The organism is Polaribacter sp. Z022, assembly GCF_023555495.1.
Taxonomy (GTDB): domain Bacteria; phylum Bacteroidota; class Bacteroidia; order Flavobacteriales; family Flavobacteriaceae; genus Polaribacter.
Window position 1 is genome coordinate 57,672 of the sequence record NZ_JALCZO010000004.1, and the last position, 57,671, is coordinate 115,342.

Sequence of the window (57,671 nt, forward strand, 5' to 3'; positions counted from 1 at the left end):
AATCTTTTAAACCTACTTTATCTAAATACTCTAAAGCTATTTTTAAACGTTCTTTTCTATTCATTCCTTTATAATACAAAGGAAGAGCCACGTTTTCTAGAGCAGTTTTATAGGATATTAAGTTAAAAGACTGAAACACAAATCCTAAAAATTTATTTCTAAGAATTGCTGCTTTTTTCTCGTTTAAGTTTTTTATTAATTGACCATTTAAAAAATAATCTCCTTCATCATGTTCATCTAAAAGACCTACTATATTTAATAAAGTAGATTTACCTGAACCAGAAGATCCCATAATAGAAACAAATTCTCCTTCTTTAATATGCAAATCTATTCCTTTTAATACGTGTAAAGAATCTTTACCTATAGGATAAGATTTGTGTAGTTTTTCTATTCTAATCATTGTTGGTTAATTTTAAACTAAAGTACCGAAAGCTATTGATTGCGTTTACTAATATTTTGTTAAAAGCAATTATGAATAATTAACTTAATACAAACATAAGACGTACAATTAAAATAAATGTTACAAGAAATATAAAAAAAAGATAAAGTATCTTTGTAATACTAAACTTAAAGCCAATAAATGGTTGATATACCTAATAATAAAAAAATTATTTTATTTGATGGAGTTTGTAATTTATGCAATACTTCTGTTTTAAAAGTTATTAAATACGATAAAAACAACGTGTTTTTATTTGCTGCTTTACAATCTGAAAAAGGAAAAGAAATAATAAACTATTTAGGTATAGATACTTCTAAAATAGATTCAATAATTTTATATGAACCAGGTGTTTCTTACGAAATTAAATCTACAGCTGCCTTAAAAATAATGAAAGAGTTTAAAGGTTTTTGGAGTCTTACAAGTATTTTTATGCTTTTGCCAGAAGGTTTTAGAAATTCTGTTTACAATTATATTGCAAAAAATAGGTACAAATGGTTTGGTAAAAAAGAAAGTTGCATGATACCTACTCCTGAATTAAAAGCTAAATTTTTAGATTAAAATGAAATTACCTAAAGAAATTAAATGTGTCATTTTTGACATGGATGGTGTAATTATAGATTCTGAAGAAATTCATAAAAAAGCCTATTATGAAACCTTTAATGCTATTGGTGTAGATGTTTCTGATGATTTATACAAAACACTTACAGGTTCTTCCACAATAAATGCGTTTCAAAAATTAGTAAATCATTTTAAGTTAGAATTAAATCCAGAAGATTTAGTTAAAAATAAAAGAGCACGTTATGTAAACTTTTTTGAAAACGACCCAACTTTACATTTAGTAAAAGGTGTAGAAGATTTAATAAAACATTGTTATAACAAAGGTTTAACTTTAATTCTTGCCTCCTCTTCTGCTATGGTTAATATAGATAGAGTTTTTAACAGATTTAATTTAAACCAATATTTTACTGCTAAAATTAGTGGTGCAGATTTAACAGAGTCTAAACCACATCCAGAAATTTTTGAAAAAGCTGCCATTTTAGGAAATACTCCCAAAGAAAACTGTATCGTAATTGAAGATTCTGACAATGGTGTAAAAGCAGCAAACGATGCTGGAATTTTTGTTTTTGGTTTTAAAAATCCTATGGCTGATGATCAAACTTTAGAAAATGCAGATTTTATTATCAATAATTTTAAAAGATTGAAAAAATTAATTTAAAAGAAGCATCTATTAACTTAATAAATCTAGCTAGTTTAATTGGTTTAAAAGCAATGTCTATTTTAGATTAAATAAAACACCAACAATTTTTTTAAAAAAACTTACAATAATTTAGCCATTGCTTCTTTTATGATAGCAGTGTTCTTAACTCTATTTGGTGTGTTTTTAGTTTTTTGATCTTGTACCATTCTTCGCATTAAATTGATAACAACTTTATCAAAATTATACTGCTTAAATTGGTTTCCTTTAACAACCATATCATTTACTAAATTTTGAATTGCTTCTGTATTATTACTTTCAGAAATTTGAGTAAAAGCCTTATTATACATAGCTTTTGTTTTTTTATCTGCATTTAAATACATACCAGACAATACACTTTTAGCTATAAATGGCAATTCTTTTTCATCGTTTTCTTCAATAAAAATACGAGTTAATGGAGTTGCTAATATTTTTCTAACTTCATCTGGCAATGTTTTAGATTTTACAACTGCTGTTTGTTTATCTATATAATACATAGCAACTAAAGCTTTTCCTAAAACTGCATACGATTTACTTTCTAAAGCTTTTTCGAAAATACCTTTTAACTCTGGGTCTGTTAATTTTCCTAAAGTTTCTATTGCTACAGCTTGCACTAATGTTTTTGGATCATTATTAGCTATTTTCATTATTTTTTGAATAGCTGTTTTTTTAGAAAATTTATTTATTAAATCTATATTTTCTAAAGCTAAAATTCTAATTCTATAAGAATCATCACTCATAGCATTGGCAATAGCATTAAAGGCAATTTTTTCTTCTTGCTTTTTTGCAACTTCTAATAAAGCTTCTCTTCTATGAGTAAAATTTTCTGCATTTTTTAACTGAAAAATATAATCACTTAAAACTTTATTTTCTATTATTTTACATAATAAAACTCCATCAGCATTTACTTGAATTAAGGTAGGCTGTTTAGTGTAAGAAAATTTAAATGAAGCATCTTTACCATTAACAAAAACTTTGTGTCTATACTTTTTTCCTTTTTCAAAAATATCGATAGCTATAGGAAACTTAAATTCATTATTATTTAATTGTAATAAATTTACGGTTACTGTTTTTTGAATTGTATTATAATCATAAGAAACTTCTATTTCTGGATGACCAGAATTGTAATACCATTGATTAAAAAACCAGTTTAAATCTTTACCAGTAATTTTTTCGAAAACTAAACGCAATTGATGTACTTCTGCTGCTTTGTATTTATTTTCTATTAAGTACGTCTTTAATCCTAAGAAAAAAGCTTCATCACCTAAATAATTACGTAACATATGCAAAATAGATCCACCTTTGTTATAGCTTACTAAATCAAACATATCTTCTTTATCATCGTAATTAAAACGCACCAAATGTTTTTCGCTATTTAAACCATTTTTATAGGCTTCTCTATCTTTAAACAAATGCATATCTGCATCTAATTTTCCGTATTTATATTCTCTCCACAAATACTCACTATAATTAGCAAAAGATTCATTTAAAGTTAAGTTAGACCAACTTTCTGAAGTAACTAAATCTCCAAACCAATGATGAAACAATTCGTGTGCAATTGTGTTTTCTTGTACATTTTCATCTATTAATTGTCCTGGAGTTTGGTATGCATTTTCACCATGAATTACAGCTGTTGTATTCTCCATTGCTCCAGATACATAATCTCTACCAACAATCTGACTGTATTTATTCCAAGGATACTCTACACCTAATTTTTCTGAAAAGAATTTCATCATTTCTGGTGTTAAACCAAAAATATCTCGTGCATAAGGTGCATATTCTTTTTCTACATAATAATTAATAGGAATATTTTTATAAGAATCTTTAACTATTTCATACTCTCCTACTCCCATAAAAAATAAATAAGGAGCGTGTTTTTGATCCATTTTCCAATAATCTGTTCTGTTAATTCCATTTTTGGTTTGACTCACTAATTTTCCATTAGAAAGTGTAACAAACTTATCTGGAACAGTCATATAAATTTCTTGAGTAGTTTTTTGATTTGGACTATCTATTGTTGGAAACCAACAACTACTTGCTTCTGTTTCTCCTTGTGTCCAAATTTGTGTTGGTTTGTTTTTATCAAAACCATCTGCATTTATAAAATACAATCCTTTTGCATCTGTAATAGCTGCACTTCCTTTTTGCTTCACTTTTTCTGGACGAGCAGTGTATTTTATATAAACTGTAAATTCTTCTTCTTTAGTATATTCTTTTGGTAAATCTATAATGATTTTAAAATCATCATAATTAAAATCTAATTTTTGATTGTTTAGAACAACATTATGAATAATCATTGATTTGGCATCTAAAGTTAATTTATTAGTTGCATAAAAATGTGGTTTTACTGTAACCCAAGCTTCACCATTTAATTGTTTGTCTTTAAAATTAAAATCTACTTTTAATTTTGTGTGTATTAAATCGTGAATTTTATCTCTTTCTGGTTTGTAAGTAGTATAGGTTTGAGAAAAACTTACCAAACTTATCATTGTTAAAACAACAAAGAGCATTTTTTTAATCATCATAAACATCATTTTCTAAAAGCATCAAAAATAAGAAATAATAAAATTGTAGCTGTTAATGAGCAGTTAAATTCAAAAAGTATACCAAAACATATAAAAAAAGCTGTAATCAATTAAGATTACAGCTTTTTAAAATAACAAAATAAATATTTTATTTTCCTTTAAAAATAGCGCTAAATTGTTCTAAACCAACATTGTCTCCATCAATCTTAACATTATTCATCATTTCTATAATTTTAGCAGGGTTCATGTTTTCGCCTAACAAACGAGCAACACCCACACCAGCTTCTTTACCATAACCAAAAGCAATTACTTCGTCTATAGAATCTGTATCACCAGTATAATATAGGTTTACATGCATTCCTTTTGCTTTCATAGACATTAAAGATTTATACTCTTTGTTATCTGTAAAAATACTTTTTAACTTCCCTTTTTCTACTTCATATGCAGCTTCATTGCCTTTAATTGGTAATGCAACAACATTTACTTTTCGAATACTTTTTAACGTAGCTTTTACATCTTCTGATACATCTTCTGATTTTAGTTGTAAAAAACTTGTAGGAATATCTACTGTTATAAAACCTGTTTTTTCTTGACTTTCTACTAAATATCCTTGTAATGATTTTTCGTTTTTACATGAAGTTACCATTAGTACAAGTAATAATAAAGAAAGTACTTTAGTTATATTTTTCATTATTTGTTGTTTATTGTTGATAAAAAATAATAGTTAGATTTAAATAAATCTAACTATTAATCTTGATTTACTTGTCTTTTCCTTTAGAAAAAGTATCTGCTAATTCAGACATTTTATTAACATCTATATTACCCGTTAATGATACTATAACTGCTTCAGATTGTCCTTTTGTATGCTTATCAATACCTTTAATAAACATTAACACTTCACTTACAAAGTTTTTATTTTTTGTAGATTTTACATAAATTTTTACTCGAGAATTATCATCTTTAATTCTCATTAACTGTGTTAAGTTTTGCTTTTTAATGGCAGTATTAGCCATTTTTTCCATTTTGTTTGCGATATCTGAATTTGATGCCGAAAACATTTTAAATTCTTTTAAATCTTGAATCATTTGAAAGACTTTCATTCCTTCATTATCATCTATTTTTACATTTTTGAATTTAGAGATTAACTCAAAAGCATCTTTGGTTACTACTACCATATCTACTCCATCCATATCTTCTAAAGAGTCAAAAAAAGATTGTGCGCTTGTTACCATTGGTGCAACTACTAACGCTATTAAAATTGTTATTTTTTTCATAATTATCTATTCTTTGTTTACTTGGTTTTACTAATTTACTTTACTTGGTTTATTTTAATATTTTATTAACTGTATTTTCATAAGTATATAAAGTTGCTACTGCTTTTTCTCCTTTTTTAAGGTTAGATGACAAAAGCATTAAGCCTTTACTTATTTGATCAAACTGTTTTTGTGCTTGGTATCTATCATATTCATTTTTACCAATAAAAACACTTAATAATAAGACTACTGACGCAGCTACAGATAACCATTTTAAGTTTCTCTTTTTAGATTTCTTAGGTTCTAACTGAATGGTTTTTGTGTACGTTTCATCTTTGGTTGCAGCAAAATAATTAAACATAAAAGCATATTCTTGCAAATGTGGTGCTACATTCCCTCCTGTAAAATAGTTTCTTAGGGTTGCTTCTTCTTGCAAAGACGTTTCTGCGTTTTCGTATTTTTCTACTAATTTTTCTATGTTAGCTAACTCCATAGTTATGTTTTTTAATTAATGCTTCTCTTATCGTTTTTCTTGCTCTAGACAATGCTACTCTAACTGCAGTTGGTTTCATATCTACCATTTTGCAAATTTCATCAAAATCATATTGTTCAACATCTCTTAGCTGAATAATAATTTTTTGTTGTTCTGGTAAGCTTTCTATCAATTGGTGCACTTGGTTTACACTGTCTTGATGTTCTATTTTCTTATCTAAAGACGTTTCTTTTTCTTTATAATTACTGTGTACAAGAGTTAAATTACTTGCTTGTTTACTTTTTAAACGGTCATAACAATAATTTTTAGTCATTGTCATAGCAAATGCTTCAACATTCTTATAATCAGCAATTTTTTCTTTACTTCTCCATAATTTAAAGAATAGTTCTTGTGTAGCATCTTCAGCTTCTTCTGTAGAAACTAAGAGTCTTTTTGCTAAACGAAAGACTTTGTCTTTAAATGGTAAAACAACTTTTAAAAAGTCTGATTGGTTCATTTGGTTTGGTTAATTTATCTTGTAAAAATCTAATAAATACATTTCTTTTTATCAGGTTTACATAATTACGACGAGGCATCTTTTATTTTGTTACAAGATATTTTAAAAATAATACTATTTCTATTTATATTGCGTTAGTTTTACTATAAACATTTTTATTTTTTTGATGAAAAAATCTTTTAAAACCCTTTATTTTATTGCTTTTTCTTTATTATTCTTTAGCTGTTCTAAAGAATACGAAGTTCCTTCAAATATTATTGCTCATGATTTTGTTTGGAAAGGTTTAAACGCATATTACTTACATCAAGATGAAATTGCAGACTTATCTGACAGACGTTTTAACTCTGATATAGAATTAAACAATTATTTAAATACTTTTCCAGATTACAATACGCTTTTTTCAAGTTTATTACTTTCTGGTGATACAAAATCTGTTTTAGTTGAAGATTACAACACAATAAGAACTCCAGATTTAAGAACCGCATTTACAAATGGTTTAGAATTCGGAATTATTGCAGAACCAAATCATGCAGAAAATGTTTTAGGTTATGTAACCCATATATTACCTAACTCAGAAGCTTCTACCAAAACAATTGTTAGAGGTGAGTTTTTTAATGCAGTTAATGGAGTTCAATTAACAAGAACAAATTACCAAGATATTCTATTAAATGGTGCTGATACATTTACTTTAGAAATGGCAAATTTTGATGGAACAACTATAACTTCAAATGCAAAAACCGTAAATTTATCTAAGCAAAATTATAATTACCCAGCTACTTTTTTAGAAAAAACATTGACTATAAATACAGATAAAGTTGCTTATTTGTCTTACAATAACGATTTTTCAAATAATTACATTAAAGAATTAAATAACACGTTCTTAAGCTTTAAAAATCAAAGTGTTAGTAAAATAATTTTAGACTTAAGAAATAATATTGGTGGTGGTAGTTTTGCAAAAAACATTTCTAAAATTGCTAGTATGATTACTGGTCAATTTACTGATGAAATTATCATCAAAGAAAAATGGAATACCAAAGCTCAATCTTGGTTTCAAGCAAATCAACCAGATTCACTGTTAACCAAATTCCCTACAAAACTAGATGCAACAACCTCTATAAATAGTATTAGTGTTTCTGATGTTTATATTATTTTAAATGGTGAAAACTTTACAGGTTCTTCTGCTATAGAATTATTAATTAATAGTTTAAAAGCGCATATAAATGTACATATTATAGGTAATACAACATCAGGTAATAATACTGGTTCAATTACATTATATAATTCTGAAGACTATGATTTTGGTTTAAGAAATAATACACATACAATAGCATTACAACCAATTGTGTTAACTTTTTTAAATAATAACGACCAAACTTATGAAAATGGATTTAACCCAAACATTACTATCTGTAATAACGAAGATGTTTTAAATTTAGGAGTTTTAGGAGAAACTTCTGATCCTATTTTAAATAATATTATAAATTATATATCAACAGGAACTGCCTCAACAACAGTGTGTAATCCTAACAATTTTGAATATTTATTTAACAGTATTAATAATCAAAGAGAAATTGATAATGGTGTTTTTATAAACCAAGATTTACCAAACACAAATTAAATATGAGTAGAATTATAAAATTAAGTTTATTGTCTGTATTATTTCTTGTAGCTTCTTGTTCTAAAAGTGATAATACCAATATAGAACCAACCATTTCTGATGATATCAACTATTTTATCTGGAAAGGCCTTAATGCTTACTATTTTTGGCAAAAAGATGTTCCTAATTTAGCCGATAATCGTTTTTCTACTTATGATGAATTATATACTCATTTTAGAAGTTTCTCTTCTAACGAAGACTCTTTTTATAGTTTAATCTATCAAGAAGGAGTTTCTGATCGTTTTTCTTGGATAGTTGATGATTATGTTGCTTTAGAAAACTCTTTTCAAGGAATTAACCTTTCTACAGGAATGGAGTTTGGCTTAAAGCGTTACAACAACAGTGATACTAATGTTTTTGGATACGTAAGGTATGTTGTACCAAATACAAGTGCAGCTAACAATTCTGTTACACGTGGTATGATTTTTAATTCTGTAAATGGTACTCAAATAACAGATAGTAATTATAAAAATTTATTGTTTAGTGATAACATCAGTTTAAATATTGGTTTGGCAGATTATAATAATGGTAATCCTACTTCTAATGGAACTAGCATTTCATTAACTAAAGAACAAGTATCAGAAAATCCTGTTTCAATTTCTAAGGTTTTAAATGAAGGGAATAAAAAAATTGGATACTTATTATACAATCAATTTGCTAGCTCATATGATGCACATTTAAATGCAGCTTTTAATACTTTTAAGTCTGAAGGTATAACAGAACTTATTGTAGATTTAAGATATAATGGAGGTGGCTCTGTAAAATCTGCAACTTATTTAGGAAGTTTAATTACTGGTCAATTTAATAATGAAGTTTACTCTAAACAAGTGTGGAATCAAAAAGTTCTTGCTGCAAATGACCCTGATAGGTTTTTAAACTATTTTACAAACGAAATTAAAAATACAGATTCTAATGGAAACATTACTATTCAAGAACCTCTAAATAGTTTAAACCTTTCTAGTGTTTACTTTATTGTTTCTGGTAGTTCTGCTTCTGCGTCAGAATTGGTTATTAACTCTTTAAGATCTTACATAGATGTAAACATTGTAGGTACTACAACTGTTGGTAAACAAGTGGGATCTATAACTATTTATGATTCTGAAGATGGCTCAAAAAATGGAGACAACCTAAATTCTAATCATAAGTATGCAATGCAACCTATTGTTTTAGAAATTTCTAATAAAGACAATCAAAATGAACCTGGAGGTTTCATTCCTGGAGTTACTGTACCTGGAATTCAATTATCTGAAAACTATGGTAATTTAGGTGTTTTAGGAGAACGTTCTGACCCTTTATTAGATAGAACTATATCACTAATAACAACTGGTAAAAAGAACACGTTAAAAAATGATGTTCAAGAATTTACAGAAATTTACAATTCTAAGCTTGCAACACCAACTAGTAACAATATGTATGTAGATTTCATAAAATAGAATCTCAAAAAAATCCAGTTTTAAACTGGATTTTTTTTTAGATAAAAGTTTTTTATTTAGAATCTGATTTTTCTATAAATTTTTCTATTTCTTGATCTGTTAAAACATCTGGTCTAAATTCACTCATTAATTCTTCTCTTTTAGATTTTGCATATTTATAGCCAGATTTCCACCATTTACGCATTAATTTTTCATCAAAAACTAAAGAGTTTGTAGTTAAAACAGTGGGTGTATAATACAAGTTTAATTTTATGTCTTTATTATTGGCTGCTAATTTACCAATTGTAATATTATGTCTTTCTACATGTGTTAACATAAAATCAAAAACATCAAACAATAAAGAAAACGGATTTTTTGCTGGCAATCTATTAAATTGAGTTACTTCTGTTTCTAAAATAATGGCATCAATTTCTGTTGCTCCTCTTAGTATAGCTTCTCTAATAGGTACTAAAGCTCCAAAACCTCCATCTGCATATTGGCAATTATTTTTTTCTAATAAACTCATAAAAGGCACATAGTTACAAGAACCCCAAATCCAATCGCAAAAATCATCATAAGAACAATCATTTATAGACTTATACTCAATATTATTTGCTGTTAAATTAGATACAGTTACTACTACATCTTTATTATTGGCTCTAATTTCATTGTACATTTCTTTAGTAATTTTCCTTTTTATTAAACTTCTTAGGTTTTTACTTTCTCCAAAAGTTTTTCTTCCATTTAAAAAGTTCCATAATGTATTTAAGTGTCTAATACTAATTACTTTTTCGCCTGCAACTCTTTTAATTTTAAAAGGATTATTACTAAAAATAGTTTTCTGATTTACGTTTGTGTAAAGTTGTTTTAAATCATCTAATTTACCCAAAGCCAAATGAGAAACCATTAAACTTCCTGTAGAAGTACCTAAAAACAAATCGTAATCTTTGTTTTCTTTCTTCATTAAATATTGTGCTACACCACCAGCAAATGCTCCTTTACTTCCTCCACCAGAAATTACCAACGCTTTTTTCATTATCTAAAAATGATTTGTTTATTTTAGTGCTATAAAAGTATCAAAAATGAAAAGAATAATCGTACTATTTTTTGCTTTCCTAGTTTTTACTGCCTGTAACAAAGAATATCAACCAAGAATAATAGACTCTGTAGAGGTTCAAGAATTTAAAATGGAAAACATTAGCATTCGTGCAATTCATGTTATTAATAAAGACAAAGTAATTTATGCAGGATCAAATGGAGATGTAGGTTATTTTACAGACAAAGAAACTCCTGTTTTACAACCAATTTCTATAAAATATCAAGATACAATAAGTCCAAATTTTAGAAGTATTGCTTCAAATGGAAAAGCAGTTTTTGCTTTAAGTGTTGCAAATCCTGCTTTATTATATAAAATTTCTGGTGGTAAAGCTGCTTTAATTTATTCTGAAAAACACGAAAAAGTATTTTATGATTCAATGCATTTTTTTGATGACAATAAACATGGAATTGCTGTTGGAGATCCTACTGATAATTGTGCTTCAATTCTATTAACTGACAATGCAGGTGAAACTTGGACAAAAATTCCATGTGAAAATCTTCCAAAATTTGTACAAGATGAAGCCTTTTTTGCTGCAAGTAATACTAATATTAAAACAATTGGTAGCACTGTTTGGATAGCTTCTGGAGGAAAAAAATCTCGAATTTTAAAATCTGAAGATTATGGTAAAACTTGGCAAATTTTTAATACTCCAATAATACAAGGAAATGGACCACAAGGAATGTATTCTATAGATTTTTATGATAAAAACATTGGAATTGCTATTGGTGGAGATTATTCTAAACCATTAGAAAACTCAAGTAATAAAGCAATAACAAAAGATGGTGGTAAATCATGGATTTTAGTTGCAGATGGGCAAAACCCTAATTATAAAAGTTGTGTACAATATGTTCCTAAAACTAATGGAAAAGAAGTTTTTGCAGTTGGTAAAACTGGAATTTCATATTCTAATGATGGTGGTGTTTCTTGGAAAGAAGTTTCTAAAGAAGGTTATTATGCTATTCAATTTGTAGATAGAAATACAGCTTGGTTATCTGGAAATAACAAAATTGGAAAAATGGTTTTAAAATAAATGAAGAACGTTTTATTCACTTTAATAGGAGCTTCTCTCCTATTTTTTGCTTGCTCTAAACAATCAAAAATTATTGAAAACTTTAATTGTAAACCTATTAAGTTTAAAAACCTTGAAAAGGTTAATGATTTTAAAAATTTATTTTCATTAGAAATTCCTAGCACTTGGAAAACAAATTTATATTATGATGATTTGCAATCATCTATTTACACAGCAGATACTACAAAACAATTAACAGAAACTTTACTTTTAGATATAACTAATATCAATCAAAACATTAAATTTGATACGAATTTTAAGCTGAAACAAGAACAAGAAAATTTATCTAAAAACTTAGTTCAAATAACATCTAAAAAAACAACAATACTTAATAAACCATCTTTTTACACCATATCTAAAGGCAAAAAAGGAAAATTTAATTATAAAGTTTGTCATTTTTTTATAAAAATAAACGAACAAAGTTTTATACTTGCTAAGGCAGAAGTTTATGGAGATTCGTTAAAAAACGAAAGACTATGTAAGGCTATAAACCTTATTGAAAAAATTAAAATATTACATTAAAATGATTAATAAACAGTATATTACAAATAGATTTATAAAATATATTACTATAGATACAGAATCTGATCCTAACAATCCTGCTTTTCCTAGTACAGAAAAACAATGGGACTTAGCTAAGGTTTTAGTAGAAGAATTGAAAGAAATTGGTATGCAAGATGTAGATTTAGATGACAATTGTTACATCATGGCAACATTACCTAGTAATTTAAATTATGAAGTACCTACAATAGGTTTTATTGCACATATAGATACAAGTCCAGATTTTACAGGAGCTAATGTAAACCCTCAAATTGTAGAAAATTATAATGGAAAAGACATTGTTTTAAATGCTGATCAAAATATTATTTTATCTCCAGATTATTTTGATGATTTACTGCAATATAAAGGTCAAACAATTATTACAACAGATGGTACAACACTTTTAGGAGCAGATGATAAAGCAGGTATTACAGAAATTGTTTCTGCAATGGAATACCTTATTCAAAATCCAGAAATTAAACACGGTAAAATTAGAATTTGTTTTACTCCAGATGAAGAAGTTGGTAAAGGTGCTCATTTATTTGATGTTGATAAATTTGGAGCAGAATGGGCTTACACAATGGATGGAAGTCAAATTGGAGAATTAGAATACGAAAACTTTAATGCTGCTGGTGCTAAAGTTACTATAACAGGTAAAATTGTACATCCTGGTTATGCAAAAGGAAAAATGATTAATTCTATGCTAATTGCAAACCAATTTATAGCTGCTTTACCTTTATCTGAAGTACCAGAAAAAACAGAAGGTTATGAAGGTTTTTTTCATTTACATGATTTAAATGGAAATGTAGAAGAAACTGTTTTAGAGTATATTATAAGAGATCATGATTTAGATTTGTTTGAAGGAAGAAAAAAACTAATGCTAAAAGTAGCAGAAGATTTAAACAAAAACCATGGTCAAGAACTAGTTAAAGTAGAAATAAAAGACCAATACTTTAATATGAAAGAAAAAATAACTCCTGTTATGCATATTGTAGATATTGCAGAAGAAGTTATGAAAGATTTAAAAATTAAACCTTTAATAAAAGCAATTAGAGGAGGTACAGATGGATCTCAATTATCATACAAAGGTTTACCTTGTCCTAATATATTTGCTGGTGGACATAACTTTCATGGTCGTTTTGAGTATGTTCCAGTAGAATCTATGATAAAAGCAACAGAAGTAATTGTAGGAATAGCAAAAAAAGTAACAGAAAAATAATTACCCATAAAAAAAGTCTCCAGTAAACTGGAGACTTATCTATCATAGCTTATGCTATTAAGTAAACTCATTAAAAATAAAGCCCCTAATCTCTATTAAAAAATCTTGTTCACAGTACAAACTTAATCATTTTTATGACATATCAAACTATAATCTTAAAATAATTCAGGTTTTTTTCCTTTTACACCTATATAAAAAGCTTTAAAAACTTCAAAATCTTTAGTTTTATCGTTTGTAGTATAATAAGGCTCAGATACTTTAACCTTTTTTTCACCAAAATCTAAAGTAGCCATAACAACTGGCACATTAGCCCCTTTTGCTATATAGTAAAAGCCTGTTTTCCACTTTTCTACCTTTTTTCTTGTTCCTTCTGGAGATAAACCTAATTTAAATTCTTCTTTAGAATTAAACACATCTATAACAGAATCTACTAAATTGCTACTCTTAGACCTATCTACTGGTGTACCTCCTAACATTTTAAAGAAAAAACCAAAAGGAGGTTTAAATAAAGAATTTTTACCAATAAAATGAATCATTGTACCAGAAGACATTCTTGCTAAAATTGCAATAGGAAAATCTACCCAACTGGTGTGTGGTGCAGCAATAACAACATATTTCTTAATATCTTGAGGAAAATCGTTTTCTAATTTCCACCCTAAAATGGTAAATAATATAAATTTAGCTAAGCTTTTCATGAAAAGTAAAAGTGGAAGTGTTAATAAAATCCTTATTTAAAGGTTTTGTGTTGTCATTTAAAGCGATAAATTTATGAACTTAAATTGACATGATGAACGAATTGATAATTTACTTACTTATAGCACTGATTTTTAGTGTTATAGGTTTTTACATAGGCAACCTTTTAACGAAATTAAAGTTTGAAAAAGAAAAAGGTGATACAGAAAAAGTAACATCTACCCTAGAATTTGAAATTTCTAAATTAAAAGAAAGCATAAAAAATGCTGAAAACAAAACTGAAGAACTACAAAGCGAATTAAAATTTATACAAAAAGAAAAAGAAAATTTAATTTCTGATAAAACTCGTTTAGAAACCGAGTATAAAAATACTGAAGAAAAACTTCAAGAAAACAAAGAAGAAGTAGAAAAACTTCAAGATAAATTTACCAAGGAATTCGAAAATTTAGCCAACAAAATTTTAGAAGAAAAATCAAATAAATTTACTGAACAAAACAAAGAAAATTTAAAAATAATTTTAAATCCTTTACAAGAAAAAATTAAAGTTTTTGAAGACAAAGTAGATAAAACTCATAAAGAAAGTATTGATTATCATGCTGCTTTACGTCAACAAATTTTAGGCTTAAAAGAACTAAACCAACAAATGAGCAAAGAAACCTTAAACCTTACCAAAGCTTTAAAAGGAGATAATAAAGCACAAGGTAATTGGGGTGAATTAGTACTAGAAAGAGTTTTAGAAAAATCTGGTTTAGAGAAAGATAGAGAGTATTATGTACAGCAAAGTTTTACCAATGATGAAGGAAAAAGAATTTTACCAGATGTTGTAATTCATTTACCAGATAACAAAAAAATGGTAGTAGATTCTAAAGTTTCTTTAACCGCTTATGAGCAATTTGTAAACGAAGAAGATGAAACTTTAAAAGCACAATTTTTAAAAGATCATGTTGCATCTTTAAAAAGACATGTAGAGCAATTATCAGAAAAAAAATACGAAGATATTTACAGAATCGAATCTCCAGATTTTGTATTACTATTTATACCAATAGAACCTGCATTTGCAGTTGCAATTAATGCAGACAACCATTTATATAATAAAGCATTCGAAAAAAATATAGTAATTGTTACACCTACTACTCTATTGGCAACTTTAAGAACTATAGATTCTATGTGGAATAATGAAAAGCAACAAAGAAATGCTATAGAAATTGCAAGACAAGCAGGTGCTTTATATGATAAGTTTGATGGTCTTTTAAAAGATTTAGTTGGTATTGGTAAGAGAATAGATGATAGCAAAAAAGAATACTCTAATGCTATGAATAAGCTTGTAGATGGTAGAGGAAACTTAATTACTAGTGTTGAAAAATTGAAAAAAATGGGTGCAAAAGCTAAAAAATCGCTTCCAGAAAATATTATTGAAAGAGCTAGTGAAGATTAGCTTTTAAATACTTAAACTAAAAAAGCATCAAGTAAATACTTGATGCTTTTTTTATAATGAATCCTTACTATTGTAAGGTCTATATTTACATTACAAATAATCTTCTTGCACTCATCATATGTGCTACTCTTTCACCAATTTCGTGTAATTTCTCTTCATTTTCAGCATTCTGAATAGCTTCATCAATAAAGTTTACAACAGCTTTCATATCTTCTTCTTCTAAACCACGAGTTGTAATTGCAGCAGTTCCAATACGAATTCCAGAAGTTACAAATGGAGATTTATCATCAAAAGGAACCATATTTTTGTTAACTGTAATATCTGCTTTACCTAAAGCAATTTCTGCATCTTTACCAGAAATATCTTTGTTACGTAAATCTATTAACATACAGTGGTTGTCTGTTCCACCAGAAATAATATTATAACCTTTTGCAACAAATTCTTTAGCCATTGCTGCAGCGTTTTCTTTAACTTGTAATTGGTATTCTAAAAACTCATCTGTTAAAGCTTCACCAAAAGCAACAGCTTTAGCAGCAATAACATGCTCTAATGGTCCTCCTTGATTTCCTGGAAAAACAGAAGAATTAATTAAAGTAGACATTTTCTTTAATTTACCAGACTTTAATTTTAATCCGAAAGGATTTTCAAAATCTTTACCAATCATAATCATACCACCTCTTGGTCCACGTAAGGTTTTGTGAGTAGTTGTAGTAACAATATGACAGTGTGGTAATGGATCGTTTAAAATACCTTTAGCAATTAAACCTGCTGGATGAGAAATATCTGCCATTAAAATAGCACCTACTTCATCAGCAATTTCTCTAAATTTTGCAAAATCAATGTCTCTAGAATAAGCAGAAGCACCAGCAATAATTAATTTTGGCTTGTGTTCTTTAGCTTGTTGAGCAACATGAGTATAATCTATTCTACCAGTTTCTTTATCAACTCCGTAAAATACAGGATTGTATAATTTACCAGAAAAGTTTACTGGAGAACCATGAGTTAAATGACCTCCATGAGATAAATCGAAACCTAAAACTGTATCACCTGGCTTTAAACAAGCTGCAAAAACAGCTGTATTAGCCTGAGAACCTGAGTGAGGTTGAACGTTTACATATTCTGCTCCAAATAATTCTTTAGCTCTATCTATAGCAATTTGCTCTATAACATCAACAACTTCACATCCTCCATAATATCTCTTTCCAGGATATCCTTCAGCATATTTGTTGGTTAAAATAGAACCTTGAGCTTTCATTACTTCATCACTTACAAAGTTTTCTGAAGCGATTAACTCTAAACCATTTAATTGTCTTTCTTTTTCTTCCTGAATAAGGTCAAAAATTTGATTGTCTAATTGCATTGTTGTTGTTTTTATAGAAGCATCAAAAATAACAAAAAACATATATGTAAAAAATAAGTTTTAATGATATTTTATCAAGTTTTGATATTATTATCTTTTTGAGAAAAAAGTTGATGTTTTAATATATTTACTTTAAAATTTAAATCATTATTAGAAAATATTTAAAACTTAAGTTTTAAACGCTAAACTTAAAAATTTCGAATAACTAATTCAGTTAATCTGTGTTTTAAAATTTATGTTCAATATTAGTATTAAACAATAACTAAATTTACTTCAAATTCTTTAGGATAAAGTCTACAGTTTTATTGGTATTTTTATTTTCAGAATAAGAATCTGTAATATGCTTTGAGTTGATTGCGTGTTTTTTATCAATCATATAAGCAATATCATCAACATATTCTAAAGACACTTTACCAGTTAGTAACAGACTTAAATCTTTCCCTTTTTGATGGTAATCGTAAATCTTTTTTAATCCTGTTAAATACAAATAATCTTTGGTAAAACCTCCTCCTCTATGTGCTCTTACAGAAATGTAAAAAGCTTCATCTTTTTTTAAATCATAACCATTGTGTAGCATTCTAAAAGTTCTTGAAAACGAATATCCTTTTGCTAAACTATCTACTGCTAAAACTCTGTATGCTAATTCTCTTAGTCTTTTTACTGTTAAATTACCAGACATATATTCGCTAAAAACAGCTAAACCTTCTTGTGTTTCTTCATTGTTTGGAAAACCGTGAGAAAACACTTTTAAAGGATGTAACATACCATTCATTGTTGTTACCATATGAACCCCAATTTCGTGATTTGTTAAAATATTTATTTGGTTTTCTGAAAACACATGATTTTCATTTAAAACCAATGCCTGAATACTATTAGAAACCATGGCAATAGCTCCCATAGTTTTAGAGTTTTTTATAGAATAACTAAAATCATAATTTTTAGAATATTCTCTAAAAAACTGATGAGATTCTGTTGCAGAATATTTAGGCTTAAAAATTTCAGATTTATCATCTTCACTTTCAAAATGAAGAATAAATTTTGCGTTTTCTACATCTTGCTCTGTAGGTGTACCAAAAGAACGTAAACTATTGTAATAAAAACGTTTACCTTTACCAATAGTTTCTATACATTGTATTAATCCTGAATAAAAATAGATGATATCTTCATAGAAATCTCGTAATTTTTCATCTTCAATATCATCAATAGTTAAGGCAAAAAATTCTTTATGTAAGCTAAATTTATCAAAATCTCTTTTTGGATATTTAAATTTAGGTTCTTTTAAATATTTAGATTTATAAAATTTCTTTTTCTCTTTTTCAATATTAATTGGATTCACATAATTGAGCATCTCAATTTTTTTCACCAAAACATCTATTTGATGGTCTATTTCAAATAGCTTTTTGTTTTTTACAGAAACATCATTCTTCATAAAATCTAGATTACTTAAAAGTGGCAGCAAATTTACAACTTATGGTTTTTATAAAAAGTATCTGCGTGATTTTTTAATTCGGTTTGCAAAAACTTTTCTACAGATGCAACCACTTCTGGAAACATTATTTGCGACAATTCATCACAATAAACTTTTGCTATTTCTGTAGCTAAAACCAATGTGTTATTAAAATTTTGGGTAATGTATTTTAAGAAATATCCATTTCCTTTAAAAGTGTCATTTATTTTAGACGTAGATACAATACCATTAGGCATTGGTGTTTTCTCTAAAATTGCTCTCCAAAATTCTATTTCTTTTCCAAATCGTTTATTATCTACATTAGAAGTTCCTAAATTCCAAGTTGGCACTTCTCTTGTCCAACGTTTCCAGTTATAAGAATGCATATCATATACAATACAAACACCAAATTTTTCTTCTAATTTAGATATCAATGCATGCACAACCTTATAAAAATTTGCATGTTTTTGCATGCTTTTATCGTACATTTTTTTTGATAAAGGTTTTTTCCATAGTTGTTTACCCCAAGCATCCTCATAAATTGCATTATCTGGAGCTCTGTTTAAATCGTATTCAAAACGAGAATCACAACCAGCTATAACAATAGGATGTGTTTTAACCATTTCTTTGGTTTCTGGATCTTCTTCAAACCAACGTTCATATGCTGTGTGCAAACAATTATCCCATAGTTCTTTTCTAAATTGATGTCCATCATGTACTGCACCACAAGCATAATGTACATATTTATCAATTTTAATTGTAAAAGAATAATCTAAAGAAACTGCTTCAAAAATTTCTTCATTTTCTATTTTTTGAATAATATTTTCTAAAGATAATTTTTCCATTTTAACGAATAATTTTCTTTAAAATACCAAATACTTTCCTTTCTAAAACATCTACAGATCCATCTGCAAAAAAGACATTTTTTATATCTTTTATTAAAGCCTCTTTTTCTTTTTCATCAAAATTATTATCAAAAATATATTGCTGAATTTTATTTAAGCTATCTTCATCAGAATCTATAACAACTTCTGTATGAATTCTATGATAAGTAGCTTCATTTACTCTAGATAAAATATAATTTTCTTCTTCTTTAGATTCAAAAAAATTACAATGTGCAGCATACAATAATACATATGCTAAAAATTCATTTTTACTCCAATTTATATTTTCCATATTAAATTTCTTATTGGTAAACCTTCTGTACTACCCCATTCTGTCCAAGAACCATCATAAACAGCATAAGATTTTTGATTTGTAATTGCTGCTCCTAAAGCTAAAATTGATGCTGTAATTCCTGTTCCACAAGTAAAAACTAACTCTTTTTCATCAGGATTTAGTTCTTTATATATTTTTAACAGGTCTTCTTTAGGTTTTACTAATCCATCTTTTAAAATATTACCAAATGGAAAACTAACAGAATTAGGAATATGTCCTCCTTTTACTTCTTTTCTTGGTTCTGGTTCAGTTGTATAAAAACGTCCTTTAGAACGTGCATCTGCAATTAAAATATTTTTATCTTCTAAACTAGATAAAACTTCTTTTGTATATGTTATTTTCTGAGGCTGATAATCAACTTTAAAATTACCTTTAGATAAATTATTTTTTTGTTGATTTTCTATTGGAAATTTTTCTTCTTTCCATTTTGGCAAACCTCCATTTAAAACTGCAATATTTTTAAAGCCCATTAATTGAAAAAGCCACCAAACTCTTGGTGAAGAATAAACACCTAAATCGTCATAACAAACTATAATACTACTCTTATTTATTCCTAATTCTTGTGCTTTTAACTCAAATTCTTGAGGTGATAAAGCAGTATTTGGAAATGGTGCTTTAATATCTGAAAACACGTTTTTTATATCAAAGAAAAGAGCGCCTTTAATTTGTTTTTTTTGTTCTATTAATGTTTTTTTAGCTGTTACTTTAGGTATTGTACAATCTAATACAATAAGGTTTTTATCATTTAAATGAGATAACAACCAAGAAGCAGAAACTAAAGGTTTAGGTAATTTTAAAGACATATTAAGCTTCGTCTACTAATTTTTTAAATGATGATTTTCTTCTAAAAGCAGCGTCTTTTTCTAACACTTTACTTTCCATAAAGTTAACTACCTTTTCTTGAATTCTTGTTTTATATACTTTATTCATATAAGTTATTCCTCCTGGAGACATTACATTTACCTCCACTAACTTTCCTCCAATTACATCAATACCAACAAAATACAAACCATCTTTAACCAATTTAGGTCCAATTCTAGCACATAATTTTTTCTCTTCTGCTGTTAATTTGTGCTTTTCTATAGTACCCCCTGCAGAAACATTAGAACGATGATCTTTATCTCCTGGAACTCTTTTCATTGCTCCAATTGGCACTCCATTTAAAATTAAAATTCTTACATCTCCTTTATCTGCTCCATCTATATATTCTTGAAGAATAACGTATTCTGATCCTCCTTGACTTTTACTAATATAAAAATCTAACAAAGAGTTAATATTTCCCATTGCAGATTTTTCTATTAAAATAACACCAGAACCCCCAAAACCATTTAACGGTTTTAAAATCATTTTATCTGAAGGAGACTCTTCTATCATTTGAATTAAATAATCTTTATTCTTAGAAACATGTGTAACAGGAATAATTTCATTATTTGGATCTTCAAAAACTGCAGTGTACAATTTATTGTTTGCTTCACGCAATCCTTGTACTGAATTTATAATAAAAACATCATCTTTTACAGAGTCTAAAAAGTTTAACATTAACGGATCTAAAGGCGGTTCTGCACGCATAAAAATAACATCGAAACCAGCTAATGGCAACATTTCTACTCTTGTAGTAGTAGATTTATAAAAACTCTTAATATTACTTGATATTTTATCTACTCTATTTAGAATAGTACAAAAAGCATTGGTTACACTATTTCTAATAGTTAAATTAGAAGGTGTACAAATTGCAACTCCATGACCACGTTTTACACATTCGTGTATTAAAGTTAAAGAAGTATCGTTTTCTGGAGATTTTATACTTTCCCAAGGATACATTAAAAAACAAACATTCATAGTAGTATTTTTTTTAAAATTTATTTTACATTTTCATAATTATCATCCCATTCTTTTGGTTGAGGGTCATGTAGTTTTCCTAAAGATTTTGCCACAATCATAGAAACTGTTGCATCTCCAGTAACATTTACAGTAGTTCTCATCATATCTAAAGGTCTGTCTACTGCAAAAATTAATGCCAATCCAATTGGTAATAATTCTGCAGGAAAACCTATAGATTCTAAAACGATTACTAACATAACCATACCTGCACTTGGTACTGCAGCAGAACCAATAGAAGCTAATAAAGCTGTAGCTACAATTATTAACTGATTAGAAAAAGTTAAACCTTCTGGCCAAATAACTTGCATAATAAAAACTGCTGCTATTGCTTGATACAAACTTGTTCCGTCCATATTAATAGTGGCTCCAACAGGTAAAACAAAACCAGAAACCTCTTTATCTACACCAATATGTTCTTCAACTCTTTCCATTGTAACTGGTAAAGTTGCTGCACTAGAACTTGTAGAAAAAGCTAATAATTGTGCTGGACTAATTTGTTTTAAAAACCAAAGTGGAGATTTTTTTGTGTAAACACTTACCATTATTAAATAAAAACCTATCATTAATAATAATCCTGCAACAACACAAATTGCATAAACTAACAGTTTTAAAAGTATCTCAGTATCATCAAAAGCAATAATTACATTGGCTAATAATGCAAATACGGCATAAGGTGCAAAAAGCATAATTAAATCTACCATTTTCATTACAACTTCGTTTAATGAATCAAAGAAATCCATTAAAGGTTTTGCTTTTTTTTCTGGAATTAATAATAAAGAAATTCCTACAAAAAGTGCAAAAAAGATAATTTGTAACATACTAGCATTTCCTAAAGAAGTAAAAATATTACTTGGAAAAATATCTACCAAAGCTTGTAATGGGCCTGCATCATTTTGTGCAGAAGCTTTTGCTAACTTATCTACAACACCAGAAGAAGTTTCGTATTTAGCCTTAATTTTTTCTATAGTATCTGCAGACATTCCTGCTCCAGGTTTAACAACATTTACAATTCCTAACCCTATAATTATGGCAACTAAAGTAGTCATCATATAAATTACCATAGTTCTAAGCCCCATTTTTTTAATTTTAGAAATATCTTTTAAATCAGAAATTCCTTTAATTAAAGAAGCTAAAATTAATGGCACTGCTATTAATTTTAATAAGTTTATAAAAATGGTACCAAATGGTTTTATCCAATCTGTAACAAAACCTTTTCCTCCATCTACAGAGTTCATAATAAATCCAAAGATGATTCCAAGAACCATTCCTATTAATATTTTCCAGTGTAATGCTAGTTTTTTCATTAAATAATTTATAGTTAGTAAGATTTTTGAAAGGTAAAAAAAATAATTATAAGGTGATGTGACTTTATTTGTATATTGTGTCATAAAATTAGAAAACATTCATATTAATTATTAAAAACAAAAAATGGCAGGTATTTTAGACTTATTAAATAGTGATTTAGGAAAACAAATTATATCAGGAGTTTCTGGTTCTACAGGAAATGATTCTAGTAAAACAAGTAGCGTTTTAACAATGGCATTACCTGTTTTAATGAAAGCTATGGAAAGAAATGCTTCTACACCAGAAGGTGCTGAAGGATTAATGGGGGCTTTATCTAGCAAACATGATGGTAGTATTTTAGATAATCTTGGTGGATTATTTGGTGGTGGAGTTGATGAAAGTGTAAAACAAGATGGAGCTGGAATATTAGGTCATATTTTAGGAAGTAAGCAACAAGGAGTTGAACAAGTTATTGGACAAAAATCTGGTTTAGATGCTGGTGCAGTTGGAAACATTTTAAAAGTAGCTGCTCCTATTTTAATGGGGGTTTTAGGAAAACAAAAACAACAGCAAAACATAAGTAACTCTGGTGATTTAACTGGTCTTTTAGGTGGTTTATTAGGGGGAGCAAGTCAATCTGGACCTGTTACACAAGAACAAACTTTTTTAGAAAAAGTATTAGATGCAGATGGTGATGGAAGTGTTGTAGACGATGTTGCAGGAATGCTTTTAGGAGGTGATAAAAAATCTGGAGGAATTGGAAGTTTACTTGGAGGACTTTTTGGAAAATAATGTTTCAAAGAAATCATAAACTAAAAAGCTCAAACTTTATGTTTGAGCTTTTTGTTTTTTATAAAACTTTACTTTTATAACAAGATTTATAAATTTCTTCATAAACTGGTAATATATTTTCTAAAGAAAATCTCTTAGTATGCCTCCTTGCATTTGTTTTAAAAGAATTTAATGTATCATCATCTTTTAAAATTGAAATTGCATTTTTTGCCATGTCATTAATATCTCCCAAATCACTTAAAAAACCAGTTTCTCCATTAATATTAACTTCTGGTAACCCTCCAGTATTTGTAGATATTACTGCCGTTTTTGCTGCCATTGCTTCTAAGGCTGCTAAACCAAAACTTTCTGTTTGAGATGGTAGTAAAAATATATCTGAATAACATAAAATTTTAGTTACTTCAGAACTGTTTCCTAAAAACAAAACATCATCAGCTATATTTAGTTTATTAACCAAGTTCTCTGCTTTTGCTCTATCTGGCCCTTCACCTATCAATAATAATTTTGAAGGAATTTCTTTTTGAACTTCATAGAAAACTTTTATAACATCTTCTACTCTTTTTACAGGTCTAAAATTACTTATGTGAGTTAAAATACGTTCGTTTGGTTGAGCTATTGCAATTCTATTACATTTTTGATTATGTGTAATATCATACTTTTCTACATCAATAAAATTATAAATTACTTTAATATCTTTTTTAATATTAAAAAGTCTGTTTGTAGTATTCTTTAAATCATTAGATACAGAGGTTACTACATCAGAATTATTAATACTAAACTCTACTGCAGTTTTATAAGTTGGATGACTACCTACTAAAGTAATATCTGTACCATGTAAAGTAGTAACAACTTTTACAGAAATACCTTTCTCTTTTAGCATTTGTTTTGCCATATATGCAGCATAGGCATGAGGTATTGCATAATGAACATGTAAAACTTCTAATTCATGTTTCTCTACAATTTCTACCATTTTACTAGATAAAGCTAATTCATAGGGTTGATATTGAAATAAAGGATATTCTTCTAAAAGAACTTGATGAAAATGTAAATGATGAGATATAAAATCTAAACGAACTGGTTGATTGTATGTGATAAAATGAACTTCATGACCTTTATCTGCTAAAGCCATTCCTAATTCTGTGGCTACTACTCCACTTCCACCAAATGTAGGATAACAAACAATACCTATTTTCATATATATATTTAAAAATTAAATGATTTAAAGTTTTAACTTATTAGTTGTAAAGATAGAAGTATTCTTACATATTAATTCTAAATAAAAACATAAAAAAAGAGTTTTTCAAATGAATGAAAAACTCTTTATAATATTAAATTCTAATATTTTTGAATATAATTAGTAATCTCCTAAAGTTGCAGGATTTTGAGCTAAAGCATTTTCTAATTGCTCATCATTAGGTGCTTTACCATGCCAAGCATGAGTGTGCATCATAAAATCTACTCCATTACCCATTTCTGTATGTAATAAAATACAAACTGGTTTTCCTTTACCTGTTAATGCTTTTGCTTCTGCTAAACCAGCTAAAATTGTTTCTATATCATTTCCTTTTTCTACATCTAAAACATCCCAACCAAAAGCTTCAAACTTAGCTCTTAAGCTTCCCATAGCTAAAACCTCATCTGTAGTACCATCAATTTGTTTTTCATTTAAATCGATTGTACAAATAATATTATCTACTTTTTTTGCTGATGCATACATTATTGCTTCCCAGTTTTGACCTTCTTGCAATTCACCATCACCATGTAAAGTATATACTAATTTATCATCTCCATTTAGTTTTTTTGCTTGAGCAGCTCCAATACCTACAGACATTCCTTGTCCTAAAGATCCAGATGCTATTCTAACTCCTGGTAAACCTTCGTGAGTTGTAGGATGTCCTTGTAAACGAGAATCTAATAATCTAAATGTATTTAATTCTTCTACAGGAAAAAATCCACTATGTGCCAAAACACTATAAAATACAGGTGAAATATGACCATTAGAAAGAAAGAATAAATCTTCATTTTTTCCGTCCATATCAAAATCTGTAGAATATTCCATTACTTCTTGGTATAAACAAGTAATAAACTCTGCACATCCTAAAGAACCTCCTGGGTGACCAGAACTTACTTTATGAACCATACGTAAAATATCTCTACGAACTTGTTGCGTAAAATCTTGTAATTGTTGTGTTGTAGGCATTGTGTTGTTTTATTTAATAAGTGGCAAAAGTACTATTTTTAATAATTGAGACAATAAAAATGTAAATAATTATTTAAATTAAATGATAAGTATTAAATAATAGGATATAATTTAAATTTTAATTATCAATAGAATAGATACTCACCCCTTCTGTAGTAGCCACAACTAATTCATCTTCACTTTTACCAATACTATTGATTGATACACCTGGTTTAGAATCTATATGATAAAAGTTTTCATCTAATTTACTAAGATTTGATATATATGGAATAATATAAATTCCTGCTTCACCAGCTGCAACATAAAATACATCTGAAGAAAATGTAAACGAATTAACTACATGATTTGGTTTGGTTGAGTCTAATATTTCATCTTTAAGTTGATGACTTAATTCAGCTTTTGTATTTACTCCATCATTAATTAAATTAAACACACCAATACCTCCACTTCCTAAACTTACAACTAAAACATTTTTTCTTGGTAAAGCAAGACTATGTTTTGCTTCAACATTTAAATCAAAAGTTCCTAAACTAACTTCGTAGTTAAGAGTCATTTTATTGGTATCTTTAGAAATAATGTAAGAAAATGCTTTTAATTCTTTAGTTGTATTATTATAAGCTGTTGCTACAAAATAATAAATATTAGACCTAATTTCTAGAGAAGTATCTAAGATAAATAAACCTTCAGTTTCATTACTATCATGTTTTATAAGGTTATTTGTCTCTTCATCAATTGCAAAAATAATTCCAGAATTACCACCACCTGAACCATAAATAAAACCTTTGTTATTTTTTAAACTTCTTAATTTGTTTCCAAATTTAGAGTGAATAAGGTTGTCTTGACTAATACTTAGAACCTCTGTTTTATTATTATATTTTAAATTATATCTTCCAAGAAAAGAAGGGTAATCACCACCATAAAGTTCGGTAACATCAAACCCACCTCCTAAAAACAAAGTATTCGTTTGAAATATACATACAGCATCCACATCTCTATTAGGTAATTCTAAAGTACCTTGTAAATTTACGGGTTCTCCTTTTGGTGCAAATAAAACATCAACTGCACCAGAATAAGGTTCTCCAACCAAACTATATGAAGCTGCAACCTTTTTACCACTTACAGTTACATGGTTTGCATTTAACAAAACATCTTGACCTTTATGCAATACATGCAATGGTGCTAATTTTGCTCTTAAAGTAAATGATATACTGGTATTTTTTAAAACTTCAGAACTCGAAGTTTTAACCTTTCTTTTAGAGAAAGTTACAACTTCATTATACTGTGTTAAACGATCAGAATCTTTAACAATATTTATATCACAATCTTCACAAACCAAATCTGGATCTAAAGATTCATTTACTGGTTCAATATCTTTTTGACATGAAACAAAAACTAACAAAAAATAAAATAATATATAACAATTTTTCATAATTAAGGATTTATGAATTAACTGTTTTAAAGATAAGCAAATACGCTATAATTTCCTATATAAAACTACGTTTTTTGCTTCTTTTTCTTTGCTGCAGGAAATAGTACATTATTTAATATTAAACGGTATCCTGGTGAAGTTTGATGCAAGTCTAATTCTGTTTTTGGGTCTCCTACTCTATGGCTATAATCTTCAGGGTCATGGCCTCCATAAAAAGTAAACATTCCTTTACCTTTAGTACCATGTATATAACGTGCTTCTCTATTAACTTTATTTTCACCTAAAACTAATACATTCGTTTTAACCGTATTTCTATCAAAAGAAGTTGTTTGTCCCATAAATCCTTTTACTAGAGTTGTATGATTTTGGGTTAACATTGTAGGAACAGGATCCCATTTTGCAGAAAACTCTACTAAAGAAAAATAATCTGAAGTTTTTGGAATTTTACGTTTTCGAGTCATATCTATAGTAGAAAACTCATAAGTAGTAGGGTTTCTAATTAACTGATAATCTTTAAATGCAAAAGTTTTATTATAATTTATTTTAGATTGATAGTTAGGTTCTGATGCATCACCATCAAACATTGCTTCTGCAATATCTACACCTTCTGCAGATAAAGCAATATCAAAACTATCTGTTGCAGAACACATTGCAAACATAAAACCTCCACCAATTACATAGTCTCTAATTTTTTTAGCCACTGCTAATTTTTCTTGAGAAACTTTAGTAAAACCTAATTCTTTAGCTTGTTTTTCTGAACGTAATTTTCCTTTTATATACCAAGGTGCAGTTCTAAACGAACCATAAAAACGTCCATATTGACCTGTAAAATCTTCATGATGTAAATGCAACCACTCATATATAAGTAACTTATCTTCTAAAACTTCTTTATCATATACAACATCAAAAGGAATTTCTGCATAGGTTAAAACCATAGTTACAGCATCATCCCAAGGCATTTTATCTTTTGGTGAGTATACTGCAATTTTTGGTGCTTTTTCTAGAGTTACTGCTTCTTGATTTGAAGACGGAGAAGAAATTTCTTGTAAAATTAATTGCGATTTAGCATCAGAAATTACTTGGTAAGAAACACCGCGTATTTTACATTCGTTTTCTACAATTTTATTGTTTTCTATTAAAAAAGCTCCACCATCATAATTTAATAACCATTTTGATTTTAAACCTGCTTCTAAAGAAAAATAAACTATTCCATAGGCTTTTAAATGGTTTTTCTGATTATCATGACTCATGGGTACATAAATAAATGATGCCAAAATTGAGTTTGAAATAAATAGGAAAAATAAAAGAATAAAGAGTTTTTTCATATTAAAAACTAAAATACACAATTACTATGAAGCAATTGTGTATTTCTATAATTTATTGTTTTTTAATTAATGTCGATTATCGACTAAAAAGGAACATCATCATCACCAAAAGCATCTTTTGGATCAATTCCTCCTTCATTAGAACCTCCAAAAGGATCTTCAGGGAAATCTGCATTCATAGATGATTGAAATTCTGAGCTAAAACCTTCTTCTAAATCTGAGAATTTTGCTAAATGCCCAGTAAATTTTAAACGAATATTGTCTAATCCACCATTTCTGTGCTTTGCAACAATAAACTCTCCTTGTCCTTCACAAGGTGTATGCTCATCATCATCCCATTCTGTCATTCCATAATATTCTGGTCTAAAAATAAACGACACAATATCTGCATCTTGTTCAATTGCACCAGATTCACGTAAATCTGACAATAATGGTCTTTTAGATCCTCCACGTGTTTCTACTGCCCTAGATAATTGAGAAAGCGCAATTACAGGTACAGATAATTCTTTTGCTAAAGCCTTTAAATTTCTAGAAATCATCGATATTTCTTGTTCACGGTTTCCTCCAGCTTTTCCTCCTGCAGTCATTAATTGTAAATAATCAATAACCAAAATTCTAACATTATGCTGAGATACTAACCTTCTTGCTTTTGCTCTTAAATCGAATACAGATAAAGATGGAGTATCATCAATAAATATAGGAGCATCAGACAAACGTTTAACTTTTACATTTAACTGTTCCCACTCATGTGGTTCTAAATTTCCTTTTCTTAATTTTTCTGAAGTTAAACCAGTTTCAGAAGATATCATACGTGTAATTAACTGTACAGAAGACATCTCTAAAGAAAAAACTGCAACACCATGATTAAAATCTATAGCCATATTTTTTGCCATAGAAATTACAAATGCCGTTTTTCCCATACCTGGACGTGCTGCAATAATAACTAAATCTGAGGGTTGCCAACCAGAAGTTAAAGCATCTAACTTGGTAAAACCTGTTGCTAACCCAGACATTCCTTCTTGGTTACCAATTTCTTGAATCTTTTTTAAAGCTTGTTTTACAAGAGAGCCTGCATCTTCAGAACTCTTTTTTAAATTTCCTTGAGTTACTTCAAAAAGTTTTGCCTCTGCATCATCTAATAAATCAAATACATCTGTACCTTCATCATATGCGTTTTCAATAATTTCACTAGAAATTGAAATTAATTTTCGTTGAATATATTTTTGAAGTATAATTCTTGCGTGAAACTCAATATGTGCAGATGAAGCTACTTTTTGAGTTAAACGAATTAAAGCAAAATCGCCACCTACAAATTCTAATTTACCATTCTTTTTTAACAAGTTAGAAACCGTTAAAAGATCTATTGGTTCTGAATTTTGAAATAATTCATAAATAGCAGCATACACTTCTTGATGTTTTTGATCGTAAAAAGCATCTGCACTTAAAACGTCGATAACGTCATCAATACCCTTTTTATCAATCATCATTGCACCAAGAACTGCCTCTTCTAATTCAATAGCCTGAGGAGGTATTTTACCTTTTTCTAACTGTACTAATCTTGATTTATCTATCTTTTTGCCTGTAACAGGAGTCGTTTTTTCCATTATGACAAATGTACTTTTTTAGGTTGAATGTCCTTTCTAAAAATTAACTTTAATTTGTAAACATTTATTGTAAACAAAATTGTTATTATCTTGTTAATAACCAGTCAACTTCTATTTTGATTTGTTATTTTTACCACAATGAAATGGAATAAAAAACATATTTTTTTAGCAATATTACTGCCTGTTCAAATTCTTTTAATGAAATTGGTAGCAGTAAATCCTAAGTTTATAGAACAATATTATTCTAATGGAATTTACCCTTATATTTCATCATTTTTTAGAATTATTTTAGGTTGGATTCCTTTTTCTTTTGGAGACCTTTTATTAGGATTTGGGCTTTTTATTTTTATTAGATTTCTTTATAAATTGATAAAAAATAGATTTAAAAATTTTATTCCAAAAATAATTCATTTTACTGCTGTTTTATCCGTTATTTATTTTTGCTTTTATATTTTTTGGGGATTAAATTATTACAGAGAACCCTTGGCAAAAAACTTAGGATTCTCGCAATCAAAATATACAACAGAACAACTTCAAAAAGTTACAGAACAGATTATACAAAAATTAAATGTTCTTCAATTTAATATTACAAAAAACGACACTTTAAAAGTTGAAAACCCCTATCAACCAAAAGAAATGTATAAAATGGCAATTTCTGGATATGATAATTTGTCTAAAGATTTCCCTCAATTACAATACAAATACACATCTGTTAAAAGCTCTTTAATGAGTTTGTTACAATCTTATAATGGTACTTCTGGCTATCTAAATCCATTAACAGGTGAAGCACAAGTAAACGATAAAATTCCTAAAACTAGTTACCCAACTACAACATGTCATGAAATGGCACATCAAATTGGTTTTGCTGCCGAAAATGAAGCTAATTTTGTAGGTTTTTTAGCTGCCAATTATAATAATGACATCTATTTTAAATATGCAAGTTATAGAATGGCTTTTATTTATTGTATTACTGAAATTAGAAAACGTGATAGAAAATTATCAAAAGAACTTTGGAAAACTGTAAATAAAGGAATTGTTAAAGATTTTAATTACAGCTATGTGCATTGGCAACAATACAAAAATCCTTTTGAACCACTAGTAAAAAAAGGCTACAATGCTTATTTAAAAGCTAACAAACAAGACAAAGGTGTGCAATCTTACAATTATGTTGTAGATCTTTTAATCAGTTATTTTGAAACTTCATTACACACTTAATTTCCTTAAATTTTTGTTAAAATAACTTCTTTTAACATTTTACAAATTCCTTCTAATTATTTTGTGAGTTAATTAAAACTAACTAATATTTTATTATATGAGAAAATTACTCTTATTTTTCTCCCTATTTGTAGCATTTTCTTTGCACTCGCAAGAATATTTTCCAACAAATACAGGAGTAAAAACTACAAACAACAAAATTTTAGCATTTAAAAACGCTACAATTTATGTAACTCCCCAAAAAATTATAAAAAAAGGAACTTTATTAATTAAAGATGGTAAGGTATTAGCTGTTGGAAAATCTGTTTCATTACCAAAAGGAGTTGAAATTATAGATGTTAAAGGAAAGAATATATATCCTTCATTTATTGACATGTACTCTAATTTTGGGATAGCTAAACCTAAAAAAGTTTCTTCTAGTAGCAGAAGACCTCAATATGATGCTGGTAGAAAAGGGTTTTATTGGAATGATCATGTAAGACCAGAAACAGAAGCTTCAAACTCATTTCATTTTGACTCCAAAAAAGCTTTAGATTATTTAAAAGCTGGTTTTGGTACTGTAAATAGTCATGTGCAAGATGGAATTGTACGTGGAAAAGGAATGTTAGTAGCTTTAAACTCAAATTCTAGTGATGCTTATAGAATTTTAGACAACTCTTCTGCTCAATATTTATCATTTAAAAAAAGTGTTTTATCAAGACAATCTTATCCTACTTCAAAAATGGGAGCTATGGCTTTATTACGCCAAATGTATTTAGATGCTAAATGGTATGAAGAAGGAAATACAAAAAATAAAGACAAGTCTTTAGAAGCTTTAAATGCTAATAAAAATTTATTACAAATTTTTGAAGGTGGCAGTTGGTTAGATATTTTAAGAGCAGATAAAATTGGTGACGAAAATAATATTCAATATACAATTTTAGGTGGTGGTGATGAATATGAAAGAATAAACGAAATTAAAAACACCAATGCTAGCTTAATAATTCCTATCAATTTTCAAAATGCTTATGATGTAAGTAACCCTTTAATAGCAAAACAAATTGCTTTAAGTGATATGCGTAAATGGAACCAAGATCCATCTAACTTAAGTGTTTTAGCTAAAAACGGAATTAATTTTGCCTTAACTACTCATAAATTAAAGTCAATTAATTCTTTCCATAAAAATTTACAAAAAGCTATTAAATATGGTTTTAGTAAAGAACAAGCCTTAGCTTCTTTAACAACAATTCCTGCTAATTTATTAGGTAAAACAAATATTGGTAATTTAAATACAGGTAGTTATGCAAACTTTATTATTACCTCTGGAGATGTTTTTAATAGCAAAACAACTATATATGAAAACTGGGTTCAGGGAGATAAAATTGTTATTAACAACATGAACATTAAAGATATTACTGGAGATTATATGGTAAGTTTAAATGATGAAAATTATACTCTTTCAATATCTGGAAAAGGAGCAAAACAAAGTGCTTCTGTAAAAAAAGGAGATAAAAAAGTAAAATCTAAATTTTCATATAAAGATGGATGGATTCATCTTACTTTAATGGACAATGGCTTTACAAGATTAGTTGGTCAAACTATAAACGCTTCTAACCTAATGCAAGGAACTGCTTATGATGAAGCTGGTAACGAATCTCAATGGTCTGCTTCTAAAAAAGTAAAAAAAGACAGTAAAAAGAAAAAAGCAAGTAATAAAAAAAATGATGCTATTACTGTTTTACCTGTAAGTTTTCCTAATGTAGGTTATGGAAACTTTACATTACCAAAACAAGAAACTATTTTAATTAAAAACGCCACAGTTTGGACATCAGAAGAAGATGGAATCTTAGAAAACACAGACGTTTTAATTAAGAATGGTAAAATTGTTGAAATTGGTAAAAACCTAAAATCTAGAAGAGCTAAAGTTATTGACGGAACTGGAAAATATTTAACTGCAGGAATTATAGATGAACACTCGCATATTGCTACATCTGCAGTTAACGAAGCTGGTCATAATTCTACTGCAGAAGTTTCTATTGAAGATGTTGTTAATCCTAATGATATGAATATTTATAGAAATTTAGCAGGAGGAGTAACATCCATACAAATATTACATGGTTCTGCAAATCCAATTGGAGGTCGTTCTGCAATTATCAAATTAAAATGGGGAGAAAATGCAGAGGGATTAATATATAATAACTCGCCTAAATTTATAAAATTTGCTCTAGGAGAAAATGTAAAACAATCTAATTGGGGTGCAAATAATAACATTCGTTTTCCACAAACAAGAATGGGAACAGAACAAGTTTTTATAGATTATTTTCAAAGAGCAAAAGAATATGATGCTTTAAAGAAAAGCGGTAAACCATATAGAAAAGATGTAGAAATGGAAACTTTGGCAGAAATAATTAATAAAGAACGTTTTATTTCTTGTCACTCTTATGTACAATCTGAAATTAATATGCTAATGAAAGTTGCAGAAAAATTCAACTTTAATATTAACACATTCACACACATTTTAGAAGGTTATAAAGTTGCAGACAAAATGAAAGAACATGGTGTTGGAGGATCTACTTTTTCAGATTGGTGGGCATATAAATATGAGGTTTTAGATGCAATTCCTTACAATGCTGCAATAATGCACAATCAAGGAATTACTGTAGCAATAAATTCTGATGACAGAGAAATGTCTAGAAGATTGAATCAAGAAGCTGCAAAAACAATAAAATATGGTGGTTTAAGCGAATTAGAAGCTTGGAAAATGGTTACTATAAATCCAGCAAAACTTTTACATTTAGATAACAGAACTGGTTCTATAAAAGTAGGTAAAGATGCAGATGTAGTTTTATGGAGTCATAACCCATTATCTATTTACGCTAAAGCAGAAAAGACAATTATAGATGGAACAATTTATTTTGATATTGAAAAAGATTTAGAAAAAAGAGCAGCAATTAAAACAGAAAAAAGTAAACTTATTAAAATGATGCTTGCTGAAAAAATGAATGGAGGAAAAACTGTGATGCCTAAGAAAAAACGTAATCAACACTTTCATTGTGATACAGAATAAGAACTTAAAAACAAACAAAATGAAAAAACAATATATATATAGTTTGCTATGTTTCTTATTCTTTTTAGGAAACATAAACGCACAACAAACTCCTGCTAAAAAACAAACAACAGCCTATACTATAGAAGGAGCTACAGCTCATTTAGGTAATGGAGAAGTAATAGAAAACTCTTTAATAATGTTTGACAATGGTAAAATTACTTTTGTAGGTTCTGCAATGATGAGAATTGCAAGAATAGGAACTATTATTAATGCAAAAGGAAAACATATTTATCCTGGTTTTATAGCTGCTAATGCATCTTTAGGTTTGGTAGAAATAGATGCAGTAAGAGCTACAGATGATGAGGATGAAGTTGGTTCTATGCTGCCACACATTAGAAGTTTAATTGCTTATAATGCAGAGAGTAAAGTTGTAGAATCTATGCGTCCTAATGGTGTTTTTATGGGACAAATTACACCAAGAGGTGGAACAATTTCTGGAACTTCATCAATTATGCAATTTGATGCATGGAATTGGGAAGATGCTGCTATTAAGAAAGATGATGCAATTCATATAAATTGGCCAAATAGTTTAACTCGCGGACGTTGGTGGTTAGGTGAAGACCCTGCATTAAAAACTGATAAAAATTACTCTAAAAAAGTTGATAAAATCAAATCCTTTTTCTCAGATGCAAAAAGGTTTTTAGCAAATAGTGCTACTACAGAAAATCTTCCTTTTAAGGCAACAAAAGGTTTGTTTAATGGTTCTCAAAAAATCTTTATTCACGTTAATGGAGAAAAAGAAATTACAGATGCTATTAAATCATTTAAAAGTTTGGGCATTAAAAATATTGTTTTAGTGCATGCTAAAGGTGCTGAAAATGTTGCAGACTTATTAATTAAAAATAATATTTCTGTTATTATTGAAAGATCTCACAGAATTCCTAATGGAGAAGATGATGATTATGATTTATCATATAAAAACGCTAAGGTTTTAATTGATAAAGGTATTACAGTTGGTCTTGGTATGGAAGGGCAAATGGAACGTATGAACACAAGAAATTTACCTTTTTATGCAGGTACTTATGCCGCTTTTGGCATTGGTAAAGAAGAAGCTTTAAAGATGATAACTGGTAATAATGCTAAAATTTTAGGTATTGATAATTTTGTTGGAACATTAGAAGTAGGAAAAGATGCTACTCTATTTATATCTGAAGGAGATGCATTAGATATGAGAGGCAATATTTTAACAGATGGCTTTATACAAGGAAGAAAAATTAGCTTAGAAACTCACCAAACAAAACTTTGGAAACGTTACTCTAACAAATATAAAACCAAATAAAACTCATAAAAAAGGCTCGCAAAATGCGAGCCTTTTAAATTCAATAAACATCTACTAACTAAATTTTCTTTTTCCTTTTCAAAGTATTTTTTTATTCAAATAATCATAACAACATAATTAATACTATAAATTAGCAGATATACAAATATTGTTATTATATACTATTAATCAATACCTACATTTAGGTATATTTGCTTCAAATGAAAGAAATAACTAGCATTCATAATTCTTATGTAAAAAACTTGCTAAAACTGCAAGAAAAAGCTCGAGAACGCAAAAAACAAGGATTATTTATTATTGAAGGAAAACGTGAAATTTCATTAGCAATATCTGCAAAATATGAGTTTGACACAATTCTTTATTTTCCAGAAATAATATCAGAAAATGATATTTTACATTTATTTAATTCTAATGTAAATAGAATAGAAATTTCTAAAGAAGTTTATCAAAAATTAGCTTACAGAGGTTCTACAGAAGGAATAATAGCGGTTACAAAAGCAAAAAACTTCTCTATAGAAAATGTTCATTTTAAAAATAAATCTCCTTTAATATTAATTGCTGAAGGTGTAGAAAAACCAGGAAACATTGGTGCATTGTTAAGAACTGCAGATGCTGCTAATGCAGATGCTGTATTTATAGCAAACCCTAAAAGTGATTTGTACAACTCAAATATTATTAGATCTAGTGTTGGTTGCGTTTTTACAAATCAAATAGCAATTGGTACATCAGAAGAAATAATTGGTTTTTTAAAAGAAAATAGCATTAATATTTATGCTGCTACTTTACAAAACTCTAATGAATATCATAAAGAAAATTATAAAAACGCCTCTGCAATTGTTGTAGGTACAGAAGCTACAGGTTTAACAGAAATTTGGAGAGAAACTGCTACTCAAAACGTAAATATACCTATGCAAGGGCAAATAGATTCCATGAATGTATCTGTTTCTGCTGCAATTATTTTATTTGAAGCTAAAAGACAAAGAAATTTTAAAATTTAATTAATGAAAGTATTAGGAATTGACATTGGTGGTTCTGGAATAAAAGCTGCTATCGTAAACACAAAAAATGGAGAATTACTTTCTGAAAGACACAGAATTGATACTCCAAAACCTGCAGAACCAAAAGCAATTGCTGAAGTAATTAAAGAAATGGTTAATTTTTTTGATTGGAAAGGACCTGTTGGATGCTGTTTTCCAACAATTATTGTAGATAACCAATGCATGCATCATGGAAATTTAAGCGAAAAATGGGTTGGAGTTAAAGTTGACAAACTCTTTAAAAAAGAATGTGATGGCAATAAATTTTATATAAGTAATGATGCTGATTTAGCAGGATATGCTGAAGTAGAATTGGGAGCAGGAAAAGGTGTTAAAGGAAAAGTTTTTGTAATAACTTTAGGAACAGGAATAGGTTCTGGACTTTTTTATAATGGTAAATTAATTCCTAATGTAGAATTAGGTAGAATTTATCATACAAATGGAGAAATAATAGAAAAATTTGCAGCAGATTCTGCAAGAAAAAGAGAAAACCTATCTCTAAAAGAATGGACAAAAAGAGTGGGTATTTTTCTAAATCATGTTAAAATTTTGCACTCGCCAAAATTGTTTATTATTGGTGGAGGAATCAGTAAAAAATTCGATAAATTTAAAGAACATCTAATTGTAGATGTTCCTGTAGAAGTTGCAAAATTTGGTAACAATGCAGGTATAATAGGGGCTGCAATTTATGCAGGTAAAAAAAGCAAGAAATAAATGCAACCAACAACACTATTCTACATCATCATTTCAATTTTAATAATCAGTTTTGTAATTGATAAAATATTAGACACTTTAAACGAAAGATGTTTTGATGATGAAATTCCAGAAAAACTAAAAGATGTTTATGATGAAGAAGCGTATAAAAAGTCTCAATCTTATAAAAAAACAAGTGCAAAGTTTTCAAACATAACTTCTTTTATTACTACTATTTTAACCTTAGTGTTCTTTTTAATTGATGGCTTTAAATATTTAGATGCTTTTGCTAGAAGCTATACAGACAATCCAATTTTAGTAGCTTTAATATTTTTTGGTGTTATCATTTTAGGGTCAGAAATTGTATCTACTCCTCTATCCTATTATAGCACTTTTGTTATTGAAGAAAAATTTGGTTTTAACAAATCCACAAAAAAAATATTTTGGTTAGATAAAATTAAAGGACTTTTTATTAGTGTTTTATTAGGTGGTGGAATTTTATCCCTTGTAATATGGTTTTATCAGGTTACAGGTAAAAACTTCTGGATTTATGCTTGGATTCTTGTTGCTGCATTTTCATTGTTTATTAATATGTTTCATGCTAAATTAATTGTTCCTTTATTTAATAAACAAAGTCCTTTAGAAGATGGAGAATTAAAAACTGAAATTGAAAAATATGCTAAAAAAGTAGGTTTTACAATCAATAATATTTTTGTAATTGATGGTTCTAAAAGATCTACAAAAGCAAATGCTTATTTCTCTGGTTTTGGAGCTCAAAAAAGAATTACATTATATGACACTTTAATTAATGATTTAAGTACAAAAGAAATTGTTGCTGTTTTAGCACACGAAGTTGGTCATTATAAAAGAAAACATATAATTTTTAACCTAATTTCATCAATCTTACTTACAGGGTTTACACTTTTTATTTTATCTCTATTTGTAAGTTCTCCTCTTTTATCAGAAGCTTTAGGTGTTTCTACACCAAGTTTTCATATAGGTTTAATTGCATTTGGAATTCTATATTCTCCAATTTCTGAAGTTACAGGACTGTTTATGAATTATATGTCTAGAAAATTTGAATATCAAGCAGATAACTTTGCTAAAGATACTTTTGAATCTGAAGCCCTTATAACATCTCTTAAAAAATTATCAAAAAATAGTTTGAGTAATTTAACTCCTCATCCAGCTTTTGTATTTGCTCATTTTTCTCATCCAACATTATTACAAAGAATTACTAATTTAGAATCTTAATTTCTTGTTTATTTTAATTCTTATTCCTAAATTCACTATCGAGATAGAACTTAATTTTGAAGACAGATTTGGAATACACAGCTACCATAGAAGAAGAGAATAAAGAAATTGCACATCGTTATAAAGATTTGCTTAAAGGTACTTATGAAGTCTTATCTAAAGAAGATAAAGACCTAATAAGAAAAGCATTTGAAATAGCTGTTGATGCACACTCTAAACAACGTAGAAAATCTGGTGAACCCTACATTTATCACCCAATTGCTGTAGCAAAAATAGTAGCTTATGAAATTGGTTTAGATGCAGTTTCTATAGCATCTGCACTTTTACATGATGTTGTAGAAGATACAGAATACACTACAGAAGATATGGAACATCTTTTTGGTAAAACAATTGCTAAAATTGTAAATGGGCTTACTAAAATTTCTCGTTTAAATAAAGAACAAGACGCATCTATACAAGCAGAAAACTTTAGAAAAATGCTATTAACATTAAATGATGATGTTAGAGTTATTTTGATAAAAATTGCAGACAGACTCCATAATATGCAAACAATGGATTCTATGCCTGCTCATAAACAAGTAAAGATTGCATCTGAAACACTGTATATTTATGCTCCTTTAGCACATAGATTAGGTTTATATAACATAAAAACAGAATTAGAAGATTTAGGATTAAAATATACAGAACCAGAAGCTTACAATGGCATATTAAGTAAAATAAAAGAAAGTAAAGAAGAACAGCAAAATTATTTAGAGAGGTTTGAAAATACATTAAAATCTGGTTTAGATAAAGAGAATTTTGATTATGAAATAAAAGGACGTTTTAAGTCTATTTATTCCATTCGTAAAAAAATGATAAATCAAAATGTAACTTTTGAAGAAGTGTATGATAAATACGCAATTAGAATAATTTACGAACCAAACTCTAATGATGATAAATTTGATGCTTGGAAAATATATACCATTGTTACAGATTACTTTAAACCAAATCCATCACGTTTAAGAGATTGGATTTCTCAACCAAAATCTACAGGTTATGAAGCGTTACATATAACTGTTGTAGGTCCAGATTCTCAGTGGGTAGAAGTTCAAATTCGTTCTAGCAGAATGAATGAAATTGCAGAAAAAGGTTATGCAGCTCATTTTAAATACAAACAAGGTGTAGCAAAAGATAATGGTTTAGAAGGTTGGTTAAATAAATTAAAAGAAACATTAGAAAACCAAAATTTAAACGCGGTAGATTTTGTAGAAAATTTTAAACTTAATTTATACTCTAAAGAAATATATGTTTTTACACCTAAAGGTGATTTAAAATCTTTACCAAAAAATGCAACTGCTTTAGACTTTGCTTTTTCTATACATACAGATGTAGGTTTAAAATGTAGAGGTGCAAAAGTAAATGGTAAATTAATGCCTTTAAGTCATCAACTAAAAAGTGGTGACCAAATAGAAGTTATTACAAGTGCTACAAACAAACCTAATGCAAGATGGTTAGATTTTGTAATAACAGCAAGAGCAAAAGCAAGAATTAGGGCTGCATTAAATGAAGAAGAAAAACTAATAGCAGAAGAAGGTAAAGCTGTTTTAATGCGTAAATTACGTCATTTAAAAATACCTTTTAATGAAAAAACTACAAACGAGCTTGTTAACTTTTTTAAATTAAGAACTAGTTTCGATTTGTTTTTTAGAATTGGAAATGGAGCAATAGACAATACACAATTAAAGGCTTTTGTTTCTCAAAGAAATAGTAAAATTTTAAACTTCTTTAAAACAAAATTAAGAAGAAAAACAGCAGAAAAAGAGGTTCAAGAAACAGAAGAAATAACCGAAAAATTTGATGCATTAGTTTTTGGTGTAGAAGAACAAAAATTAGATTATAAACTTTCTAAATGCTGTAACCCTATTGCTGGTGATAAAGTTTTTGGATTCTTAACTATAAATGATGGTATAAAAGTTCACAAAAAAAACTGTCCTAATGCAATATCATTACAATCTAATTATGCTTATAGAATTATGCCCGCAAAATGGATTGATTCTACAAAACAAGATTTTAAAGCAATATTACAATTGTCTGGAGTAGACAATCAAGGTATGGCAAATGATGTTACACGTATAATTTCTAACAATATGGGAGTTTTTATTAACAGTATAAACATTAAAGGAAATGCAGGTGTTTTTGATGGTAAAGTCTCTATAAGCGTTAAGAATAGTTCGCAATTAGATAAGTTAATGAAGAGTCTAAAAAAAATAGAAGGTATGAAAAAAGTAGAACGTGTTAATACTTTGTAAATATCAATTGATTAAAAGTCTTATTTTATTCAGAAATAACTGTATTTTTGTCTTTTTGTAAAAAATCATTCATAAAATGAGTAATTCTCTTGAAAATCAAGAAATAGTAAAAAAAGTATTCACTGCCTACTTAGGAGAGAAAAAGCATAGAAAAACTCCAGAACGTTATGCTATACTTCAAGAAATATATGCAGCTGATGAACATTTTGATATAGAATCTTTATATATTAAAATGAAAAACAAAAATTATAGAGTTAGTAGAGCTACACTTTATAATACAATAGACTTACTTTTAGATTGTGGTTTGGTAAGAAAACACCAATTTGACGGACAATCTATGGCTCGTTATGAAAAAAGTTACTTCGATAAAAATCATGATCATGTTATTTTTACAGATACTGGAGATGTAAAAGAATTTTGTGATCCAAGAATTCAAATTATCAAAAAAAGCATAGAAGAAATTTTTGATATTGATATTCATAGTCATTCACTTTATTTTTACGGAACAAAAAAGAACAAATCTTAACAAACACAATACAACAAACAACAACAAATTAACACAACCAATGGCTGTAGATTTATTACTAGGATTACAATGGGGAGATGAAGGAAAAGGTAAAATTGTAGATGTACTTACCAAAAATTACGACATTATTGCTCGTTTTCAAGGAGGACCAAATGCAGGACATACCTTAATTTTTGATGGACACAAACATGTTTTACATACAATTCCTTCAGGAATTTTTCATAAAACAGCTTTAAATGTAGTTGGTAATGGAGTTGTAATAGACCCTGTTATTTTTCAAAAAGAATTAGAAAATTTAGATAAACATGAAATTGATTATACATCTAAATTATTAATTTCTAGAAAAGCACATTTAATTTTACCAACACACAGGCTTTTAGATGCTGCTTCAGAAACATCTAAAGGAAAAGCTAAAATTGGTTCTACATTAAAAGGTATTGGTCCAACTTATATGGACAAAACTGGTAGAAACGGAATGAGAGTTGGTGATTTAGAATTAGACAACTGGAAAGAAAAATATGATGCTTTAACAGAAAAGCATATTAAAATGTTAGAATTCTTTGATGTTCAAATAGAATATGATTTAAAAGAATTAGAAGCAGAATTTTGTAAAGGAATTGAAAAATTAAGAACTTTAGCTTTTATAGATAGTGAAGAGTTTTTAAACAATGCTATTAAAGAAAAGAAAACAATATTAGCAGAAGGAGCTCAAGGTTCTTTATTAGATATTGATTTTGGAACGTATCCTTTTGTTACTTCATCTAACACAACAGCTGCTGGTGCTTGTACTGGTTTAGGAGTTGCTCCTAACAGAATTGGTGAAGTTTTTGGAATCTTTAAAGCTTATACAACACGTGTTGGTTCTGGACCTTTCCCTACTGAATTATTTGATGAGGATGGAGCTACTATGGCTAAAGTTGGTCATGAGTTTGGAGCTACAACTGGTAGACCAAGAAGATGTGGTTGGTTAGATTTAGTTGCTTTAAAATATGCTGTAGATGTTAATGGTGTTACACAATTAATGATGATGAAAGGTGATGTTTTATCTGGATTTGATACATTAAAAGTTTGTACTTCTTACACTTATAAAGGAGAAGAAATTAATCATTTACCATATAATATAGAACCAGAAAACGTTTCTGTAAATTATTCTGAATTTAAAGGATGGGAAGATGATTTAACAAAAATGACTTCAGAAGATCAATTACCACAAAATTTACTAGACTATGTTGCTTTTATTGAAAAAGAAACAGGTGTTCCAGTATCTATTGTATCTGTTGGTCCAGATAGAAAACAAACAATTACTAGATCATAATTCTAGATAAATATTAAAAAAAAACCTCTTTCAAATATTTGAAAGAGGTTTTTTTTATGTTTTATAATACTTGTTATTTAAGACCTTCTATTTCTACACCAATTAATAACAATTTATTATGTTCTAATTTAAGAGCATTTAAAAGTTCATTTTTTTGAGTAATAAAAGCTTCCTTTTTCTCTAAAAACAAATCATTATAATAATTAATTCCTGCCTCTAAATTCTTTTTAAATTTAGTTAAAGATCTTAATTGCTTTTTATCAAAATTCGTCTTTAATTCATCTACTTTATCTTGTAAATGAGTTATGTAAAGAGATAATTCTTTTATAAAAACATTAGGTCTATCAGTTCTGGTAATCATATTGTCTCTTCCATAAATATGATCTGTTATACCTCGTAAACTAACAATTTTATCATAATAAGCCATATTTGGGCCTGGACAAACAGAAACTCCATCTCCTGTTTTTTTAGTACTTACATTGTTTAAAAGTAAAGTTGATGTTCCTAAACCTACACAAATACAAGATTTCTCTGTTACTTTATTTACTTGCTTTTCTTTTTCTTCTGCTGTAAGTTCTAAAACATCTATTTCTTTTAATTTTAAATGCTGATATTCTCTAGAAGCTGTACATAAACCAGATTCTTTAAACTCTGTATTTAATGCTATAAATTTATTTGGGCATGAAGTACCTGGTCTACCCTTATCTATTAACATTTGTCTTTGTACATCTTTTGTATTTCCTTTTAACGTGTTAAAAAGTACCCCTAATGGAGAACTATTACTTAAATACAAATCTTTTTCTTTAGCTTTTACTAATTGATCTAAAGTTTTTTCGTCTACACTTGTTGCTTCTGGTACTAATAAAAATGGGCTACCCCAACCTACAGAATCTAATTCATATTCTTTCATTAAAAAAGTATGTTCTTCATCTGTACCTACACCTCCTTGAGTTGTAATTTTAAGTGTTAAATCGTTTTCTGGTATAACTTTATTAGCTTCTTTTAAAGCATCAATCAATAAAGTTTGTGTTTGATTTTTTAAAACTTCTTTGTTTTCTTTAAATTCTTTTAAAACAGGTCCCATTAAAAAACCTTCAGTAGCAAAAGCATGTCCACCACAATTTAATCCAGATTCTATTCTATATTCTGAAACCCATAAACCTTTTTTAGCTAAAAATTTTCCTTGGATAAATGCAGATCTATAATCGCTTACTTTTAAAATAATTTTCTTTTTTATGTATCCTTTAGCGTCAGGAAAAAAATCATTAAAATTACTCATGTAAGAATACAATCTTGGATTCATACCTGCAGAAAGTACAAGAGATGATGCTAATTTACTTTCAGAAAAACCTCTTAATGCTGCATGAGCATCATTAAACTCTATAGGCAACAACTCTTTATTAAGGTAATTTCCTTTATCAATCTTGGTCATAATATTAACATCAATACTACCCATTGATAAATTTTTATTTGCCCAATCTTTTATTTTACTAAAATCTACACCTTCTTCTGTAAGCTTATTAAACTCTTTTTTTATTGAAGAATATTCTGGTAACATATGAATGTAATCTTTAAAAGCTTTACTTTTTTCTGAAGTAATATTCTTTAATTGATTAAATTTTTCTTCTGTTTGTTCGTGTAATAAATTTAAGTAAGAAGTAATTCTTTTAGCTCTAAAGTCTTCAACTTTATCTGTAATTTCTTTATAAGGAAGTTCAAATTTTTCACTATAAACTTTTCTCATTTTTTCAACTAGAATATCATCTACTAAAGAAATAACAGAATCTATACCATATTGAGCTACTTTTAGAGGAGAATCTATTGTAAATCCAATTCCCATAACTGGAATATGAAATGAATGTGCGTTTTTCATCTTTTAATTTAAATATTTAATTCATTTTAAATAAGCTTGCAATGTATTCTTAATATACCCTGAAAAACATGATTATTATCATTAATGAAAAGTATAATAGCTATTTATTATTATTAAAAATTGGATGCTAATAAAACATTAACATCCAATTCTTCACTAACTTTGGGGCTTTCTAAATGTCTTATTGTCTATTTTGTTTCTCTAGTAAAACTGCTTTAGGAAATAATATATTATTTTCTAAATGAATATGTTGGTGTAAATCTTGTTCAAATTCTTCTAATTTAGAATACAAAGCTTTAAACGTGTTACAAGCACCTTCTGGTGGCGTAAAATTATTAGATAATTTTTTAATTTCTTTAAAAATATCTCCTGCATTTTCATGTTCATCTTCCATCATTGCTATAGGATTATTCACTGTACCAAAATGAGGTAAATTTACTTTTTCACCTTTTTCTTCAGCTTTTATCAACTGTTTTATAAAAGGAAACAAAATTAATTCTTCTTTTTTCATATGCGTTGTTAATTCATTAGCAACCTCTATAAAAAGATCGTTTATACGAACAACTTCTACATAATGATGTCCATGTACTTTAGCTACTTTTGCTGCATATTGTAATACTATTGATGTATTTTCTTCTACATATTTATGATGAATATTTTCTATATGATCTACTAAAAAATCTAATTTCCAACTATCATAATTATTAGCAATTGATACTTTATTATTTACATTTAATAACTCTTTTTCTAAATCAGAAAACACAACATTATTTTTTTCACAAGCTTTTTTAATTGATACTCCTCCTCCACAGCAAAAATCTATTCCATGTTTTTTAAAAATATCTGCAGTTTTTATATTATTTGTTACAACTTCTGCAACAGTATTGTTTTCTGTAATAATCATTTTTATATAATTTAATTTTAAAATAAAAGACCTATTTATCTTTTATTCAAAATTAATATACACTTAGGTTTTAAATTATGATTTTTATCATAATAAAAACTATAATTATTTTTATTTTTGTAAATAAAAATGTTATCAAAATCTAGTAAATACGCTATAAGGGCTGTTTTATATCTTACCATTAAAGCCTCAAAAGAAAATAAAATTGGTTCTAAACTTGTTGCTGATAAGTTAGAAATACCTGCTCCTTTTTTAGCTAAAACTTTACAAGAATTAACAAAAAATAATATTTTAACATCAGTTAAAGGCCCTAATGGTGGATTTTATTTGACTGAAGAAAATTGTAAAAAAAATATTTTTGACATTATAAACTGTATTGATACTACCAGTAAATTAGAGCAATGCTTTTTAGGTCAATTAGAATGTGATGAAGATAATCCATGTGTTGTACATGAATTATATGCTCCTTTTAAAAAACAATTGATTCATAAACTTAAAAATCATACAATTTTAGAAATGGCAAATGAATATATTAAAAATAATGATTTTATAAATTCTTTATGATAAAAGCCAAAACACAAAGTATAGTTGCGCTTACTTATTTTATTGTTGCTTCTTTACTTGGTATAATTCTTAGGCTATTTTCTACAACCAGCATTAATGCTAATTATAAATACATAGTACATACCCATTCTCACATAGCACTTTTAGGTTGGGTATATATTGGTTTAACTACATTAATATTTCACTTATTTATTAAAGAGGAAGCTAAAAAGAAATATTCAAAACTTTTTATAGCAACCCAAGTAACAATTATAGGAATGTTAATTAGTTTTCCTATTACTGGTTATGCGCTTTATTCGATAATTTTTTCAACACTTTTTTTAATTTGTTCTTATTGGTTTTTTATTTTTTTTAGAAAAAATAATAGCAGTAACAAAGAAAGTATTTCTTTTAAATTTATAAATACTTCATTAATATTTATGGTTGTTTCTAGTGTAGGTCCTTGGGCATTAGGTGGTATTATGAATACTTTAGGCAACTCATCTCATTGGTATAAAAATGCAATATATTTTTATTTACACTTTCAATATAATGGGTGGTTTTTATTCTGCCTTTTTGGTTTGTTTTTTTATTTTTTAGAAAAAAAAGGAATACAAATTCATAAAGACTATACTTTTCCATTTTATAAGTATATTCTTATTAGTTGCATTTTAACTGTCTTTTTATCTTTTTTATGGATAAAACCTCCAAAATTAATTTATCTATTATCTACATTAGGTGTTGTTTATCAAGTAATTGCTTTAATTAAATTGCAACTTATAATTAACAATTACAAAAAAATAATTTTAAACGTATTTACCCCCTTTATAGTTAAATTACTAAAATTTGTGTACTTACTCTTTATTGCTAAAGTAGTATTACAATTTTTAACTTCAATACCTTACTTTTCTGAATTAACTCTACAAATTAAAGATTTTGTAATTGGTTATTTACACCTTATTTTTCTTGGTATTACTAGTACAAGCTTGCTTGCTTTTTTTTATCAATATAGATTGATACAATTATCTAAAAAATGGACAAGTATTTACCTTTTAGGTTTTATTTTATCAGAAATATTAATTTTTTACAAAGGTTTTTGTAGTTGGCAACAATTATCTATGATAGATGATTATTTTGTTATACTAATTTCTGTTTCAACTCTAATGCCAATTGGTATCTTAGGTATTTATTATTATAATATTAAACCTACTTTTTCCACTCTAAAAGAATCTCCTTAGCAAAGTCATCACACTCTTTTAAAGTATCTTGTATATGCTTTAAAGTAGTTCTAGGATTAATTAAACACATTCTTATTACAACTTGATTTTGTAAAATTGTAGTAACTAAAAAAGCTTCTTTAGAGTCTACAACTCTTGTAGAAATTTCTTGATTTAATGTATCTAATTCTTTTTCTGATAAATTTTTATCTAAAGGATTATATCTAAAATTAATAATAGCTAAAGTTGCTGGAGAAACTATTTCCCAATCTGTACTTTTTCTTAGTATTTCTTCTGTTTTATCTGCTAAATCAATATTATAAGTAATGGCTTTTTTAAATGCTTCTAAACCAAAAGTTTTTATAGACATATAAAATTTTAGCGCTCTAAACCTTCTAGTTAATTGAATACCATAATCATAAAAGTTAATTTCAGATTCATTACCTTCTATATCTCTTAAATACTCAGGTTTTTCACTAAAAGTACCACTTAACCAAGATGAATCTTTTACTAATAAACATCCAATTTCATATGGTTGAAAAAACCATTTATGAGGATCTACAGTTAAAGAATCTGCACGCTCTATTCCTCTTAAAGTTCTACTACCTTTTTTAGATAAAATTGCTGCAGCACCATAAGCACCATCAATATGAAACCATAAATTTTCTTTCTCACAAATATCTGCAAGAGTATCTAATGGATCTACAGTTCCTGTATTTGTTGTACCTGCAGAAGCTATGATACAAAAAGGTTTTTTTCCTTCTAGCTTGTCTTTAGCTATTTCATTTTTAAGTTTATTTATACTAAACTTAAACTCTAAATCTGTAGGCAAAATTTTAACCTGATCTTTTTTAAAGCCAAGAACAGTGATTGCTTTTATATTTGATGAATGTGCTTGATCTGACAAATAAATTACTGCATTAGAAAAATCTTCACCACATTTTACTCTTCTTGCAGTAACTAAAGCTGTTAAATTTGCCATAGAACCACCACTTGTAAAAATTCCACCTCCTTCTGCAACAGGAAAATTAAACATTTTTAGCAACCAGTTTAAAGTAACAATTTCTAATTCTGCTGCTGCAGGAGAAACTATCCATCCTCCAGAAAAGATATTAAAACCTGTTGCCAAAGAATCTGCCATAGCACTAATAAAATTACTTGGTCCTGGAACAAAAGAAAACGATTTTGGGTGAGAAGATATATTACTATTTGGTAATACATTATTTGTTACAAAATCTAAAACTTCATCTGCAGAAGTACCTTTTTCTGGTGCTTCACTTAAAAAAATAGAATCCATTTCTTCTCTAGAAGCCTTAGTTACAGGCTTTTTATTTTCTTCATTTGTAAAATGGTTTACAATAATATCTACAATTTTATATCCATAAGATTGCATTTCTTCTTTAGAAAGTTCAAAAGGTGAATTCATTGAAATATATTTTTTTGCAAAATACGAGAACTAAAAATTATAGCGTACAAAAATTACATATTTTATAAAATTAATACATTTTTTGTTAAAAATTTTAATTTTTATAATATTAATCAAACTATTTCACATTTTCATTTCGATATTCTTAAAGTAACATCACTTTTGTTTTAAATAATTCAAAATAGTGACAAAAGTCATTCTTTTTACAATAAATCTGTTCCAAATTTGTAATAAACGCTAAATCTTATTGTTATGAAAGATTTATTAAAAAAAAGTATTGCTACAATTGTATCTGAAAATATTAATACAGCTACCATTTTTAGAAAACATAATATAGATTTTACTTTTCATGGTAATATGCTTTTATCTAAAGCATGTGAAGAAAAGAATATTAAGTTAAAAAACATTGTTACCGAATTGAATTCAGTTAACCAAAACCTCTATTATTTAAAAGATTACAATTCTTGGAAATTAGACTTTTTAATTGATTTTTTAATTAATATTCATCATGAATATAAAGAAGATAATATTCTATTTTTAAAAGATTATGGAAATAAAGTTGCTAATATATATGCTTCTGAATATAAAGAATTGAAAGAAGTAAATAAGTTAATACAAGAAGTTACAGACAGTATTTTAGAACATATGAAAAACGAAGAAAGTACTCTTTTTCCTTATGTTAAAAAGCTTATAGATGCAAAAAATAAAAATTTACAAATAGACATTAAAAATTCTCCTCTTAATGATCCAATAGACTCTTTAGAAGATGAACATGAAGAAGTGGGTAAAACATTTAATAAAATATCTCAACTAACAAACAACTATTATATTCCTAAAGATGCATGTATTTCTTTTAAAGTATTGTACTTAAAATTACAACAATTTGAAGAAGAACTTTACAAACATATTCATATAGAAAATAATATACTATTTCCTAAAGCTAAAAAGTTAGAAAGATATTTACTTAAACAACAAGATCCTTATTTAAATTAATTTTCACTTTTCTTTAATAGGTAGCCATAATCTTTTCATTATTTTTGCAGAAAACACATCATCTTGAAAAGAATAGTAATTCTCTTTTTTATACTAACTTCTACTTTTGTTTTATCTCAAACAAGAAAAATTACCATAGAAAATTCTGAAATTCAATTTGCAGATGAAGAAAAATATCCTGGAGCAACTATTTTATTAGGAGATGTAAGAATTAAACATGATGGTATAAAACTTAATTGCCAAAAAGCATTTTTTTTCAAAGAAAAAAACTTCTTTAAAGCTATTGGTAAAGTTGTTATAAAACAAGGTGATACAATAACACAAACCAGTAATTATGCCGATTATAATGCAAATACTAAACAAGCTTTATCTTGGGGAGATGTTGTTTTAACAGACCCAACAATGACTTTAACTACAGATACACTGCATTTTGATAGATTAAATCAAAAACTGTATTATAAAAGTTATGCTACAATAAAAGACCAAACCAACACATTAAAAAGTAAAAATGGAAATTTTTATTTAGAGAATAAAAAGTTTACAGCAACTACAAGAGTTACAGTTGTTAACCCAGAACATCATTTAGAATCTAATCATTTAGATTATTACACAAACTCTGGTTTAACTTATTTATATGGACCATCTACCATAACAAATACTAAAAACGATAATAAAATTTATTGCGAAAGAGGTTTTTATAATACAAAAACTGATGTGTCTCATTTTGTTAAAAATGCAAAACTATACTTAAAAGAAAGAACTGTAGAAGGTGATAGTTTGTATTATGATAAAAGAAAAGGGTTTGCTTCTGCAACAAATAACATTAGAGTTATAGACACTGTTCAAAATTTTATTACCAAAGGAAATTATGCTGAAATTTTTGAGTTAAAAGACTCATTATATATCATTAAAAAAGCAGTTGCTATTTCTATAATTGATAAAGATTCTATGTTTATTCATGGAGATACAATATTAGTAACAGGTAAACCAGAAAAAAGAATTGTAAGAACATTTCATAATGTTAAAATTTTTAAATCGGATTTACAAGGAAAATGCGATTCTATACACACAAATCAAGAAACAGGTTTAACTAAAATGTTTAAAAACCCAGTTATTTGGTCTGACCAAAATCAAATTACTGGAGATACAATTCACTTATTATCTAATGTAAAAACAGAAAAATTAGATTCTTTAAAAGTACTAAACAACGCTTTTATTGTTACAAAAGATACAGTTTCTAACAAAGATTTTAACCAAATTAAAGGAAGAAACATGTTTGGAAAATTTAAAGAAAACAAATTACGCTTACTTTTAGTAAAAGGAAATGCAGAATCTGTTTATTTTAATAGAAATGAAGAAACACAAGTTTTAGAAACAATTACAAAAGAAATATCAAGTAATATAGAATTTACTTTAAATCAAGGTCAGATAGAAACTATAATGTATCTAAAAAAATCTGATGGAAACACTTACCCTCCATCAAAATTACCAGATGATGTTAGACAATTAAAAGGATTTATTTGGAGAGAAAATGAACAACCTAAAAAAATGGAAGACATTTTTATAAAAGACGATAAAAACAATTCTCCGCCAAAAAAAGATAAACGAATTAAAAAATCTGCTGTAATACTAGATAAAAAAAAGAAAACTATAGAAAATAAGAAATTACCAAAACCAAGTTTCTCTTCTAAAAAGCAATAATCTTGAAAAAAGATTTCTTTAAATATCAAGCACAAACTTCTCCTCACCCACTTGCTATAGAAATTTCAAGTGCTAAAGGCAGTTATATTTACGATACTTCTGGTAAAGAATATTTAGATTTTGTTGCTGGTGTTTCTGCCAATAGTCTTGGTCATAATCATAATAAAGTTACAGAAGCTATAAAAAATCAATTAGATTCTTATGCTCATGTAATGGTTTATGGTGAGTTTATTCAGCAACCACAAGTAGAATTATGTAAATTATTAGCCGAATATTCACCTACTAAATTAAACTCAGTTTACATTACAAATTCTGGTACAGAAGCTACAGAAGGTGCTTTAAAACTTGCTAAAAGAGTTACAAATAGATTTGAAATAATCGCTGCAAAAAGTTCTTATCATGGAAACACAATGGGATCTATGAGTGTTTCTGGTGTTGAAAAACAAAATTCTGCTTTTAGACCTTTAATTCCTGGTTCTAAATTTATTGAGTATAATAATGAAAATGATATTAATAAAATTACTCATAAAACTGCTGCTGTAATTTTAGAAACAATACAAGGTGGAGCTGGTTTTATTGAACCTAAAAATGATTATTTATTAAAAGTAAAAAAACGCTGTAAAGAAGTTGGAGCTTTATTAATTTTAGATGAAATTCAAACAGGAATAGGTAGAACTGGTACTTTTTGGGGTTTTGAAAACTATAATGTAATTCCAGATATTATTATTACAGGTAAAGGTTTAGGTGGTGGTATGCCAATTGGAGCTTTTATTGCATCTTCAGAAAATATGTCTTTATTAAAAGACAATCCTAAACTTGGTCATATATCTACTTTTGCAGGACATCCTGTAATTGCTGCTGCTGCTGTAGCTACAGTTAAAGAAATTATGAAGTCTAATTATATTAAAGAATCTTTACGAAAAGAAGCATTAATTAGAAAACATTTAAAACATCCTGCAATTAAAGAAATTAGAGGAAAAGGTTTAATGTTAGCAGCAATATTAGAATCTTCAGAATTAACAGCTAAGGTTGTATTAGATTGCTTAGATAAAGGATTAATTTTATTTTTTCTACTATTTGAAGACAAAGCTGTTAGGATAACTCCTCCACTAACAATTTCTGATGAAGAAATAAAAAAAGGCTGCCAAATATTATTATCTGCAATTAAAAGAGCTACTAAATAACTCTTAATTCTTCTTAAAAATTCATAATTTCAGTTAAATAACGTTAAGGTTATATTAAAGTGATTCTATTACTGTAACTCATTTTAAAAACTATCGTCTTTACTATATACATTTAACCTAAAACACTTATTATGAAAATCTTAAAAACCATTATTACAGTAATTGCAATTAGTTTAACAACAGTATTTTCTACTGCTGCAACAGAAAAAAACCCAGAATCTACAAAAAATTCTCTTAGAACAGAACTTGTTTCTTTATTAGGAAATAAAATTCCTTTAAATGTAGATAAATCTTATTCTGCAGAAATTTCATTTATTATTAACAACTCTAATGAAGTAGTTGTTATCTCTGTAAATTCTAAATTATCTGACTTTAATAAATACGCTAAAAACAAATTAAACTATAAAAAAATTAATGTTAAAAACATTAAAAAAGGAGAAGTTTATAGAATGCCTATAATAATTAATAAAAAATAAACAATACAACTTGTTGGTTAGTTGGTGCCCGATTTTAGTTTTTACTAAATTGGGCATTTTTATTTACAGAAAAGAGCAATTATTTTCATAATTGCCCTTCAATATATCAACCATTAACATAACAGTAGATTATATTTTTTCTGTTATCTAGTTACACTTCCTGTTAAAACTTTATTTGGTCCTGCTTCCATATTTAAAACTGTATGATTCATTGCATTGGCAGGTACAACATGTGCTAAAGGTTTTAGAGTAAATGGAGCTGCACTATTATCTGGACTTGGCTCTACAGAAATTACAACAGTAGCACCTTTTAAATCTGTTGGAAAATTAACTCCAGCAGCTGTACCCATAACATAATCTTCTCCAGGATAACCAGGTCCATTACCAGTTGTTCCTTTATAAGGTGAAGTAGCAGCATTATCATCTGCAGCATTTACAGCAGTAAAAGTACCTGTACTTACTGGTGTACCATTTATAACTACCCAACCTTCATATTTCCATCCATCTGTTAAAGTTGGTAAACTTAAACCTGCAGCTAAAGTTGGTGCATTAGAATTGTCTAAAAACCATACTCCACTTGCTTCATTAGTATCATCTGTATCTGTAGGTGTTGCTAAAATATATTTACCCCAAGAATTGCTAAAATCTCCAACAATACCAGTTGAGGATACATTTGCTGAACTTCCAGAAAAATCTCCAGCTAAAATTTTTGTTGCAGCTGGCGCTAAAGCTGCAGCACCTGTTTCTCCTGCAGGTTCAATAGATAAAACAAACTTTGTGGCTGTTTGTAAATCATTAATATCTACAGTGTAAGTTTGTGGAAAAGATACACTTGTAAAAGTTCCTGTACTTACAGGGTTTCCATCTACAATTAACCATCCTTCATAAACATAGTCAGAACCTAATTCTTCTAAACCTGTTAAATCAATTGTTAAATCACCAGTTGTTGCTGCTGTGTTGTTGTCATCATTACAAGCAACAAATAAAATTGCTATTATAAATGCGGTTGCTAAATTTAAAACTTTTTTCATCTTATTATTTTTTATGTTAATGTTGATGACAAAGTTATTTGCTTAATATGTTATAAAATGTTAGCTAGCGAACACTTATGCAATTTTTTGAAGTAATCTTAATTCTTTTCTGTTAAAACTGATGATTTTTTCTTCTTTTAATTCATTCATTAAAACATTTAAATTAGATCTAGATGTACCAATTAAAGATGCTATATCTTTTTGAGTATAAGGATGTTCTATTACTTTATCTCCAGTTTTATCACAGTCATGTCCATATTCTTCACACAACTCCTTCATAAATTCTAAGAATCTTGTTTTTGTATCTTTAAATAAAATTAATTGTAATCTTCGTTCTAACTTTTTAAAGCGAAGTCCTAAAAATTTATAAATTTTTAAACTAAATGTTTTATTATCTCTCATTAAGTCATGCATGGTATCTACTCCAATAGGACAAATAGAAGTTTTAGAATCTACAGATTGAGCAAATTCATTTCTTTTTTCTTCACCTAAAATAGCTTTTTCTCCAAATAATTCTCCTTTTATTAAAATAGCTTTTACTACTTCTGTACCATCTTCATTGTAATACCCTAATTTTACTTTCCCTTTTTCAATTAAATAAATTTTGTTGGCTGCATCTTCTTCAAAATATACATAATCACTTTTTTTATAGGTATCAAAAGTGTGACATTGCTTGTATTCTTTAAATTTATGTGGACAAAGAAGATTGAATAAATTTACATTATCAAAAAACCAGAATGACTTCATTTTTATAGAATTTTAAAACACTATATAAGTCTTTAAAACTCTTTTATACTTACAATTAAATAGAATTTAATTTTAGTAATAAGTTTGGGTCAGGGCAATTATTTTTATAGAAATTAATGTTTTCTTGAGATGAAACTCCTGGGTAATCTCCAAAATTACCTTCTAAATCTTTAATAATCTGAAAATGTAAATGTGGAGCATAATCACCATTTACAGTTGCATCTCCCAGAAAACCAATAGTTTCTCCTTTATTTACTTTATTACCTACATTAATATTCTCTAAAGATGATTTTGATAAATGACCATATAAAGTATAAAAAGTTAAATTATTAATTTGATGTTTTAAAATAATAGTGGGTCCATAATCTCCATAATTATTATTGTTTTTGAAGCTATGAATTTCACCATCTAAAACAGCTAATACTTTTGTATTTTTATAACACCACAAATCTATTCCTAAATGAATGTTTCTTTGGTTTTGTTTGGCTTCATTTTTAAAATAATCACTTCTATCATAAATGTTTCTTTTTTCTAAATACCCTCCAAAAGCAACATTAACTTTATTTTTTGCAAAAAAAGATTCAAGATAATTTTCCCAATCTTTAGAAGAAGAATTATCAAATTTTAATAAATCTTTATTATTTAAAGATAAGCTTATAGAACAATATTTTTCTATAGAAATATTTGCATCTATAACCTTTAAAGATGCATTTGAAATTTGATTTAGAGCTTTGTTAAAATCTATAGTATTCATATTTAATAAAAAAATCCCGAGTTAAAAACTCGGGATTTTGAATTATTTTTAAAAATCCATTAATTAACTTACTAACTTTTTAGTTGAAGGCTTAAATTTAGTTAAAACAATTCCTTCAACAGCTGCTTGATATTCTTCTATAGTTGGAGTTCTTCCTAATATAGTAGATAATACTACAACTGGTGTAGAAGATAATAAAGATTCACCTTTTTTCTCGTCTGTATCTCTAACTACCCTTCCTTGGAATAAACGTGTAGAAGTAGCCATTACTGTATCTCCTGCTTCTGCTTTTTCTTGATTTCCCATACATAAGTTACATCCAGGACGCTCTAAGTATAACATGTTTTCATACTTAGTACGTGCTAAACCTTTTGGTGCATTATCATCAAATTCAAATCCAGAATATTTTACTAAAACATCCCAATCTCCTTCTGCTTTTAACTCATCTACAATGTTATATGTTGGAGGTGCAACTACTAAAGGTGCATTAAATACAACTTCACCTTGTTGCTTCTCAATATTCTTTAACATTTGAGCTAAAATTTGCATATCTCCTTTATGAATCATACAAGATCCAATAAATCCTAAATCTACTTTTTTAGTTCCTCCGTAAAAAGATAATGGATTTATACAATCATGTGTATATCGTTTAGATACATCTTCATTATATACATCAGGATCAGCAATCATTGGCTCAATAATCTTGTCTAAATCAATAACAACATCAGCATAATATTTAGCATCAGAATCAGGTTTTAAAGCAGATTTAGTACCTGTTTTAATTTCTATAATTCTATCATTTGCTTTATTAACTAAACCTTTAAGATCTTGTTTTGGGTTATCCATTCCTTTATCGATCATAATTTGAATACGATCTCTAGAAATTTCTAATGATTCAATTAAAGTTTCATCTTCAGAAATACAAATAGATGCTTTTGCTTTCATTTCTGCAGTCCAATCTGTAAAAGTAAATGCTTGATCAGAAGTTAAAGTTCCAATATGAACTTCAATAATCTTTCCTTGGAATACATTTTCTCCATCAAACTGATTTAACATTTGTTCTTGAGTTGCATGAACTACATCACGAAAATCCATATAAGGTTTCATTTCACCTTTAAAAGTAACCTTTACAGATTCTGGTATAGGCATTGTTGCCTCCCCTGTAGCCAATGCTAATGCTACTGTTCCTGAATCTGCTCCAAAAGCAACTCCTTTTGCCATACGTGTGTGAGAATCTCCACCTATAATTACATCCCAATCATCAACAGCTAAATCATTTAATACCTTATGAATTACATCTGTCATTGCATGATATTCTCCTTTAGGATCACGTGCAGTAACTAATCCAAAGTCGTTCATAAACTTCATTAACCTAGGAATGTTAGCTTTAGACTTATCATCCCAAACAGAAGCTGTATGACATCCTGATTGATATCCACAATCTACTATTGGAGAAATAACTGTTGCTGCCATCATTTCTAATTCTTGAGAAGTCATTAAACCTGTAGTATCTTGAGATCCTACAATATTTACTTCTACTCTTACATTAGAGCCAGCATGTAATGTTTTACCTGGTGTAGTTCCAACAGCATTTCTGTTAAAAATTTTCTCAACAGCTGTTAAACCTTGTCCTTCAATTGACACTTCTTTAGAAGCAGCATAAACTTGAGGAACATCTATTCCTAAAACTTTACAAGCAAATGTTTGTAATTTTTTACCGAAAACAACAGCATAAGAACCTCCTGCTTTAATAAACTCCATTTTAGGTGGTGTTAAAGCTGTAGAGATATCTTTTAACTCTTTGTCTCCATTATATAATTTTTTCTCTTTTGTATTAATAGTTAAAACTGTACCTGTTGCAACAGAATATTCTTCTTTTAAGATTGGTTCTCCTTCTTCATCAACAATTGTATTTCCATCTGCATCTTTTTGCTTAACCCAGTTTTTTAAATCAATTCCAATACCACCAGTAACTCCAACAGTTGTTAAGAAAATTGGAGCAATACCATTAGTACCAGCAATA

51 protein-coding genes (2 of these 51 cut by a window edge) are annotated in these 57,671 nt (G+C 27.8%); 24 read left to right on the forward strand and 27 right to left on the reverse strand.

The window, feature by feature from the left end; all coding sequences use genetic code 11:
- Positions 1-400 carry the 5' portion of an ABC transporter ATP-binding protein gene (locus MPF13_RS10010; protein WP_249982380.1) on the reverse strand. The gene continues 293 nt to the left of window position 1, outside the view, so only the first 400 of its 693 coding nucleotides appear in the window; its start codon is at positions 398-400; its stop codon lies beyond the left edge, outside the window.
- A gap of 180 nt (positions 401-580) precedes the next feature.
- Here MPF13_RS10010 and MPF13_RS10015 point away from each other — a divergent pair, with 180 nt between their 5' ends.
- Both MPF13_RS10015 and MPF13_RS10020 read left to right on the forward strand, forming a co-directional pair.
- Positions 581-997, forward strand: coding sequence for a thiol-disulfide oxidoreductase DCC family protein (locus MPF13_RS10015; protein WP_249982381.1), 417 nt, complete (start codon positions 581-583; stop codon positions 995-997).
- A 1-nt stretch (position 998) separates the two neighbouring features.
- On the forward strand, positions 999-1,655 hold the full coding sequence (locus MPF13_RS10020; protein WP_249982382.1) for an HAD family hydrolase: 657 nt from the start codon (positions 999-1,001) through the stop codon (positions 1,653-1,655).
- 101 nt (positions 1,656-1,756) lie between these two features.
- On the opposite strand, the gene MPF13_RS10025 is transcribed toward MPF13_RS10020, so the two are convergent.
- From MPF13_RS10025 to MPF13_RS10045, 5 genes are all read right to left on the reverse strand, one after another.
- Positions 1,757-4,198 carry a M1 family metallopeptidase gene (locus MPF13_RS10025; RefSeq protein ID WP_249982383.1) on the reverse strand — a complete coding sequence of 814 codons (2,442 nt, stop codon included), beginning with the start codon at positions 4,196-4,198 and terminating at the stop codon, positions 1,757-1,759.
- Between the two features lie 148 nt (positions 4,199-4,346).
- Positions 4,347-4,889, reverse strand: a complete 543-nt coding sequence (locus MPF13_RS10030; RefSeq protein WP_249982384.1) for a GFO_1091 family lipoprotein — start codon at positions 4,887-4,889, stop codon at positions 4,347-4,349.
- A 67-nt stretch (positions 4,890-4,956) separates the two neighbouring features.
- Complete coding sequence (locus MPF13_RS10035; RefSeq protein WP_249982385.1) at positions 4,957-5,472, reverse strand: GFO_1090 family protein; 516 nt, start codon at positions 5,470-5,472, stop codon at positions 4,957-4,959.
- A 49-nt stretch (positions 5,473-5,521) separates the two neighbouring features.
- Positions 5,522-5,944, reverse strand: coding sequence for a PG0215 family putative anti-sigma factor (locus MPF13_RS10040; RefSeq protein WP_249982386.1), 423 nt, complete (start codon positions 5,942-5,944; stop codon positions 5,522-5,524).
- Positions 5,931-6,440, reverse strand: coding sequence for a GFO_1088 family ECF-type sigma factor (locus MPF13_RS10045; RefSeq protein WP_249982387.1), 510 nt, complete (start codon positions 6,438-6,440; stop codon positions 5,931-5,933). The genes MPF13_RS10040 and MPF13_RS10045 overlap by 14 nt, the downstream gene beginning before the upstream one ends.
- Positions 6,441-6,606: 166 nt before the next feature.
- Between MPF13_RS10045 and MPF13_RS10050 the strand changes: the two genes are divergently transcribed.
- Both MPF13_RS10050 and MPF13_RS10055 read left to right on the forward strand, forming a co-directional pair.
- Complete coding sequence (locus MPF13_RS10050) at positions 6,607-8,058, forward strand: S41 family peptidase (protein WP_249982388.1); 1,452 nt, start codon at positions 6,607-6,609, stop codon at positions 8,056-8,058.
- A 2-nt stretch (positions 8,059-8,060) separates the two neighbouring features.
- Positions 8,061-9,530, forward strand: a complete 1,470-nt coding sequence (locus MPF13_RS10055; protein ID WP_249982389.1) for a GFO_1087 family putative carboxy terminal peptidase — start codon at positions 8,061-8,063, stop codon at positions 9,528-9,530.
- Between the two features lie 52 nt (positions 9,531-9,582).
- Here MPF13_RS10055 and MPF13_RS10060 read toward each other — a convergent pair whose 3' ends face one another.
- Positions 9,583-10,545 carry a patatin-like phospholipase family protein gene (locus MPF13_RS10060; protein ID WP_249982390.1) on the reverse strand — a complete coding sequence of 321 codons (963 nt, stop codon included), beginning with the start codon at positions 10,543-10,545 and terminating at the stop codon, positions 9,583-9,585.
- A gap of 46 nt (positions 10,546-10,591) precedes the next feature.
- Here MPF13_RS10060 and MPF13_RS10065 point away from each other — a divergent pair, with 46 nt between their 5' ends.
- From MPF13_RS10065 to pepT, 3 genes are read left to right on the forward strand one after another with little or no spacing between them, the layout of a single operon-like run.
- Entirely contained in the window at positions 10,592-11,638 is a 1,047-nt protein-coding gene (locus MPF13_RS10065) for a WD40/YVTN/BNR-like repeat-containing protein (protein WP_249982391.1), read from the forward strand.
- On the forward strand, positions 11,639-12,199 hold the full coding sequence (locus tag MPF13_RS10070; RefSeq protein WP_249982392.1) for a hypothetical protein: 561 nt from the start codon (positions 11,639-11,641) through the stop codon (positions 12,197-12,199).
- A 1-nt stretch (position 12,200) separates the two neighbouring features.
- Positions 12,201-13,436 carry a peptidase T gene (gene pepT / locus MPF13_RS10075; protein ID WP_249982393.1) on the forward strand — a complete coding sequence of 412 codons (1,236 nt, stop codon included), beginning with the start codon at positions 12,201-12,203 and terminating at the stop codon, positions 13,434-13,436.
- Positions 13,437-13,591: 155 nt separating this feature from the next.
- On the opposite strand, the gene MPF13_RS10080 is transcribed toward pepT, so the two are convergent.
- Positions 13,592-14,131 carry a 1-acyl-sn-glycerol-3-phosphate acyltransferase gene (locus MPF13_RS10080; RefSeq protein ID WP_249982394.1) on the reverse strand — a complete coding sequence of 180 codons (540 nt, stop codon included), beginning with the start codon at positions 14,129-14,131 and terminating at the stop codon, positions 13,592-13,594.
- Positions 14,132-14,223: 92 nt separating this feature from the next.
- Between MPF13_RS10080 and rmuC the strand changes: the two genes are divergently transcribed.
- Complete coding sequence (gene rmuC / locus MPF13_RS10085) at positions 14,224-15,564, forward strand: DNA recombination protein RmuC (protein ID WP_249982395.1); 1,341 nt, start codon at positions 14,224-14,226, stop codon at positions 15,562-15,564.
- 85 nt (positions 15,565-15,649) lie between these two features.
- Here rmuC and glyA read toward each other — a convergent pair whose 3' ends face one another.
- From glyA to MPF13_RS10120, 7 genes are all read right to left on the reverse strand, one after another.
- A complete protein-coding gene (gene glyA, locus MPF13_RS10090) occupies positions 15,650-16,924 on the reverse strand; it encodes a serine hydroxymethyltransferase (protein ID WP_249982741.1) in 1,275 nt (424 codons plus the stop codon).
- A gap of 268 nt (positions 16,925-17,192) precedes the next feature.
- Positions 17,193-18,353: a peptidase MATCAP family protein gene (locus tag MPF13_RS10095; protein ID WP_249982396.1), complete on the reverse strand. Its 1,161-nt coding sequence runs from the start codon at positions 18,351-18,353 to the stop codon at positions 17,193-17,195.
- Between the two features lie 32 nt (positions 18,354-18,385).
- Positions 18,386-19,216 (reverse strand): N-formylglutamate amidohydrolase, encoded by an 831-nt coding sequence (locus MPF13_RS10100; protein ID WP_249982397.1) that lies wholly within the window; start codon positions 19,214-19,216, stop codon positions 18,386-18,388.
- A gap of 1 nt (position 19,217) precedes the next feature.
- Positions 19,218-19,547: a hypothetical protein gene (locus MPF13_RS10105; protein ID WP_249982398.1), complete on the reverse strand. Its 330-nt coding sequence runs from the start codon at positions 19,545-19,547 to the stop codon at positions 19,218-19,220.
- Positions 19,535-20,392, reverse strand: a complete 858-nt coding sequence (locus MPF13_RS10110) for a sulfurtransferase (RefSeq protein ID WP_249982399.1) — start codon at positions 20,390-20,392, stop codon at positions 19,535-19,537. Before MPF13_RS10110 ends, MPF13_RS10105 begins: the two co-directional genes overlap by 13 nt.
- A 1-nt stretch (position 20,393) precedes the next feature.
- Positions 20,394-21,428, reverse strand: a complete 1,035-nt coding sequence (gshB, locus tag MPF13_RS10115) for a glutathione synthase (protein WP_249982400.1) — start codon at positions 21,426-21,428, stop codon at positions 20,394-20,396.
- A 20-nt stretch (positions 21,429-21,448) separates the two neighbouring features.
- Positions 21,449-22,774 (reverse strand): dicarboxylate/amino acid:cation symporter, encoded by a 1,326-nt coding sequence (locus tag MPF13_RS10120; RefSeq protein WP_249982401.1) that lies wholly within the window; start codon positions 22,772-22,774, stop codon positions 21,449-21,451.
- A gap of 124 nt (positions 22,775-22,898) precedes the next feature.
- Here MPF13_RS10120 and MPF13_RS10125 point away from each other — a divergent pair, with 124 nt between their 5' ends.
- A complete protein-coding gene (locus MPF13_RS10125; RefSeq protein ID WP_249982402.1) occupies positions 22,899-23,546 on the forward strand; it encodes a DUF937 domain-containing protein in 648 nt (215 codons plus the stop codon).
- A 58-nt stretch (positions 23,547-23,604) separates the two neighbouring features.
- Here the strand turns inward: MPF13_RS10125 and bshA are convergent, their stop codons facing one another.
- The 5 genes from bshA to dnaB form a co-directional block, all read right to left on the reverse strand.
- Positions 23,605-24,741 carry an N-acetyl-alpha-D-glucosaminyl L-malate synthase BshA gene (gene bshA / locus MPF13_RS10130; RefSeq protein ID WP_249982403.1) on the reverse strand — a complete coding sequence of 379 codons (1,137 nt, stop codon included), beginning with the start codon at positions 24,739-24,741 and terminating at the stop codon, positions 23,605-23,607.
- A gap of 159 nt (positions 24,742-24,900) precedes the next feature.
- On the reverse strand, positions 24,901-25,746 hold the full coding sequence (locus tag MPF13_RS10135; RefSeq protein WP_249982404.1) for a transketolase: 846 nt from the start codon (positions 25,744-25,746) through the stop codon (positions 24,901-24,903).
- Positions 25,747-25,864: 118 nt separating this feature from the next.
- Positions 25,865-27,175 carry a hypothetical protein gene (locus tag MPF13_RS10140; RefSeq protein WP_249982405.1) on the reverse strand — a complete coding sequence of 437 codons (1,311 nt, stop codon included), beginning with the start codon at positions 27,173-27,175 and terminating at the stop codon, positions 25,865-25,867.
- Positions 27,176-27,240: 65 nt separating this feature from the next.
- Positions 27,241-28,425, reverse strand: coding sequence for an asparagine synthetase B (locus MPF13_RS10145; RefSeq protein ID WP_249982742.1), 1,185 nt, complete (start codon positions 28,423-28,425; stop codon positions 27,241-27,243).
- A 158-nt stretch (positions 28,426-28,583) separates the two neighbouring features.
- Positions 28,584-30,104, reverse strand: coding sequence for a replicative DNA helicase (dnaB, locus tag MPF13_RS10150; protein ID WP_249982406.1), 1,521 nt, complete (start codon positions 30,102-30,104; stop codon positions 28,584-28,586).
- Positions 30,105-30,242: 138 nt separating this feature from the next.
- On the opposite strand from dnaB, the gene MPF13_RS10155 reads away from it, so the two are divergent.
- The 9 genes from MPF13_RS10155 to MPF13_RS10195 all read left to right on the forward strand — a co-directional run bounded on the left by MPF13_RS10155 (position 30,243) and on the right by MPF13_RS10195 (position 42,799).
- On the forward strand, positions 30,243-31,319 hold the full coding sequence (locus tag MPF13_RS10155; protein WP_249982407.1) for a DUF3810 domain-containing protein: 1,077 nt from the start codon (positions 30,243-30,245) through the stop codon (positions 31,317-31,319).
- Positions 31,320-31,416: 97 nt separating this feature from the next.
- The gene (locus tag MPF13_RS10160; protein WP_249982408.1) at positions 31,417-34,365 is read left to right on the forward strand and encodes an amidohydrolase family protein; all 2,949 of its coding nucleotides are present in this window, start codon (positions 31,417-31,419) and stop codon (positions 34,363-34,365) included.
- 19 nt (positions 34,366-34,384) lie between these two features.
- Positions 34,385-35,686 carry an amidohydrolase family protein gene (locus tag MPF13_RS10165; protein ID WP_249982409.1) on the forward strand — a complete coding sequence of 434 codons (1,302 nt, stop codon included), beginning with the start codon at positions 34,385-34,387 and terminating at the stop codon, positions 35,684-35,686.
- 200 nt (positions 35,687-35,886) lie between these two features.
- Entirely contained in the window at positions 35,887-36,684 is a 798-nt protein-coding gene (locus tag MPF13_RS10170) for a TrmH family RNA methyltransferase (RefSeq protein WP_249982410.1), read from the forward strand.
- A gap of 3 nt (positions 36,685-36,687) precedes the next feature.
- Positions 36,688-37,437: a polyphosphate--glucose phosphotransferase gene (gene ppgK, locus MPF13_RS10175; protein ID WP_249982411.1), complete on the forward strand. Its 750-nt coding sequence runs from the start codon at positions 36,688-36,690 to the stop codon at positions 37,435-37,437.
- Positions 37,438-38,670 carry a M48 family metallopeptidase gene (locus MPF13_RS10180; protein ID WP_249982412.1) on the forward strand — a complete coding sequence of 411 codons (1,233 nt, stop codon included), beginning with the start codon at positions 37,438-37,440 and terminating at the stop codon, positions 38,668-38,670.
- A gap of 68 nt (positions 38,671-38,738) precedes the next feature.
- A complete protein-coding gene (locus MPF13_RS10185) occupies positions 38,739-40,958 on the forward strand; it encodes a RelA/SpoT family protein (protein ID WP_249982744.1) in 2,220 nt (739 codons plus the stop codon).
- A 76-nt stretch (positions 40,959-41,034) separates the two neighbouring features.
- Positions 41,035-41,484, forward strand: a complete 450-nt coding sequence (locus MPF13_RS10190; RefSeq protein WP_249982413.1) for a Fur family transcriptional regulator — start codon at positions 41,035-41,037, stop codon at positions 41,482-41,484.
- Positions 41,485-41,524: 40 nt separating this feature from the next.
- Positions 41,525-42,799 carry an adenylosuccinate synthase gene (locus tag MPF13_RS10195; protein ID WP_249982414.1) on the forward strand — a complete coding sequence of 425 codons (1,275 nt, stop codon included), beginning with the start codon at positions 41,525-41,527 and terminating at the stop codon, positions 42,797-42,799.
- A gap of 73 nt (positions 42,800-42,872) precedes the next feature.
- Here MPF13_RS10195 and MPF13_RS10200 read toward each other — a convergent pair whose 3' ends face one another.
- Positions 42,873-44,672 carry a hypothetical protein gene (locus tag MPF13_RS10200; RefSeq protein ID WP_249982415.1) on the reverse strand — a complete coding sequence of 600 codons (1,800 nt, stop codon included), beginning with the start codon at positions 44,670-44,672 and terminating at the stop codon, positions 42,873-42,875.
- 181 nt (positions 44,673-44,853) lie between these two features.
- Positions 44,854-45,576, reverse strand: a complete 723-nt coding sequence (ric, locus tag MPF13_RS10205) for an iron-sulfur cluster repair di-iron protein (protein WP_249982416.1) — start codon at positions 45,574-45,576, stop codon at positions 44,854-44,856.
- Positions 45,577-45,705: 129 nt separating this feature from the next.
- On the opposite strand from ric, the gene MPF13_RS10210 reads away from it, so the two are divergent.
- Together MPF13_RS10210 and MPF13_RS10215 are read left to right on the forward strand one after the other, a co-directional pair.
- On the forward strand, positions 45,706-46,140 hold the full coding sequence (locus tag MPF13_RS10210; protein WP_249982417.1) for an RrF2 family transcriptional regulator: 435 nt from the start codon (positions 45,706-45,708) through the stop codon (positions 46,138-46,140).
- On the forward strand, positions 46,137-47,357 hold the full coding sequence (locus MPF13_RS10215) for a hypothetical protein (protein ID WP_249982418.1): 1,221 nt from the start codon (positions 46,137-46,139) through the stop codon (positions 47,355-47,357). The genes MPF13_RS10210 and MPF13_RS10215 overlap by 4 nt, the downstream gene beginning before the upstream one ends.
- Here the strand turns inward: MPF13_RS10215 and MPF13_RS10220 are convergent.
- Positions 47,326-48,762 carry a pyridoxal phosphate-dependent decarboxylase family protein gene (locus MPF13_RS10220; protein ID WP_249982419.1) on the reverse strand — a complete coding sequence of 479 codons (1,437 nt, stop codon included), beginning with the start codon at positions 48,760-48,762 and terminating at the stop codon, positions 47,326-47,328. The two genes, MPF13_RS10215 and MPF13_RS10220, sit on opposite strands and share 32 nt — an antisense overlap.
- A gap of 252 nt (positions 48,763-49,014) precedes the next feature.
- Here MPF13_RS10220 and MPF13_RS10225 point away from each other — a divergent pair, with 252 nt between their 5' ends.
- From MPF13_RS10225 to MPF13_RS10240, 4 genes are all read left to right on the forward strand, one after another.
- Positions 49,015-49,755 carry a DUF542 domain-containing protein gene (locus tag MPF13_RS10225; protein WP_249982420.1) on the forward strand — a complete coding sequence of 247 codons (741 nt, stop codon included), beginning with the start codon at positions 49,015-49,017 and terminating at the stop codon, positions 49,753-49,755.
- A gap of 63 nt (positions 49,756-49,818) precedes the next feature.
- Positions 49,819-51,456 (forward strand): OstA-like protein, encoded by a 1,638-nt coding sequence (locus tag MPF13_RS10230; RefSeq protein WP_249982421.1) that lies wholly within the window; start codon positions 49,819-49,821, stop codon positions 51,454-51,456.
- Positions 51,457-51,458: 2 nt separating this feature from the next.
- Positions 51,459-52,640 (forward strand): aspartate aminotransferase family protein, encoded by a 1,182-nt coding sequence (locus tag MPF13_RS10235; protein WP_249982422.1) that lies wholly within the window; start codon positions 51,459-51,461, stop codon positions 52,638-52,640.
- Positions 52,641-52,771: 131 nt separating this feature from the next.
- Positions 52,772-53,116: a hypothetical protein gene (locus MPF13_RS10240; protein WP_249982423.1), complete on the forward strand. Its 345-nt coding sequence runs from the start codon at positions 52,772-52,774 to the stop codon at positions 53,114-53,116.
- Positions 53,117-53,259: 143 nt separating this feature from the next.
- On the opposite strand, the gene MPF13_RS10245 is transcribed toward MPF13_RS10240, so the two are convergent.
- The 4 genes from MPF13_RS10245 to MPF13_RS10260 all read right to left on the reverse strand — a co-directional run.
- Complete coding sequence (locus MPF13_RS10245) at positions 53,260-54,147, reverse strand: anti-sigma factor (protein ID WP_249982424.1); 888 nt, start codon at positions 54,145-54,147, stop codon at positions 53,260-53,262.
- Positions 54,148-54,222: 75 nt separating this feature from the next.
- The gene (locus MPF13_RS10250; protein WP_249982425.1) at positions 54,223-54,894 is read right to left on the reverse strand and encodes a Crp/Fnr family transcriptional regulator; all 672 of its coding nucleotides are present in this window, start codon (positions 54,892-54,894) and stop codon (positions 54,223-54,225) included.
- A gap of 55 nt (positions 54,895-54,949) precedes the next feature.
- The gene (locus MPF13_RS10255) at positions 54,950-55,648 is read right to left on the reverse strand and encodes a peptidoglycan DD-metalloendopeptidase family protein (RefSeq protein ID WP_249982426.1); all 699 of its coding nucleotides are present in this window, start codon (positions 55,646-55,648) and stop codon (positions 54,950-54,952) included.
- Between the two features lie 63 nt (positions 55,649-55,711).
- Positions 55,712-57,671, reverse strand: partial view of a bifunctional aconitate hydratase 2/2-methylisocitrate dehydratase gene (locus MPF13_RS10260; RefSeq protein ID WP_249982427.1) — the 3' portion only. It continues 818 nt past the right edge of the window; the window shows 1,960 of its 2,778 coding nt (coding positions 819-2,778); its start codon lies beyond the right edge, outside the window — the gene reads right to left on this strand; its stop codon occupies positions 55,712-55,714.

What these genes read in the sequence shown, in the direction of transcription:
- MPF13_RS10020 (WP_249982382.1), top strand. Translation starts at nt 999, where the DNA reads ATGAAATTACCTAAAGAAATTAAATGTGTCATTTTTGACATGGATGGT.
- MPF13_RS10095 (WP_249982396.1), bottom strand. Translation starts at nt 18,353, where the DNA reads ATGAAGAATGATGTTTCTGTAAAAAACAAAAAGCTATTTGAAATAGAC.
- MPF13_RS10210 (WP_249982417.1), top strand. Translation starts at nt 45,706, where the DNA reads ATGTTATCAAAATCTAGTAAATACGCTATAAGGGCTGTTTTATATCTT.
- MPF13_RS10225 (WP_249982420.1), top strand. Translation starts at nt 49,015, where the DNA reads ATGAAAGATTTATTAAAAAAAAGTATTGCTACAATTGTATCTGAAAAT.
- MPF13_RS10060 (WP_249982390.1), bottom strand. Translation starts at nt 10,545, where the DNA reads ATGAAAAAAGCGTTGGTAATTTCTGGTGGAGGAAGTAAAGGAGCATTT.
- MPF13_RS10040 (WP_249982386.1), bottom strand. Translation starts at nt 5,944, where the DNA reads ATGGAGTTAGCTAACATAGAAAAATTAGTAGAAAAATACGAAAACGCA.
- gshB (WP_249982400.1), bottom strand. Translation starts at nt 21,428, where the DNA reads ATGAATGTTTGTTTTTTAATGTATCCTTGGGAAAGTATAAAATCTCCA.
- MPF13_RS10200 (WP_249982415.1), bottom strand. Translation starts at nt 44,672, where the DNA reads ATGAAAAACGCACATTCATTTCATATTCCAGTTATGGGAATTGGATTT.
- MPF13_RS10015 (WP_249982381.1), top strand. Translation starts at nt 581, where the DNA reads ATGGTTGATATACCTAATAATAAAAAAATTATTTTATTTGATGGAGTT.
- MPF13_RS10135 (WP_249982404.1), bottom strand. Translation starts at nt 25,746, where the DNA reads ATGCCTACAACACAACAATTACAAGATTTTACGCAACAAGTTCGTAGA.
- MPF13_RS10255 (WP_249982426.1), bottom strand. Translation starts at nt 55,648, where the DNA reads ATGAATACTATAGATTTTAACAAAGCTCTAAATCAAATTTCAAATGCA.
- MPF13_RS10220 (WP_249982419.1), bottom strand. Translation starts at nt 48,762, where the DNA reads ATGAATTCACCTTTTGAACTTTCTAAAGAAGAAATGCAATCTTATGGA.
- MPF13_RS10100 (WP_249982397.1), bottom strand. Translation starts at nt 19,216, where the DNA reads ATGGAAAAATTATCTTTAGAAAATATTATTCAAAAAATAGAAAATGAA.
- MPF13_RS10160 (WP_249982408.1), top strand. Translation starts at nt 31,417, where the DNA reads ATGAGAAAATTACTCTTATTTTTCTCCCTATTTGTAGCATTTTCTTTG.
- MPF13_RS10055 (WP_249982389.1), top strand. Translation starts at nt 8,061, where the DNA reads ATGAGTAGAATTATAAAATTAAGTTTATTGTCTGTATTATTTCTTGTA.
- MPF13_RS10240 (WP_249982423.1), top strand. Translation starts at nt 52,772, where the DNA reads ATGAAAATCTTAAAAACCATTATTACAGTAATTGCAATTAGTTTAACA.
- MPF13_RS10250 (WP_249982425.1), bottom strand. Translation starts at nt 54,894, where the DNA reads ATGAAGTCATTCTGGTTTTTTGATAATGTAAATTTATTCAATCTTCTT.
- MPF13_RS10165 (WP_249982409.1), top strand. Translation starts at nt 34,385, where the DNA reads ATGAAAAAACAATATATATATAGTTTGCTATGTTTCTTATTCTTTTTA.
- glyA (WP_249982741.1), bottom strand. Translation starts at nt 16,924, where the DNA reads ATGCAATTAGACAATCAAATTTTTGACCTTATTCAGGAAGAAAAAGAA.
- dnaB (WP_249982406.1), bottom strand. Translation starts at nt 30,104, where the DNA reads ATGGAAAAAACGACTCCTGTTACAGGCAAAAAGATAGATAAATCAAGA.
- MPF13_RS10120 (WP_249982401.1), bottom strand. Translation starts at nt 22,774, where the DNA reads ATGAAAAAACTAGCATTACACTGGAAAATATTAATAGGAATGGTTCTT.
- pepT (WP_249982393.1), top strand. Translation starts at nt 12,201, where the DNA reads ATGATTAATAAACAGTATATTACAAATAGATTTATAAAATATATTACT.
- MPF13_RS10195 (WP_249982414.1), top strand. Translation starts at nt 41,525, where the DNA reads ATGGCTGTAGATTTATTACTAGGATTACAATGGGGAGATGAAGGAAAA.
- MPF13_RS10170 (WP_249982410.1), top strand. Translation starts at nt 35,887, where the DNA reads ATGAAAGAAATAACTAGCATTCATAATTCTTATGTAAAAAACTTGCTA.
- MPF13_RS10080 (WP_249982394.1), bottom strand. Translation starts at nt 14,131, where the DNA reads ATGAAAAGCTTAGCTAAATTTATATTATTTACCATTTTAGGGTGGAAA.
- MPF13_RS10145 (WP_249982742.1), bottom strand. Translation starts at nt 28,425, where the DNA reads ATGAGTCATGATAATCAGAAAAACCATTTAAAAGCCTATGGAATAGTT.
- MPF13_RS10190 (WP_249982413.1), top strand. Translation starts at nt 41,035, where the DNA reads ATGAGTAATTCTCTTGAAAATCAAGAAATAGTAAAAAAAGTATTCACT.
- MPF13_RS10110 (WP_249982399.1), bottom strand. Translation starts at nt 20,392, where the DNA reads ATGTCTTTAAAATTACCTAAACCTTTAGTTTCTGCTTCTTGGTTGTTA.
- bshA (WP_249982403.1), bottom strand. Translation starts at nt 24,741, where the DNA reads ATGAAAATAGGTATTGTTTGTTATCCTACATTTGGTGGAAGTGGAGTA.
- MPF13_RS10030 (WP_249982384.1), bottom strand. Translation starts at nt 4,889, where the DNA reads ATGAAAAATATAACTAAAGTACTTTCTTTATTATTACTTGTACTAATG.
- MPF13_RS10035 (WP_249982385.1), bottom strand. Translation starts at nt 5,472, where the DNA reads ATGAAAAAAATAACAATTTTAATAGCGTTAGTAGTTGCACCAATGGTA.
- MPF13_RS10180 (WP_249982412.1), top strand. Translation starts at nt 37,438, where the DNA reads ATGCAACCAACAACACTATTCTACATCATCATTTCAATTTTAATAATC.
- MPF13_RS10045 (WP_249982387.1), bottom strand. Translation starts at nt 6,440, where the DNA reads ATGAACCAATCAGACTTTTTAAAAGTTGTTTTACCATTTAAAGACAAA.
- MPF13_RS10215 (WP_249982418.1), top strand. Translation starts at nt 46,137, where the DNA reads ATGATAAAAGCCAAAACACAAAGTATAGTTGCGCTTACTTATTTTATT.
- MPF13_RS10025 (WP_249982383.1), bottom strand. Translation starts at nt 4,198, where the DNA reads ATGATGATTAAAAAAATGCTCTTTGTTGTTTTAACAATGATAAGTTTG.
- MPF13_RS10070 (WP_249982392.1), top strand. Translation starts at nt 11,639, where the DNA reads ATGAAGAACGTTTTATTCACTTTAATAGGAGCTTCTCTCCTATTTTTT.
- rmuC (WP_249982395.1), top strand. Translation starts at nt 14,224, where the DNA reads ATGAACGAATTGATAATTTACTTACTTATAGCACTGATTTTTAGTGTT.
- MPF13_RS10065 (WP_249982391.1), top strand. Translation starts at nt 10,592, where the DNA reads ATGAAAAGAATAATCGTACTATTTTTTGCTTTCCTAGTTTTTACTGCC.
- ppgK (WP_249982411.1), top strand. Translation starts at nt 36,688, where the DNA reads ATGAAAGTATTAGGAATTGACATTGGTGGTTCTGGAATAAAAGCTGCT.
- ric (WP_249982416.1), bottom strand. Translation starts at nt 45,576, where the DNA reads ATGATTATTACAGAAAACAATACTGTTGCAGAAGTTGTAACAAATAAT.
- MPF13_RS10245 (WP_249982424.1), bottom strand. Translation starts at nt 54,147, where the DNA reads ATGAAAAAAGTTTTAAATTTAGCAACCGCATTTATAATAGCAATTTTA.
- MPF13_RS10155 (WP_249982407.1), top strand. Translation starts at nt 30,243, where the DNA reads ATGAAATGGAATAAAAAACATATTTTTTTAGCAATATTACTGCCTGTT.
- MPF13_RS10125 (WP_249982402.1), top strand. Translation starts at nt 22,899, where the DNA reads ATGGCAGGTATTTTAGACTTATTAAATAGTGATTTAGGAAAACAAATT.
- MPF13_RS10050 (WP_249982388.1), top strand. Translation starts at nt 6,607, where the DNA reads ATGAAAAAATCTTTTAAAACCCTTTATTTTATTGCTTTTTCTTTATTA.
- MPF13_RS10140 (WP_249982405.1), bottom strand. Translation starts at nt 27,175, where the DNA reads ATGAAAAATTGTTATATATTATTTTATTTTTTGTTAGTTTTTGTTTCA.
- MPF13_RS10105 (WP_249982398.1), bottom strand. Translation starts at nt 19,547, where the DNA reads ATGGAAAATATAAATTGGAGTAAAAATGAATTTTTAGCATATGTATTA.